63 protein-coding genes (1 of these 63 running past the window's edge) are annotated in these 57671 nt (G+C 33.6%); 50 read left to right on the forward strand and 13 right to left on the reverse strand.

The features are described from left to right. Nucleotides 1–261: 261 nt before the first annotated feature. Nucleotides 262–669, reverse strand: a complete 408-nt coding sequence (locus J8H85_RS15455; protein ID WP_209656111.1) for a hypothetical protein — start codon at nt 667–669, stop codon at nt 262–264. 120 nt (nt 670–789) lie between these two features. Here J8H85_RS15455 and J8H85_RS15460 point away from each other — a divergent pair, with 120 nt between their 5' ends. Next, the gene (locus J8H85_RS15460; protein WP_209656113.1) at nt 790–1005 is read left to right on the forward strand and encodes a hypothetical protein; all 216 of its coding nucleotides are present in this window, start codon (nt 790–792) and stop codon (nt 1003–1005) included. Here the strand turns inward: J8H85_RS15460 and J8H85_RS15465 are convergent. From J8H85_RS15465 to xerA, 3 genes are all read right to left on the reverse strand, one after another. Further along, entirely contained in the window at nt 980–1273 is a 294-nt protein-coding gene (locus tag J8H85_RS15465) for a hypothetical protein (protein WP_209656114.1), read from the reverse strand. The genes J8H85_RS15460 and J8H85_RS15465 overlap by 26 nt on opposite strands. A gap of 230 nt (nt 1274–1503) precedes the next feature. After that, nucleotides 1504–2283, reverse strand: a complete 780-nt coding sequence (locus tag J8H85_RS15470; protein WP_209656116.1) for a hypothetical protein — start codon at nt 2281–2283, stop codon at nt 1504–1506. A gap of 101 nt (nt 2284–2384) precedes the next feature. Next, the gene (gene xerA, locus J8H85_RS15475) at nt 2385–3515 is read right to left on the reverse strand and encodes a site-specific tyrosine recombinase/integron integrase (RefSeq protein ID WP_209656118.1); all 1131 of its coding nucleotides are present in this window, start codon (nt 3513–3515) and stop codon (nt 2385–2387) included. A 91-nt stretch (nt 3516–3606) separates the two neighbouring features. On the opposite strand from xerA, the gene J8H85_RS15480 reads away from it, so the two are divergent. After that, the gene (locus J8H85_RS15480; RefSeq protein WP_209656120.1) at nt 3607–3990 is read left to right on the forward strand and encodes a hypothetical protein; all 384 of its coding nucleotides are present in this window, start codon (nt 3607–3609) and stop codon (nt 3988–3990) included. 412 nt (nt 3991–4402) lie between these two features. Here the strand turns inward: J8H85_RS15480 and J8H85_RS15485 are convergent, their stop codons facing one another. Then, the gene (locus J8H85_RS15485; RefSeq protein WP_209656122.1) at nt 4403–6103 is read right to left on the reverse strand and encodes a phytoene desaturase family protein; all 1701 of its coding nucleotides are present in this window, start codon (nt 6101–6103) and stop codon (nt 4403–4405) included. Nucleotides 6104–6370: 267 nt separating this feature from the next. Here J8H85_RS15485 and J8H85_RS15490 point away from each other — a divergent pair, with 267 nt between their 5' ends. Beyond that, nucleotides 6371–6976 carry a hypothetical protein gene (locus tag J8H85_RS15490; RefSeq protein ID WP_209656124.1) on the forward strand — a complete coding sequence of 202 codons (606 nt, stop codon included), beginning with the start codon at nt 6371–6373 and terminating at the stop codon, nt 6974–6976. A 140-nt stretch (nt 6977–7116) separates the two neighbouring features. Here J8H85_RS15490 and J8H85_RS15495 read toward each other — a convergent pair whose 3' ends face one another. Next, complete coding sequence (locus J8H85_RS15495) at nt 7117–8364, reverse strand: NAD(P)/FAD-dependent oxidoreductase (RefSeq protein WP_209656126.1); 1248 nt, start codon at nt 8362–8364, stop codon at nt 7117–7119. 109 nt (nt 8365–8473) lie between these two features. Here J8H85_RS15495 and J8H85_RS15500 point away from each other — a divergent pair, with 109 nt between their 5' ends. The 34 genes from J8H85_RS15500 to J8H85_RS15665 all read left to right on the forward strand — a co-directional run bounded on the left by J8H85_RS15500 (nt 8474) and on the right by J8H85_RS15665 (nt 40483). Next, nucleotides 8474–10009: an HAL/PAL/TAL family ammonia-lyase gene (locus J8H85_RS15500; RefSeq protein WP_209656128.1), complete on the forward strand. Its 1536-nt coding sequence runs from the start codon at nt 8474–8476 to the stop codon at nt 10007–10009. A gap of 17 nt (nt 10010–10026) precedes the next feature. After that, nucleotides 10027–11154 carry a WG repeat-containing protein gene (locus tag J8H85_RS15505; protein WP_209656130.1) on the forward strand — a complete coding sequence of 376 codons (1128 nt, stop codon included), beginning with the start codon at nt 10027–10029 and terminating at the stop codon, nt 11152–11154. A 58-nt stretch (nt 11155–11212) separates the two neighbouring features. Next, nucleotides 11213–11944 (forward strand): 3-oxoacyl-ACP reductase FabG, encoded by a 732-nt coding sequence (gene fabG, locus J8H85_RS15510; protein WP_209656131.1) that lies wholly within the window; start codon nt 11213–11215, stop codon nt 11942–11944. 18 nt (nt 11945–11962) lie between these two features. After that, the gene (locus J8H85_RS15515) at nt 11963–13180 is read left to right on the forward strand and encodes a beta-ketoacyl-[acyl-carrier-protein] synthase family protein (protein WP_209656132.1); all 1218 of its coding nucleotides are present in this window, start codon (nt 11963–11965) and stop codon (nt 13178–13180) included. A 6-nt stretch (nt 13181–13186) separates the two neighbouring features. After that, entirely contained in the window at nt 13187–13429 is a 243-nt protein-coding gene (locus J8H85_RS15520; RefSeq protein ID WP_209656235.1) for an acyl carrier protein, read from the forward strand. A 19-nt stretch (nt 13430–13448) separates the two neighbouring features. After that, nucleotides 13449–14339, forward strand: coding sequence for an LpxL/LpxP family acyltransferase (locus J8H85_RS15525; RefSeq protein WP_209656133.1), 891 nt, complete (start codon nt 13449–13451; stop codon nt 14337–14339). Between the two features lie 92 nt (nt 14340–14431). Further along, a complete protein-coding gene (locus J8H85_RS15530) occupies nt 14432–15355 on the forward strand; it encodes a dialkylrecorsinol condensing enzyme DarA (RefSeq protein ID WP_209656134.1) in 924 nt (307 codons plus the stop codon). Nucleotides 15356–15364: 9 nt separating this feature from the next. Continuing rightward, on the forward strand, nt 15365–16498 hold the full coding sequence (locus J8H85_RS15535; protein ID WP_209656135.1) for a beta-ketoacyl-ACP synthase III: 1134 nt from the start codon (nt 15365–15367) through the stop codon (nt 16496–16498). Beyond that, the gene (locus J8H85_RS15540) at nt 16499–16930 is read left to right on the forward strand and encodes a hypothetical protein (RefSeq protein ID WP_209656136.1); all 432 of its coding nucleotides are present in this window, start codon (nt 16499–16501) and stop codon (nt 16928–16930) included. Next, nucleotides 16930–17388, forward strand: coding sequence for an ABC transporter permease (locus J8H85_RS15545; RefSeq protein WP_209656139.1), 459 nt, complete (start codon nt 16930–16932; stop codon nt 17386–17388). The genes J8H85_RS15540 and J8H85_RS15545 overlap by 1 nt, the downstream gene beginning before the upstream one ends. Before the next feature lie 9 nt (nt 17389–17397). Continuing rightward, nucleotides 17398–17805, forward strand: coding sequence for a hypothetical protein (locus J8H85_RS15550; protein WP_209656141.1), 408 nt, complete (start codon nt 17398–17400; stop codon nt 17803–17805). Continuing rightward, on the forward strand, nt 17795–18790 hold the full coding sequence (locus J8H85_RS15555; protein WP_209656142.1) for a BtrH N-terminal domain-containing protein: 996 nt from the start codon (nt 17795–17797) through the stop codon (nt 18788–18790). The genes J8H85_RS15550 and J8H85_RS15555 overlap by 11 nt, the downstream gene beginning before the upstream one ends. A 2-nt stretch (nt 18791–18792) precedes the next feature. Continuing rightward, nucleotides 18793–19536: an ABC transporter ATP-binding protein gene (locus J8H85_RS15560; RefSeq protein WP_209656144.1), complete on the forward strand. Its 744-nt coding sequence runs from the start codon at nt 18793–18795 to the stop codon at nt 19534–19536. Beyond that, the gene (locus J8H85_RS15565) at nt 19529–20797 is read left to right on the forward strand and encodes an ABC transporter permease (RefSeq protein ID WP_209656146.1); all 1269 of its coding nucleotides are present in this window, start codon (nt 19529–19531) and stop codon (nt 20795–20797) included. The genes J8H85_RS15560 and J8H85_RS15565 overlap by 8 nt, the downstream gene beginning before the upstream one ends. Next, nucleotides 20775–21227, forward strand: a complete 453-nt coding sequence (locus J8H85_RS15570; protein WP_209656148.1) for an acyl-CoA thioesterase — start codon at nt 20775–20777, stop codon at nt 21225–21227. Before J8H85_RS15565 ends, J8H85_RS15570 begins: the two co-directional genes overlap by 23 nt. Further along, the gene (locus J8H85_RS15575) at nt 21220–22365 is read left to right on the forward strand and encodes a beta-ketoacyl-[acyl-carrier-protein] synthase family protein (protein WP_209656149.1); all 1146 of its coding nucleotides are present in this window, start codon (nt 21220–21222) and stop codon (nt 22363–22365) included. Before J8H85_RS15570 ends, J8H85_RS15575 begins: the two co-directional genes overlap by 8 nt. A gap of 2 nt (nt 22366–22367) precedes the next feature. Next, nucleotides 22368–22988 (forward strand): 3-oxoacyl-ACP synthase, encoded by a 621-nt coding sequence (locus J8H85_RS15580; protein WP_209656150.1) that lies wholly within the window; start codon nt 22368–22370, stop codon nt 22986–22988. Between the two features lies 1 nt (nt 22989). After that, nucleotides 22990–23247, forward strand: a complete 258-nt coding sequence (locus tag J8H85_RS15585; RefSeq protein ID WP_209656151.1) for a phosphopantetheine-binding protein — start codon at nt 22990–22992, stop codon at nt 23245–23247. Between the two features lie 25 nt (nt 23248–23272). Next, entirely contained in the window at nt 23273–24475 is a 1203-nt protein-coding gene (locus J8H85_RS15590; RefSeq protein ID WP_209656152.1) for a beta-ketoacyl-[acyl-carrier-protein] synthase family protein, read from the forward strand. Then, a complete protein-coding gene (locus J8H85_RS15595) occupies nt 24475–25542 on the forward strand; it encodes a beta-ketoacyl synthase N-terminal-like domain-containing protein (RefSeq protein ID WP_209656153.1) in 1068 nt (355 codons plus the stop codon). Before J8H85_RS15590 ends, J8H85_RS15595 begins: the two co-directional genes overlap by 1 nt. After that, nucleotides 25536–26312: a polysaccharide deacetylase family protein gene (locus J8H85_RS15600; protein ID WP_317195019.1), complete on the forward strand. Its 777-nt coding sequence runs from the start codon at nt 25536–25538 to the stop codon at nt 26310–26312. The genes J8H85_RS15595 and J8H85_RS15600 overlap by 7 nt, the downstream gene beginning before the upstream one ends. Then, entirely contained in the window at nt 26305–26925 is a 621-nt protein-coding gene (locus J8H85_RS15605) for a LolA family protein (RefSeq protein ID WP_245243835.1), read from the forward strand. The genes J8H85_RS15600 and J8H85_RS15605 overlap by 8 nt, the downstream gene beginning before the upstream one ends. Further along, nucleotides 26903–27508 carry a hypothetical protein gene (locus J8H85_RS15610; RefSeq protein ID WP_209656154.1) on the forward strand — a complete coding sequence of 202 codons (606 nt, stop codon included), beginning with the start codon at nt 26903–26905 and terminating at the stop codon, nt 27506–27508. The genes J8H85_RS15605 and J8H85_RS15610 overlap by 23 nt, the downstream gene beginning before the upstream one ends. Nucleotides 27509–27510: 2 nt before the next feature. Further along, nucleotides 27511–28140 carry a porin family protein gene (locus J8H85_RS15615; protein ID WP_209656155.1) on the forward strand — a complete coding sequence of 210 codons (630 nt, stop codon included), beginning with the start codon at nt 27511–27513 and terminating at the stop codon, nt 28138–28140. 5 nt (nt 28141–28145) lie between these two features. Next, complete coding sequence (locus tag J8H85_RS15620; RefSeq protein WP_209656157.1) at nt 28146–28739, forward strand: porin family protein; 594 nt, start codon at nt 28146–28148, stop codon at nt 28737–28739. Between the two features lies 1 nt (nt 28740). Continuing rightward, on the forward strand, nt 28741–29106 hold the full coding sequence (locus J8H85_RS15625; RefSeq protein WP_209656159.1) for a 3-hydroxyacyl-ACP dehydratase: 366 nt from the start codon (nt 28741–28743) through the stop codon (nt 29104–29106). A gap of 5 nt (nt 29107–29111) precedes the next feature. Continuing rightward, nucleotides 29112–29609: a hypothetical protein gene (locus tag J8H85_RS15630; RefSeq protein WP_209656161.1), complete on the forward strand. Its 498-nt coding sequence runs from the start codon at nt 29112–29114 to the stop codon at nt 29607–29609. Nucleotides 29610–29625: 16 nt separating this feature from the next. Next, nucleotides 29626–30822, forward strand: a complete 1197-nt coding sequence (locus tag J8H85_RS15635; protein ID WP_209656163.1) for a DUF2062 domain-containing protein — start codon at nt 29626–29628, stop codon at nt 30820–30822. Beyond that, nucleotides 30815–34504, forward strand: coding sequence for an MMPL family transporter (locus J8H85_RS15640; RefSeq protein WP_209656165.1), 3690 nt, complete (start codon nt 30815–30817; stop codon nt 34502–34504). The genes J8H85_RS15635 and J8H85_RS15640 overlap by 8 nt, the downstream gene beginning before the upstream one ends. Before the next feature lie 4 nt (nt 34505–34508). Continuing rightward, complete coding sequence (locus J8H85_RS15645; RefSeq protein WP_209656166.1) at nt 34509–36044, forward strand: phytoene desaturase family protein; 1536 nt, start codon at nt 34509–34511, stop codon at nt 36042–36044. Nucleotides 36045–36055: 11 nt separating this feature from the next. Next, nucleotides 36056–36934: a cupin-like domain-containing protein gene (locus tag J8H85_RS15650; RefSeq protein WP_209656168.1), complete on the forward strand. Its 879-nt coding sequence runs from the start codon at nt 36056–36058 to the stop codon at nt 36932–36934. Continuing rightward, a complete protein-coding gene (locus J8H85_RS15655; protein WP_209656170.1) occupies nt 36934–38610 on the forward strand; it encodes a C45 family autoproteolytic acyltransferase/hydolase in 1677 nt (558 codons plus the stop codon). The genes J8H85_RS15650 and J8H85_RS15655 overlap by 1 nt, the downstream gene beginning before the upstream one ends. Further along, on the forward strand, nt 38607–39899 hold the full coding sequence (locus J8H85_RS15660; RefSeq protein WP_209656172.1) for a phenylacetate--CoA ligase family protein: 1293 nt from the start codon (nt 38607–38609) through the stop codon (nt 39897–39899). The genes J8H85_RS15655 and J8H85_RS15660 overlap by 4 nt, the downstream gene beginning before the upstream one ends. A 386-nt stretch (nt 39900–40285) precedes the next feature. Then, nucleotides 40286–40483 (forward strand): PID-CTERM protein-sorting domain-containing protein, encoded by a 198-nt coding sequence (locus tag J8H85_RS15665; protein ID WP_209656174.1) that lies wholly within the window; start codon nt 40286–40288, stop codon nt 40481–40483. Here J8H85_RS15665 and J8H85_RS15670 read toward each other — a convergent pair whose 3' ends face one another. Further along, nucleotides 40484–41080: a riboflavin synthase gene (locus J8H85_RS15670; protein WP_209656176.1), complete on the reverse strand. Its 597-nt coding sequence runs from the start codon at nt 41078–41080 to the stop codon at nt 40484–40486. Nucleotides 41081–41187: 107 nt separating this feature from the next. On the opposite strand from J8H85_RS15670, the gene pdxA reads away from it, so the two are divergent. The 9 genes from pdxA (at nt 41188) to J8H85_RS15715 (ending at nt 48876) form a co-directional block, all read left to right on the forward strand. Then, nucleotides 41188–42234 carry a 4-hydroxythreonine-4-phosphate dehydrogenase PdxA gene (gene pdxA, locus J8H85_RS15675; protein ID WP_209656178.1) on the forward strand — a complete coding sequence of 349 codons (1047 nt, stop codon included), beginning with the start codon at nt 41188–41190 and terminating at the stop codon, nt 42232–42234. 73 nt (nt 42235–42307) lie between these two features. Next, nucleotides 42308–42847: a YceD family protein gene (locus tag J8H85_RS15680; protein WP_209656180.1), complete on the forward strand. Its 540-nt coding sequence runs from the start codon at nt 42308–42310 to the stop codon at nt 42845–42847. Between the two features lie 10 nt (nt 42848–42857). Continuing rightward, a complete protein-coding gene (gene rpmF / locus J8H85_RS15685) occupies nt 42858–43061 on the forward strand; it encodes a 50S ribosomal protein L32 (protein WP_069829108.1) in 204 nt (67 codons plus the stop codon). 269 nt (nt 43062–43330) lie between these two features. Continuing rightward, complete coding sequence (locus J8H85_RS15690) at nt 43331–44332, forward strand: beta-ketoacyl-ACP synthase III (protein WP_209656182.1); 1002 nt, start codon at nt 43331–43333, stop codon at nt 44330–44332. A 23-nt stretch (nt 44333–44355) separates the two neighbouring features. After that, nucleotides 44356–44832: an acetyl-CoA carboxylase biotin carboxyl carrier protein gene (gene accB / locus J8H85_RS15695; protein ID WP_209656184.1), complete on the forward strand. Its 477-nt coding sequence runs from the start codon at nt 44356–44358 to the stop codon at nt 44830–44832. Nucleotides 44833–44918: 86 nt separating this feature from the next. Then, a complete protein-coding gene (gene accC / locus J8H85_RS15700) occupies nt 44919–46271 on the forward strand; it encodes an acetyl-CoA carboxylase biotin carboxylase subunit (RefSeq protein WP_209656186.1) in 1353 nt (450 codons plus the stop codon). Between the two features lie 280 nt (nt 46272–46551). After that, entirely contained in the window at nt 46552–47664 is a 1113-nt protein-coding gene (locus J8H85_RS15705) for an NAD(P)/FAD-dependent oxidoreductase (RefSeq protein WP_209656188.1), read from the forward strand. A gap of 1 nt (nt 47665) precedes the next feature. Beyond that, on the forward strand, nt 47666–48349 hold the full coding sequence (mtgA, locus tag J8H85_RS15710) for a monofunctional biosynthetic peptidoglycan transglycosylase (RefSeq protein WP_209656190.1): 684 nt from the start codon (nt 47666–47668) through the stop codon (nt 48347–48349). 65 nt (nt 48350–48414) lie between these two features. Next, nucleotides 48415–48876, forward strand: a complete 462-nt coding sequence (locus J8H85_RS15715) for a 3-oxoacyl-ACP synthase (RefSeq protein ID WP_209656192.1) — start codon at nt 48415–48417, stop codon at nt 48874–48876. On the opposite strand, the gene J8H85_RS15720 is transcribed toward J8H85_RS15715, so the two are convergent. From J8H85_RS15720 to J8H85_RS15745, 6 genes are all read right to left on the reverse strand, one after another. Beyond that, complete coding sequence (locus J8H85_RS15720) at nt 48854–49792, reverse strand: ABC transporter ATP-binding protein (RefSeq protein WP_209656194.1); 939 nt, start codon at nt 49790–49792, stop codon at nt 48854–48856. The two genes, J8H85_RS15715 and J8H85_RS15720, sit on opposite strands and share 23 nt — an antisense overlap. Before the next feature lie 291 nt (nt 49793–50083). Beyond that, nucleotides 50084–52141, reverse strand: a complete 2058-nt coding sequence (locus J8H85_RS15725; RefSeq protein WP_379937244.1) for a prolyl oligopeptidase family serine peptidase — start codon at nt 52139–52141, stop codon at nt 50084–50086. A 165-nt stretch (nt 52142–52306) separates the two neighbouring features. After that, nucleotides 52307–53296 carry an aspartate-semialdehyde dehydrogenase gene (locus J8H85_RS15730; RefSeq protein WP_209656195.1) on the reverse strand — a complete coding sequence of 330 codons (990 nt, stop codon included), beginning with the start codon at nt 53294–53296 and terminating at the stop codon, nt 52307–52309. 143 nt (nt 53297–53439) lie between these two features. After that, complete coding sequence (gene mscL, locus J8H85_RS15735) at nt 53440–53841, reverse strand: large conductance mechanosensitive channel protein MscL (RefSeq protein WP_209656197.1); 402 nt, start codon at nt 53839–53841, stop codon at nt 53440–53442. Nucleotides 53842–53908: 67 nt separating this feature from the next. Then, entirely contained in the window at nt 53909–55018 is a 1110-nt protein-coding gene (gene alr / locus J8H85_RS15740; protein ID WP_209656199.1) for an alanine racemase, read from the reverse strand. Continuing rightward, nucleotides 55011–55658, reverse strand: a complete 648-nt coding sequence (locus tag J8H85_RS15745) for a thymidine kinase (RefSeq protein ID WP_209656200.1) — start codon at nt 55656–55658, stop codon at nt 55011–55013. The genes alr and J8H85_RS15745 overlap by 8 nt, the downstream gene beginning before the upstream one ends. Nucleotides 55659–55764: 106 nt before the next feature. Between J8H85_RS15745 and J8H85_RS15750 the strand changes: the two genes are divergently transcribed. The 4 genes in view from J8H85_RS15750 to J8H85_RS15765 are tightly spaced (at most 13 nt apart) and all read left to right on the forward strand, a layout consistent with a single transcriptional unit that may run on beyond the window. After that, complete coding sequence (locus tag J8H85_RS15750; RefSeq protein ID WP_209656202.1) at nt 55765–56508, forward strand: hypothetical protein; 744 nt, start codon at nt 55765–55767, stop codon at nt 56506–56508. Then, a complete protein-coding gene (gene rsmI, locus J8H85_RS15755; protein WP_209656204.1) occupies nt 56508–57179 on the forward strand; it encodes a 16S rRNA (cytidine(1402)-2'-O)-methyltransferase in 672 nt (223 codons plus the stop codon). Before J8H85_RS15750 ends, rsmI begins: the two co-directional genes overlap by 1 nt. 12 nt (nt 57180–57191) lie before the next feature. Continuing rightward, on the forward strand, nt 57192–57536 hold the full coding sequence (locus J8H85_RS15760; protein ID WP_209656206.1) for a HopJ type III effector protein: 345 nt from the start codon (nt 57192–57194) through the stop codon (nt 57534–57536). A 13-nt stretch (nt 57537–57549) separates the two neighbouring features. Further along, nucleotides 57550–57671: the beginning of a uracil-DNA glycosylase family protein gene (locus J8H85_RS15765; RefSeq protein ID WP_209656208.1), read on the forward strand. It continues 448 nt past the right edge of the window; 122 of the gene's 570 nt are visible here — the first part of the coding sequence; its start codon is at nt 57550–57552; its stop codon lies beyond the right edge, outside the window.

The raw sequence follows: 57671 nt of genomic DNA on the forward strand, positions 1-57671 counted from the left end.
ATCACACATTTATAGCAAGTGGACAGGTTTATTATAACTTATAATCATACAGATGCTGGTGACCATCATGTTTTAGAATGGATCACATATAGGATGCGGAGCAAGTTATTTAAAAGGCCATTGGAATATTGATAATCCTATCGGAATTATCAACATTCCAACACCACAGAATCATCATTATGAGATAATTAAAATATAAATATTAACTTTGAAGAACTAGGCTAGTGCTTTTCATAGGACATGGTGTTGTGTTTTAGTTTTTTATTTTTCAATCCTTGTCTTTTCAATATGTTCATACACTTTAGAAAAGGTCTGGTCTATTTCGGTTAACTTTTTTGTGTTAGTCTTTATTAAATCTGAATTCAATTTGTAAAGCGTTCTTATGTGACCGATTAGAATATTAAAAACTAATGTTGCTACTATTATTATGAATAAAGCAATGTTCTTAAAGGTTGGTTCTGTGGTTTTGAAAAAAATCAAATACGCAATAGTGCCTAATGGTAATATGTATGCTAAACTAAACCATAAAACCTTAATTGCTTTAATATTTTTTAGTTTCTTTATTGGGCGAGTTTCCGCGTATTTTCTTTTCATAAAACTCCAAATTTCAGCTACAATAACACCTACTATTGCGCCAATCATTATTTCAGAAGGATTAATGTCGCTCATGTTTATTATATGGTTTAATATTTTTATTAGAATTTACGTTGATGTTTTTTTAGATAAAGTTTTTAAAGTCAGTCGCACGTAACAGTTGCATAATGCTAAGGTCAGTCAAAATTTTAAGTTATGTCAGATACAGTTTTCAAAAGCCAGTCGGATGGTTGGATTTCAAAATATCCAGACACACTAAAGTCTATCGATGAAATGAATCATATAAATTCTTTATTTAAGGAATATCAAAAAAAATATCCGTTTACAGAAAATTTTTTTATAGCAAAAGACGAACATGACAAAGAATTATATATTATATCCGTAACTATTGATATTGACTCAATGACTTGATGTACTCAATGTTTTTCTCTACAAAAATAAAATTACCTGCTTTTCTCATTATTCCCACAATAGTATAGTCGTCACTACTTATTGCGTTTACAGAATAAGCCATTTCCTTATTCCAAAAGTCAAACCAATATATTTTATAATCCTTATCAATCAAATACTCAATAGGAACAATAAAGAATTTGTCGATAATTCCACCATTCCTAGACTCAACCCTTTTTTCTAAAGGCTTTAATTTTTTTAATAATTCTAATGCTTCATCTTTACTCATGTGTTGGTGGTTTTTGATTAAACACAACGGATTCGGCTATGATTAGTTCGGGAATTAATAGATGATTAACTTCCGATTAAGTACTTAGCCAAAACTTTTTATTTTGTTTTAATTTTATCATTTTCAAAGCCAAATCAAAAAGGTTTGGCGAACTTTATAAAAATACACTAAACTTTGGATTAAAAACCAAAACCCGTATTAATTATAGCCATTGTTGTGTGCAGTACTTTTTAGTTCAATTTAAATTTATCCAATAGGTCAATTCCAAACCTTTGACAGAAAAGTGCGAGTTCGTTGAATTCTTGATAATTGAATTCTATTCTTTGGTTTTCCGTAAAAAGTTTAGTTTTTGGTATTTCATTCATTTCCATTTTTGTTTCGGACGTTATAATGTCAAATCGTTCCAATATTTTTGTTTGTCCTTCATTTGTCAATTTCATTTCCCAAAACCACCATTTTAGTTTAAGCCCATTTTCTGTATTAAAATCTGTTGGTCTGACAATTCCATTTCTGTGTGCCAAGCATCTTCTTACTCTGTTTATTGTCTCGACTTCCGACTTGAATTTTAGAGGATATTTTAATGAGCTTTCAACTTTTTTAATTAAAGAAGGGAAGTTTTTGGTCGAATTGCTATCATTTGGTTCAAAGATTAATTCTTTGAATTTCTCTAAAGTCAATTTATTATTTTTTTGGATTTTTTCATTCAAATCGATTATATGTGAAAAGCTAATTAACAACTCAGTTAAGGCTGAGATTAAATCTTCAAATCCTTTTTTCAAAATCCAATACTTAAAATTCTCTTTGCTTTGTTCCAAAGTCAAATTTCCGATTGGTGTTTGCATAAAAATGGAATCTTCTTGCGAACTTAGAGATTCAGGTAATTCCGTTGTAGTTTCAAGTGCGTTCATTCCGAAAAACACAGAATTCGTGCATTCAGCCAATTTACTATTCAGAGTTATAAGTAAATCAGGTGGATTTAATTGTAATGTTGCTGTTAAATTCTCACTCATTTTTTCGTATTGCACACAACAATGGTATAATAAACATTATGTTTATTATACTGCCAATTTAAGATATATTGAACATATGTTCTATATATCTTTTATATTTTTTAATCGTCTAGCGGATTTATTATTTTTTTAAAAGTAGTGGTCGCAACATGCGTATAAATTTCTGTGGTCTTGCTAGAACTATGCCCCAACAAAACTTGAATTTGCCTCAAATCTACACCTGCCTCTAATAAATGTGTCGCAAAACTATGTCTGAGCATATGTGGAGTTACAGGTATCTTTATTCCGGCCTTTTCAGCAGCGTTTAGTACTATCTTCCCAATACTTTGACCTGAATATTGCTTGCCATACGCACCCTCAATGATATACCGTTCCGGTTTGTATTGTTTATAATAGTCGCGTAAATCTTTTAATAATGCATGCGATAATAAGGTGTATCGATCCTTATTGCCTTTCGCCGCTTCCACACGTATCAACATGCGTTTGCTATCAATATCCGTAATTTTTAAATTCACGAGTTCATTTCTTCGCATGCCAGATGAATATAGAAGACTAACAATACATTTGTGCTTTAAGTTATTTGTATTGGATATAATGTTTAGCACGTCTTCTTTTGAAAGTATTTTTGGTAATTTCTTTTCTTTTCTAGGTCTTTCTATTTGGTAAAACCTATTGGGCATTCCCAGAACAGATTCGTAATAAAATTTAATGCTGTTAATGGCGGAATTAATATATGAGTTCGATTTGTCTTCTTGTACGAGTTTTAAAATGTAACTTCTTACATCACTTTCATTAATGGCTATTAATTCCTTAGCATGGTAATAATTAATAAATGCCTCAAAAGCAGATACATATGATTTTACTGTATTATTTGCATATTTCTTTAATTCTAGTTTATCTAGGTAGCTAGTAGGGCAAACTCTGTAATTGTCTGGAAGTTCTCTTTTTCTAAACCACGTAATATCTATATCCTCATTATTTTCTTTTGTAATATTTTTATCAAAAAAATGATTGCAATTAACCCAAACAACACCATTAAATATTTCGAAAATCTTAGCAAGGTTTTCTTTACTGTTCAAAACGTAAGCCATATTAAAACTAATACTCCATTTTACATCTGGTAATTGCTTAACAAGGGCATGGATAACCTTATCAGTGTTGAACTGTAAACCTATATACCTTTTTTCTTTGATCAAAAGATGTTTTAATGTAATGCTCCTGCCTTTGTACATCGTTTTTTTTTATGCAAGTTAAAATAGGTAAACAAATTAGTCGTACCTTATTCGAATATGATTCGTATAAAATGCGTTTAAATTAAATATCATGAGAATTTATAAGGATTGTTTACATTGTGGTAAAGAATTGAATGGAAGAACCGATAAGAAATTTTGTGACCCGCAATGTAAAAGCGGATATCAATATCAAAAAGAAAAGCAAAATCCAGAACGGTTTTATAACAAGGTAGACAACCAACTAAAACTGAACAGAAAAATACTTAAGGAATTTAATAAAGGCGGTAAGGTTACTGTTAGAGCTGAAGTTTTAAACGAATTGGGGTTTAATTATAACTTTTTTACACACTATTGGAAAAACACCAAGGGAGATGTTTATCTGTTTGTTTATGAATATGGTTTCCTAAAAAAAACTGAATTTGGGAAGGATAAATATGTATTGGTTACATGGCAGGAATATATGGAAAAAGCATAAAGTTTAGATAATTTAGAGCAAATTAAATGCAGAACTATTTAGAACCTACTATTTCAATCGTTTTGAATAAAACTCAATTATCAAATTCCTTTAGATAAGATTGTGTAATACTAATATTTTGTTGGCCCAGAGATGCACTAATAATGTTGGTAGCGAGTCCTTCTCGTTTTTAAACAGTTAGTAAAACTATGTCTGGCTACAAAACTGTTTATGGGTTTGGCTATTCTACATATTTAGGCCATTTCTTTTAATTCCTTGTTATAGCGTTGAAGGGTTTTGTGTTTAGCAATGGCAACGGGGTTAAGGTGTCTTTTAAAAGAATGGGAAACACATATTTAGTATTAATGGAAAACTCTTTATTATTTTTAAAGGGACACATTAATAAAAAACACCAAAGTGATTGCTCATTGAATCATAATAAATCCCTAGATTCCAGTTTACTACGCTTCATCTTTATTTTTTTAAGCATCCAATCAGGGTAGTTGCTATTGTTTTCTGCTTCAAAAACCCTTAAATGTTGGTCGGGTGATGGTTTAATCAAATCATCTTGTCGACAACCTAAAATACGGGCGGCTGTTTGCACACCTGAGTAACTTGCGCCCGAAATGCCATGAGATACAATACTGGCACCACACATATATAAGCTTTCTATTTCTGTTTTCGCTTTGTAGGCAAATGGGCCAATATGTTTTAGGCTTTTTTCAGTGCCATAAACATTGCCACGTGTTGAATGAATATAGTATTTATTGGTTAGTGGTGTGCCTAATTCTTGTTGTACCACATGATTTGAAATACCAGGAATTACTTTCTCTAAAGTCACAAAAAATTTAGCAATTATCTGTTCTTTAAATTTTAAATATGCTTCAGAACGATCTGTGTTTTCACCATGAAAATCATTAAAAGCATCATAATTAATATAAGTAATGGCTTCTAAAGTATGATGTTTGCCATCAAAACTAATAGGATCTTTTAATGTGGTGCAACTAATAAACATTCCAGAAAACTCTTCGCCTTCTAAAATATTGTTTTTCTGCATATCAGTAAACAAATCATCCATATTTTCATTTGGCAAACGCCATATGTTTCCAGAATCTATGCCTGCTTTTGTAACGTCCATAGCTACCGTTAAAAAAAGCATTAAAGAGGTGCATGAATATTCCGTTTTATTAAGTTTTTTCTTTAATTTATTACTTAAATGATTTTCTCCTATCAACTTTAGGTAGGTAGTTGCTGGATCTGCATTGGAAATAATATATTTGGCATATATGTGTTCACCATTTACCAATTTTACTCCTGTCGCTTTTTTTCCTTTACCATTAGTTTCTATAAGAATGTGTTTTATAGCGGTACTGGTTTTTATGATGCCATTTTTTGCTTTTATGGCGTTTGTCATCGATTTTACAATAGCACCACCACCTCCCATGGGGTAAAAACCACCAACATGGTAATGGTACATAATTGCTGCATGCATTATAAAACTAGCTTTTTCAGGAGGTAATCCATGATTGCCAAACTGAATACTTAAAATACGCTTTAGTAGTGGGTCTTTAAAGTACCAGCCCAAAACGCGTTTTAGGCTGAATGGAAAATATTTCCCCATGTGTTTTGTGCGAAACGGAATGGTAATAAGTTGCCAAAAACCTTTCACTTTTGGTAATAAACCTATCTGTTTACCTATATTTATAATGAGTTTTAAATATTTCACAATATTTTTCCGCTCATCAGGAAAGCGCTGAATCAATCGATCTTCAAATAATTTAAAATCTGTAGGATAATCAAAACGTTCATCTCCTATCTGACAATGCTCAAAGGAATCTGGTTTTTGACGATAAAATACCATATCATTAGCTATGCCTAAACCTTCATAAAGTTCACTTGTAGATAAGCCGTTTCCAACCAATCCAACATAGTGTACTCCAGGTGTAAAACGGTGCCCATTAAGATAAAAACTATGGCACCAACCACCAGGAACATCGTGCTGTTCTAAAACCAATACTTTTTGTCCGGCTCTTGATAAGCATATGGCCGCTGCTAATCCGCCAACGCCAGAACCTATAATAATAGTATCAAATGTCTTGTTATTTAGGTCTTTGGAAAGGGTATCCGTTGGCATTTACGGGCGTATTTAAGTTCTATTGTTTTAAGTTGAACTATGTAAATGTAACCATTTTTAAAGATAGATATTGAAACTATTTTTTAAGTTCACTTTGTTTTTCAGTCCGTTACAATTAAATGGATTGTTTGTAATGTATAATGCAGTATACGAGTCTCTTATCCAGTAAGATAAGTTTATTCCATCTGGCGTAAATATTTTATGACATAAAAAGACGTTTAGCTAAAAATAAATTTATAAATTCATCGGCTAACAAATAAGTCTATTATGAAAAAACAAGTATCTATTATTTTGGTATTATTCTGTACCACATTCATGTTTGCTCAAAAAGCAGATATTCTTAAGGGTGATTGGAAAAATTTAAAAGGAATTAAAGAGTTCAATTTGGTGTTTGATTACTCAAATTTAGAAATTCCTAAGTTTGAAAACGAAGAAGCCTTTTTAAAGGACAAAATGGACAAAAGGAATGAAAAAGAGCCAGGAGATGGTGAGCGCTTTAAAAAATCGTGGTTTGCTGATAGAGAAGATAGATACGAACCTAAGTTTATTGAATCGTTTAACAAACGATGGGAAAATAATGAGGTACAGGTAGGTAAAGATTTAGCTGATGCTGAATATACCATTAAAATACATACTACATTTATGTATCCAGGTTACAACGTGGGTGTTATGAGACAAAACTCTAAAATTGATGCGATATTATCTTTTTATAAAAACGACAATCCGAGTGAGATAATATTTGAAATAAAATATACAAAAGCAGAAGGTTATGGTGCTTTTGGAAACGATTACAATTCTGGATATAGAATTTCTGAAGCTTACGCAAAACTAGCTAAAACGTTTGCTGCCCATTTAGAAAAGAAAGCAAAATAAAAACAATAAGCATTTAAAGAAAAAGCTGTCTAAAAAGTGTATTGTATTTACTTTGTCAGGTTGAGCTTGTCGAAACCGATATTGATTATCGATAAGTTAAAATATTTCGACAGGCTCAATATGACACAAAATCACACTTTTTAGACAGCTTTTTCGTTTTTATTCATATTGAGTAAATGGGCCAAATTTTTAATAAGCCTATCATGTTTTTTTACAAAAGGATTCGTTTCATCCCAAACATAACCCGCTAATACGGCACATATTTGTTTTTTTACATCGGGGTTTTCAGGTCTATGAAAAAATAAGGTTTGTAAATTACCAGTATACCATTCTTTAACATACGTAGAAAAAACGTTCACACCCTTCATAATATATTGGGTGTATTCAACCTCCCAATCTACAGATTCATTATTCAATTCTTTGGTGATAAGTTTTGCGGCTTTTAAAGCAGATTCGGTTGCAAATGTAACTCCCGATGAAAAAACAGGGTCTAAAAACTCGGCACTATTTCCTGTTAAAGCATACCCTTTGCCATAAAGTTGAGTAACCGATTTGGAATAGTTTTTTATGCTAGCGGGTTTAAACTTAAAATCCAAACCTTCAAAACGTTTGCTATAATAGTTGCTAAGCTTTAGCATGTCCTGCAACTGTTTTGTGGTATCGCCTTCAAAAGAATCGATAAATTCTGTTTTTCCAACAAAACCAATACTGGTATCTCCATTAGAGAAGGGAATGACCCAAAACCATGTATCTAAACCCAAAACATCAAATGTAATAAGGGTTCCCTCTACACCTTCAGGACGATTAATATCTTTAACATGGGTAAATATGGAGGAATGTTCTGGTATTGAAGATGGTTTATCTAAATTTAATAATCTAGGTAGCACACGGCCATAGCCGCTAGAATCTATAATATGCTTAGCTTCTACAGAATATAATTCACCGTGTTCATCTTTAATGGTCGTTTTAGAAGCACCGTCATCATTAAAATCCACATCAATTACTTCGTGTTCAAAAGCTATATCAACACCTCTATTTACAAGTTCTTTCGCTATAACATTATCAAAATCTGCACGGGGCACTTGCCAAGTCCAATCCCAGCCTTCAGAATGTTTTATACTAAAGTCGAAGTTACAAACAACGCCGTCTCTCATAAACCGAGCACCACGCTTTTTCTCAAAGCCATAATCGTTTAAAACATTTAGTAAGCCAACTTCTTCAAAATGGTCCATACACCTAGGCAGTAAACTTTCGCCTATTACAAACCTTGGGAACTTACTTTTTTCAACAACTTTAATCTTTTTTCCTTGGTTGAAAAGATAAGAGGCCGCTATACATCCAGAAGGGCCAGCACCAATAATTAAAACATCAACCTTAACCTCTTTCATATTAATAATAGTGTATAATCATTTATTATACTAAATTTGCCTTCAAAAATAACTACAATTGTTTTAGTTATTTAAATTTAGTATAATTTTTTTTGATTAAAACATTTAGATGCTCATATTTAACGGAAAACTTGGAATAGAAGATTTTTATAAAATTATTATTGAAAACAAGTCTATTCAAATAGAAGATTCTACCATTAAAGCCGTAGAAGAAAGTTTTAACTTTTTAAAGAAATTTTCAGGAAACAAGATTATTTATGGTGTAAATACGGGCTTTGGCCCTATGGCTCAGTATAAAATCAAGGATTCTGAACGTATTCAATTGCAATACAACCTCATTCGAAGCCATGCATCTGGAACTGGTAACCCCATTTCACCCATGTATGTTAAAGCTGCCATGTTAGCCCGATTAAATACCTTATCGCTTGGGCATTCTGGTGTGCATAAATCGGTTATTGAATTAATGACTGAATTAATTAACCGAGGCATTACACCATTAATTTACGAGCATGGAGGTGTAGGTGCTAGTGGCGATTTGGTTCAATTGGCTCATTTAGCACTTGTATTGATTGGCGAAGGTGAAGTGTTTTATAAAGGGGAACTTTTAGCAACTAAAAAGGTGTTTGAAATAGAAAACCTGAAACCTATTTCAGTAGAAATTAGAGAAGGTTTGGCCTTAATGAACGGCACTTCTGTAATGACGGGTGTTGGTATAGTAAACACCATTTATACGAGGCGCCTATTAAATTGGATGATTGCATGTTCGGCAGCCATAAATGAAATTGTGGAGGCTTATGATGATCATTTATCTTATGAATTGAACCAAACTAAAAAGCATATTGGCCAGCGAGAAATTGCTAAACAAATGCGCGAACACCTTAAAGACAGTAAATTAACCAGAAAAAGAGAGCACCATTTATACGACAACAATAATGATGATGTAGCTGTTTTTGAAGATAAAGTACAAGAATATTATTCCCTACGATGTGTTCCACAAATTTTAGGACCTATTTTGGATACACTTAATAATGTTGATAAAATTTTAATTGAAGAAGTAAACTCTGCTAACGATAACCCTATTGTATACGTGGCTAAAGAGCATGTGTACCACGGTGGAAATTTCCATGGTGATTATGTGTCGTTAGAGATGGATAAGCTTAAAATTGTAGTTACTAAATTGACCATGCTGGCAGAACGACAGCTCAATTATTTATTAAATAAGAATTTAAACAATATACTGCCACCATTTGTTAATCTTGGAAAACTTGGTTTAAACTTTGGGATGCAAGGTGTGCAATTTACGGCCACATCAACAACTGCTGAAAACCAAACATTATCCAACCCCATGTATGTGCACAGTATTCCCAATAACAATGACAATCAAGACATTGTAAGTATGGGAACAAATGCCGCATTAATGACCAAAAAAGTTGTTGAAAATGCCTTTGAAGTTTTGGCTATTGAAACTATAACCATTATTCAGGCCATTGAATATTTGAAAGTTCAAGATAAAGTGTCTTCAAAAACTAAAAAAATGTATGATGTTATAAGAAATATTGTTCCTATATTTACTGAAGACGTTGTTATGTACCCGTATGTAAATCAGGTAAAAGACTATATTATTAATAACAAAATAGATCAATAAACTTAAAATTTTTATTTATGAAAGTAAAAATTCTATTCGTGGCATTGTTTTTTGTTGGAGTAACTATCAATGCACAAGAGCTAGCTTTAGCTAATGAAAACGGACTGTTTGGTTATATAACCAAAACTGGAGATTGGCAAATTAAGCCACAATTTGCAATTGCAAAAAATTTCTCTGGAGATTTGGCTGAAGCCATGAATAGTAACAAAAAATGGGGTTTTATTAACAGAAAAGGCGAATGGGTTATACAACCAACATTTGATAAAACAAAAGCCTTTAATTCGGGTATAGCCGTTGTTTTGAACGATAAAGAATGGTTTTATATTAATACGAAAGGCGAAAAAGTTCTAACCGATGTTGCAACCGATAAAATTTATGATTTTGAGGAAGGTATGGCAATCATTAGACGTGGCGATAATGTAGGCTTTATAAATACTTCGGGAAAAGTAGTTGTCGAGCCAAAATTTGCTAAAGTTTTCGATTATACAAATGGATATTCTAAAGTAAAAGAAGGCGAAAAATGGGGGCTAATTGATAAAAATGGCAACTATTTTGTAAAAGCAGAGTACGATGGCGTTAGTAATGTTTACAACGGAAATGTAGTTGCACAATTAGGAGATAGTCATGGACTAATTATTAATGGTGAATTTAAAAAAGTAGAAGGCGCCGAAGAAATATGGGATTTTTCAGTAAATGGAGATTTAACCTATGCAAAGAAAAACGGTCTGATTGGTTTCATCAACAAAAAAGGCGAATGGGTTGTAGAACCAAGCTTTGATAAAGCACGGGCTTTTGTGAATGGATTAGCACCCGTATACAGAAACAAACAATGGGGTTATATAGATACCACAGGAAAAGTAGTTATTTCAATGCAATATAAAGATGCCGAAATTTTTAGTGAAGATGGTTTGGCTCCCGTTAAATTGAATAAGGATTGGGGCTTTATAGATAAAACAGGAAAATTAGCCATTAAAGATGTATATGATATTACTGCTGGAGGTTTTTCAATATTCCAAAAAAACAACCCAAAAGGTTTTATAGATGGCTTATCAAGGGTTAAGGAAAATAAGGTTTGGGGGTATATAAATACAAAAGGTGAAGTACTAAAAAACAAATGGTACGAAAACTTAGAGTTATTTAATTAATACAAAGCTAAAACAATAGGGTTCTTTAATACCCTCATAAAATCAATACAAACAACAAATGAAGTGCGCTTTAATAACAGGTGGTTCTAGAGGTATAGGGAAAGCCATTTGCATTCAACTTGCAAAAGATACAGATTATCACATTTTAATAAATTATAACAGTAATGAAAATGCTGCTAAAGACACATTAAAAGAAGTGGAAGCTGCAGGAAATACAGGTGAAATTATAGCGTTTAATGTTAGTGATGCAGAGCAAGTAAAATCGCAACTGGATACTTGGCAAGATAACAACCCTGACGCGTTGATAGAAGTTGTTATTAATAATGCAGGAATAACAAAAGATGGACTGTTTATGTGGATGCCTAAAGAAGATTGGCAAAACGTTATCGACACCTCATTAAATGGTTTCTTTAATGTAACCAATCACCTCATCCAAAAAATGTTGCGCAACCGTTATGGCCGTATTATTAATATAGCTTCGGTTTCAGGTGTTAAAGGAACAGCAGGACAAACTAATTATTCTGCGGCTAAAGGAGCGCTTGTAGCAGTAACCAAGGCTTTAGCTCAAGAAGTCGCAAAACGTAATATCACGGTGAACGCTGTGGCTCCCGGTTTTATAAAATCTGAGATGACCATGGATTTGGACGAGAAAGAGCTAAAAAAATTGGTACCGGCCAACCGTTTTGGAGAAGCACAGGAAGTAGCAGATTTGGTTTCTTTTTTGGTTTCCAATAAAGCTTCTTATATTACTGGTGAAGTTATCAATATTAACGGAGGAATTTACTCATAATATAATCTTGTAGTAAAAATGGAGAGAGTGGTCATCACTGGAATGGGAATTTATTCCTGTATTGGGAAAAACCTAGATGAGGTAAAAACTTCATTGTACAACGGTAAATCTGGGATTGTTTTTGATGAAGATCGAAAAGATTTTGGTTATCGTTCCCCATTAACGGGGATGGTTGAAACTCCCGATTTAACAAAACAACTTTCACGAAGAGAACGCATTAGTCTTGGCGATGAAGGTGCGTATGCTTATGTAGCAACTATGGAGGCTTTAAATAACGCAAAAATCTCCCAAGAATTTTTAAATGAAAATGAAGTAGGAATCCTTTATGGTAACGATAGTACAGCAAAAGCGGTTGTAGATTCTGTTGATAAAATTAGGGATAAGAAAGACACCACTTTAGTTGGTTCTGGCGCCATTTTTCAGGCCATGAATTCAACGGTCACCATGAATCTATCTACTTTATTCAAACTTAAAGGAATAAATTTTACCATAAGTGCAGCGTGTGCAAGTGGTTCACATGCTATAGGTATGGCCTATCAGCTAATTAAAAGCGGTCTGCAAGATTGTATTATTTGTGGTGGTGCCCAGGAAATAAACAAATATGTTATGGGTAGTTTTGATGGCCTTGGCGTATTTGGTATGAATTTAGAAAACCCAGAAAAAGCATCCAGACCATTTGATAAGCATAGAGATGGATTGGTACCAAGTGGAGGTGCAGCAACATTAATAGTAGAAAGTTATGATTCTGCAATAAAACGGGGCGCACCCATTTTAGCAGAAATATTAGGTTATGGGTTTTCTTCTAATGGAGAACATATATCTACCCCCAATGTAGACGGCCCATCTAAAGCGATGTTTAAGGCCATTGCACAAGCTAACCTAAAACCATCCGATATAGATTATGTGAATGCCCATGCAACCTCTACACCTGTTGGAGATGCCAATGAAGCCAAAGCCATATTTCAGGTTTTTGGGGAAAATGGACCCTATGTAAGTTCTACAAAATCAATGACAGGACATGAATGTTGGATGGCCGGTGCTAGTGAGGTTATTTATTCTATGTTAATGCTACAGTATGGTTTTATAGCTCCTAATATTAATTTAGACGAGCCGGACGACGATGCAAAGAAATTAAACCTAGTAAGAAAAACGCTAGATAAAAAATTTGATGTATTTTTGTCGAACTCTTTTGGATTTGGAGGGACAAATTCAGCATTAATAATAAAAAAATTATAGTATATGATGACTAAAGAGGTTATTATTGAAAAAATAAATGCCTTTCTTATAGATGAGTTTGAGGTTGATGGTGAAGACATTACTCCCGAGGCTAATCTGAAGGATACACTTGAATTAGATAGTTTGGACTTTGTGGATCTTGTGGTTTCTATTGAATCTAATTTTGGTGTTAAATTAGTTGGCGAAGATTTTATAAATGTAGTGTCGCTCCAAGACTTCTACAATCTTATTGAGAACAAACTAGCCTAAATATTACTTAAAAATAATTATGACTGCCGATTGGCAAGGAAAGTCCAGAGGAACCGTTTTAGGGTACAAAATTTTTGTGTTTTGTATGAAAAACTTTGGAGTAAGCTCTGCTTATTTCATACTGTATTTTGTGGCTTTTTATTTTTGTTTTTTTGCAAGAGAAAGCACCAAGGCAAGTTATTATTACTTCCGTAAAAGAAGAAAAAACAGTAAAGTTAAAAGTGTTATTAACGTCTACAAAAGTTACTATGTATTTGGGCAAACTATTATAGACAAAGTCGCCATTTCATCTGGTTTGCGAGACAAATTCACCTATCATTTTGATGGTATAGAACTTATAAATAAAACACTAAAACAAAAAAAAGGAGGCATTCTCATTAGTGCACATGTTGGTAACTTTGAGATTGCCGAACATTTTTTTGGTGAACTGGAAGAAAACGCTTCCATAAGTATTTTAACTACAGATTCTGAACATTCAGCAATAAAAGAGTATTTAGAAAGCGTTACTAAAAAGCCAAGCGTTAATTTAATTTTTATTCAAGAAGACTTCTCCCATATTTTTGAAATAAATGCAGCTTTGGCAAGAAATGAGCTTGTTTGCATCACAGGAGATAGATATATTAAAGGCTCAAAATATTTAATAGAAGATTTATTAAATGAAACGGCAAAATTTCCTGCGGGCCCATTTTTATTAGCTTCAAGGTTAAAAGTACCTGTACTATTTGTGTATGTTATGAAAGAAACTAACAAACATTACCATCTTTTTACCAGAAAAGCTGAAGCAAAACATAGAGACGCCCAAGCGCTTTTAAAAGAATATACTGAAAGTTTAACATGGATGCTAGGGAAATACCCTTTACAATGGTTTAACTATTTTGATTTTTGGGAAGTAAAAGAAAATAAAAATTAAACAAGATATCCAATAATAACTAAAAGTTTTATATTTGAGAGCAATGATTATAAGCATCCTCCTGACCAATAGAGTACCATTAATCTAAATATATGAAGCATATTTTAGTTATACATTATTCGCAAACAGGACAGCTTACAGAAATTGTAAACAATATTGTTTCTCCTTTAGATACAGAACACCATCAGGTAGATTATTATAAAATTGAAATGGAAAAGCCATTTCCTTTTCCCTGGAAAAAATCGGAGTTTTTTGCTGTTTTTCCTGAAACATTTCTTGAAATCCCTGACAAAATACATAGCGTTCCCCAAGCAATTCTAAATAAAAAATACGATCTAATAATTTTAGGTTACCAAGTATGGTATTTATCACCTTCAATACCTATCAATTCATTTTTAAAGACGCCTGAAGCGAAAAAAATTCTGGCCAATACACCTGTGGTAACTGTAATAGGTTGCAGAAATATGTGGATTATGGCACAAGAGAAAATGAAGAAAAAGTTAAAACCTCTTGAAGCAAATTTGGTAGGAAATATTGTTTTGGTAGACAGGCATATAAACCATATAAGCGTAATTACCATTGTTCACTGGATGTTTACTGGTAAAAAAGAGCGGTTTCTTGGTGTATTTCCAAAACCTGGTGTGTCTCAAAAGGACATTAATGAGTCGGTAAATTTTGGAACAATTATTTCAAATCACTTAAAAGAAAATAATTTATCACATTTACAAGATGCGCTTTTAAAAGAAGATGCAGTAAAAATTAAACCATTTTTAATTACTACAGACAAACGTGCAAGTATTATTTTTGCAAAATGGGCAAAATTAATTCAATCAAAAGGAGATCAAGATAGTCCGAATCGCCTTATTTGGATTAAATTTTTCAATTATTATTTATTATTCGCCATTTGGGTTATGGCTCCCATAGTTTTTATATTTTTTTTGATAACATATCTGTTTTCAATTAATAAAATAAATAAGGACAAATTGTATTATTCGTCTGTAAAATTAATAGAGTAAGAAATTAAAATGAAAGAAGTTTACATCAATAAAATTTCAAAATATTTACCTAATCGTCCTATTAGCAATGATGAAATGGAAGAAAAATTAGGTATTATTAACGGTAAAACTTCAAAGGGAAGGCGTATTGTTTTGCGTAATAACCAGATAAAAACAAGGTATTACGCCATAGATGACAATGGAAATATAACACATAATAACGCACAACTTGCTAAAGAAGCCATCATGGGCTTGTGTGATGATGATTTTAAAATTGAAGATATTCAATTGTTATCCTGTGGCACATCCAGTCCGGATCAAATGTTACCCTCACATGCAGCCATGGTTCATGGGTTTTTAAAAAATGGGAATATCGAAATAAACTCACCGTCCGGTGCCTGTTGCTCTGGTATGAATGCTCTTAAATATGGATATTTATCTGTAAAATCTGGACAAACCGAAAATGCTGTTTGTACAGGTTCCGAGCGTGCTTCAACATGGATTAAGTCTCAGATTTTTGAAGATGAATTAAAGTACTTAGAAACGCTTGAAGACAACCCTATTTTGGCTTTTAACAAAGATTTTTTACGATGGATGCTTTCTGATGGTGCCGGAGCTTTTTTGCTAGAAAATATACCAAAAGGAAACAATGCGCTTAAAATTGAATGGATGGAAGGCTACTCGTATGCTCACGAAATGGAAGCCTGTATGTACGCTGGAGGTGATAAAATGGAAGATGGCTTTTTAAAACCATGGAGTGAATATCCGTCGCATGAATGGAGTAAGAAATCAATTTTTGCTATTAAACAAGATGTTAAGCTGCTTGGTGAAAATATTTTAGTTAAAGGTGTAGATAGTTTAAAAAAGGCCATTGAAAAACATAATGTAAAACCTGAAAATATAGATTATTATTTACCACATATTTCCTCGTATTATTTTAAAGATAATTTATATAAAGAAATGGTGGCTCAAGGTGTTGAAATTCCTTGGGAAAACTGGTTTATGAACTTGAGTAAAGTGGGCAATGTTGGAGCAGGATCCATTTACATTATGCTTGAAGAATTGGTAAATTCTGGAAAACTTAAAAAAGGTGAGACTATATTATTGTCTGTTCCAGAAAGTGCTCGTTTTTCATATGCTTATGCGCTTTTAACCGTATGTTAAATGACAGATAAAAAACTACCCATAGCAAACGTTTCGCATTTAATTCCACAAAAGCCACCTTTTGTAATGGTCGATACTTTACTGGAATTTTCTGAAAATAAAATAACATCCAGTTTTAAAATTTCAGACACAAACCTTTTTATAAAAGACAGTCTTTTTTTAGAGTCAGGAGTTATTGAAAACATGGCACAAACCGTTGCATTACATACAGGTTACACCTATTTTTTAAGAGGTGAGAATGCACCAACAGGCTATATAGGTGCTATAAAAAAAGTTGACATATGGCAGCTTCCAAAACTAAATGAAACCATCACTACAAAAGCATCCATTTTGCAGGAGTTTATGGGTGTTACAATGGTTGAAGTGAAAGTATATAATGCTAATAGTGAAGAAATAGCTTCAGCTCAAATGAAAACGGTTATTGTAAGCTAATGAATAATATTGAATCTCTTGACGTATCAAAATTTTTACCACATAGAGCGCCTTTTCTAATGATAGATAAGATGTTGTCTGTTGATGAAAATCATGTGATAACGGCTTTTAAAATTCAACCAGATTGTATTTTTATAAACGATGGTGTTTTTAATGAAGTTGGATTGGTAGAAAATGCAGCCCAAACCTGTTCTGCCATAGTTGGTAAAAGTTATTTTGACGATGATGATGTAGAGGGCCACGGCACAAAACTTATTGGATTTATAAGTGCCATTAAAAAAGTGACCATTCACGGCTCTCCATTGGTTGGGCAAACCCTAATATCCAAAGCTAATTTAATATCGCGTTTTGATACAGACCATTACAGTATTTGTACCATAGAATGTGTTATTTCTGCTTCTGATAAAGAATTATTATCTTGTGAAATGAATCTGTTTATTCAGGAACTTAATGCGTAGTTTTTTAATATGAAGAAGAACGAAGTACCTCAAGATAAAAGTAATTTGGAATCTGTTAATTTCAAAGAACTTTGCTATGCTGTTGATGAAAATGGCGAATATACCACAGCACATAGTACGGGATGGGACCCCAAAACCATTGCCTTAAACAAAGCTATAGAAGAGATTCATGAACGTACAGAGAACGCAAAACAGCGTGTTTTAAATAATACCACAAGCCCTATTGAATATTACATGGAACTACATAAAATGGATTTGCCCATTCTTTCAAGCTATGTGGGTTTTTGGAAATGGCGGGTAAAACGGCATTTTAAACCCAAGGTTTTCAATAAATTACCTCAAAAAACACTTCAAAAATATGCTGATGTTTTTGATATAAGCATAGACAAACTAAAAAACATAGCAGATGGAAATTAAATTTACGCATCATCAATCGGCACATTGCGAAAATGGTGTGGTTTCTAATTTAATGAAACATAATGGCTTTAATATTAGTGAACCTATGGTTTTTGGTATTGGCTCCGGATTACTGTTTTGCTACATTCCATTTTTAAAGGTCAATCATGCACCAGCCATTACTTATAGGTCCATGCCAGGGTCTATTTTTAAACGTTTTGCCAAACGAGTGGGCATCAAAATAAAACATGAAAAATTTAGCAATCCTAAGGATGCAAAAGTACGATTGGACCAAAATTTAGCCAACAATAATCCAGTAGGCCTACAAGTAGGGGTGTATAATCTGGAATATTTCCCAGATGAATATCGCTTTCATTTCAACGCCCATAACTTAATTGTTTATGGCAAGGAAAATAACACCTATCTTATTAGTGATCCTGTTATGGAATCGGTAACGTCCTTATCAGAAAAGCAGCTTGAAAAAGTACGTTTTGCTAAGGGTGCTTTTGCTCCTAAAGGGCATATTTACTATCCAACAAATTTTCCAAAAGAACTTAATATTGAAAGTGCCATTATTAAAGGCATCAAACAAACTTGTAGAGATATGCTTGCTCCTGTGCCCATAGTGGGTGTAAAAGGTATAAGGATGGTAGCAAAACTTATTCGGAAATGGCCAAAAAAGAAAGGCACTAAAGTTGCAAATCATTATTTAGGGCAAATAGTAAGAATGCAAGAAGAAATAGGAACAGGCGGAGGCGGTTTTAGATATATTTTTGCGGCATTTTTGCAAGAATCCAGTAAAATTTTGAAGAACCCTAAATTAGCAGAGCTCTCCACTGAAATGACCCAAATAGGCGATTTATGGCGTGATTTTGCTCTTGATTTGTCGCGAATTTATAAAAACAGAAGTGCCAAAGAGGATGCATATAACAACGTTGCCATTCAATTGGAAACCATTGCAGATAAAGAAGAAGTGTTTTTTAAAGCATTAAAGAAAGCTATTTAAATATGATTCAAATTGAGCAGATTTCTAAAAAATATAAGACTGCAGAAAATTATTCTGTGTCTAATTTAGACTTGTTCATTGCTGAGCATGAAATTTTCGGACTCTTAGGGCCCAATGGTGCTGGAAAAACAACGCTTCTTTCTATCCTATGCTCACTTATTAAACCAACATCGGGCTCTTTTACCATCAACGGTTTAAATTATAAAAGCCATAAAAATGAGTTAAAACAACTTATTGGTATTGTACCGCAAGAATACGCCTTGTATCCAACGTTAACTGCTTTCGAAAATTTGAAATATTTTGGAAGCATGTATGGTTTAAAAGGAAAAAATCTCGATATAAAAATAAATGCTGCTTTGGATCATTTGGGCTTACTTGCTTTTGCTAATAAAAACATTGAAACCTTTTCTGGCGGTATGAAGCGACGGGTTAATTTAATAGCCAGCATTTTACACGAACCCAAAGTACTGTTTTTAGATGAACCAACCGTTGGCGTAGATGTTCAATCAAAAAACGTAATTATTGAATTTCTCCAGGATTTAAATAAAGAAGGAACCACCATTATTTACACGTCACACCACTTAAATGAAGCCGAATTGTTTTGCACTAAAGTGGCCATTATAGATCACGGTAAACTTATCGTTAAAGGAGAACCTAAAGAACTTATTAGTAAACACCAAGGCGCTCATAATTTAGAAGAAGTGTTTTTAAGTTTAACGGGTAAAGGCTTAAGGGATTATGCATAAACTTTGGGCCTCTACATACAAAGAGTTTTTATTGCTAAGCAGGGATATTGGTGGTATTGCCATTTTATTTATAATGCCTTTGGTTCTTATTGTTACCATAACGCTCATTCAAGATAGTACGTTTAAAACCGTTAGTGATGTTAAAATACCAATTTTATTAGTAGATAACGATAAAGGAAATGTGTCAGAAAATATTCAAAAAAGCTTAGCGGATTCTGATGCTTTTGAAGTGATTATTAAAGGCAGTGAAGTGGAGGCTAAAAACCTTGTATTTACAGGAAAGTATCAATTAGCCATTATCATTCCTGAAAAACTGTCTGTCGATTTAGAACGTAAAGTGAATGAAAATGTAGAAGGTATCATGTCTAAATTTGATTTAGATGCTACCAATCAATCCACAGAAAAAACCATCATTCCCAAAAAAGAAGTAAAATTGTATTTTGATCCTGCAACGCAACAATCTTTTAAAACTTCAGTAAAAAACGGCATTGATAAAATAATTTCAAGCATAGAAACCCAATCCATTTATAAAGCGTTTCAAGAACAAATTTCAGACGATCCATCAGAAACTGTTTTTGAAACTGGAAATTTCATCAGCTTCAAGGAAATTATGCCTAAAAATAAAGATAAGGACATGATTCCCAATTCTGTACAACATAACGTTCCAGCTTGGACCTTGTTTGCCATCTTTTTTATTATTGTACCGTTATCCATTAATGTCGTGAAGGAAAAAAGCCAGGGCACGTTTGTGCGTTTGCGTACCAACCCCGTATCCTACGCAACCGTTTTGGGTGGGAAAACCTTGGTTTATTTGTGCGTTTGCATCATTCAATTTGTTTTAATGCTTCTTGTTGGAGTGTATTTTTTTCCTGCTATTGGGTTGCCAACTTTAGATGTTTCTGGGCGCTTACCTTTACTGTTTATAGTGGCTGTTTTTGCTGGTTTAGCAGCTATTGGTTTGGGCTTATTGTTAGGAACTATTGCTAAAACACAAGAACAATCGGCCCCTTTTGGTGCTACTTTTGTAGTAATATTAGCCGCTATGGGTGGTGTTTGGGTGCCGGTTTTTATTATGCCAAAGTTTATGCAAACTTTATCAAATATTTCACCAATGAATTGGGGGTTAAATGCTTTTTACGATGTATTTTTACGAAACACAGGACTTATAGAAATACTTCCAGAAATTGGTTTACTATTTTTATTTTTTATTGTTACCACATTAATTGCAATTGTTTATAATGAAAAGAAAAATGCCGTCTAAACAAAAACAGATTGAACACATTACCCAAGTACGGGTGCGTTTTGTAGAAACAGATCCTTTGGGCATTGTTTGGCACGGAAACTACATCCAATACTTTGAAGACGGCAGGGAGTCTTTTGGTAGAAAGCACGGAATATCTTATTTAGACCAAAAAGAACATGGTTACGCAACACCCATTGTAAAATCGAGTACAGACCACAAACACCCATTGCGTTATGGCGATGTGGCTACAGTAAAAACCATTTATATGGATAGTCCTGCTGCTAAAATGATTTTTCATTACGAAATTTACAATCAAAACGACCAATTGGTCTGTACAGGGGAAACCGTTCAAGTGTTTGTAGACAATATAGGCAATGGAGATTTGTCGCTTAATATTCCTGAGTTTTTTATACAATGGAAAAAAAACGTGGGCTTATTGGATGAGTAAAATTTATGTATCACATAACAACATCATCTCATCGTTAGGATTTGATAGCGAATCTGTTGTAAATAATATTCACAACGAAATTTCGGGTTTGCAAGTTATTGAAGACCATTCTATATTGCCTGAAGCTTTTTGCGCATCATTAATTTCTACTGAAATATTACAAAACAATTTTAAAGCTTTAAAGCCTAAAAGTGATTATACACGTTTAGAGCAAATGATGATAACATCATTACAAAAAGTAATTAAAGCTTCAAATATTGAATTAAATGAGCGCGTTGGCTTGATTATTTCAACAACTAAAGGAAATATTGATACGTTAGATGTTCATAATCCTTTTCCAGAAAACAGAGCGTATTTAAGTGAATTAGGCAATCAAATTAAAAACTTTTTTAAGTTTAAAAATGATGCCATTATGGTATCCAACGCCTGCATTTCGGGTGTTTTATCGGTAGCTATCGCAAAACGTTATATCAATCAAGGTATTTATGACCATGTGTTTATTACCAGCGGCGATATTATAACCGAGTTTATTTTATCTGGTTTTAATTCCTTTCAAGCTTTAAGTAGTTTTCCTTGTAAACCTTATGATGAAAACCGAACGGGTATTAATATTGGCGAAGTTATAGCAAGCGCTTTGGTAACAAATAGCAACAAAAATTTAGCGGATGAAGCTGTTTGCATTTTAGGAGAAGGTTCTTGTAATGATGCCAATCATATTTCGGGTCCTTCAAGAACAGGAGAAGGCTTGTTTAGAAGTATGAATTCGGCGTTTACTCAAGCGAACATGACTTCTAAAGAGGTCGATTATATCTCTGCACATGGCACGGCAACACCTTTTAATGATGAAATGGAAGCCATCGCGTTTAATCGCATGAATTTAAGCCATGTGCCACTTAACAGTTTAAAAGGTTATTTCGGGCATAGTTTAGGGGCATCGGGCTTAGTAGAAACCATCGTTGGGATGCATTCCTTAAAAAACAATACGCTTTATAAATCCTTAGGTTTTGAAACATTGGGTGTAACACAACCCATTAATGTTATAACCAAAACAACTGAAAAGCCATTACAAACTTTTTTAAAAACCGCCTCTGGTTTTGGAGGGTGTAATGCAGCTGTTTTATTTCAAAAAATCAATTAATAATGAATCAACCATATTACATAAAATCTTCTTGTAGTATAAAGAACAGTCAAGTGTCCTTAAATGGTTCAATTGTGTTTAAAAATGAAACCGATTCTTTTTCAGAATTTATAAAAGCAGCATATAAACAGCAAAACACAAATTATCCAAAGTTTTTTAAAATGGATAATTTGAGTAAATTGGCTTTTTTAACTGCTGATATTCTATTAAAAAATGAAAACCTAAACCCAGAGGAAACGAATGATATTGCTATGGTGTTTTCTAACAAAGCATCCAGTTTAGATACCGATAGAAAGCATCAAGATTCCATTCAAAACAAAGAAAATTACTATCCCAGTCCAGCCATTTTTGTATATACCCTACCCAATATTTGCATTGGCGAGATAAGTATAAAATATAAACTGTATTCTGAAAATAGTTTTTTTATCTTTAACGGCTTTAATGCATCGCATTTGTGTAGCTATACAAAAAGTCTAATTTCAAGCAACAAAGCAACTCAAGTTCTTTGTGGTTGGGTAGAATTTGATGACGAAGACAATTACGAAGCCTTTATATATTTAGTTGCCAAAGAAGGCACTATAAAACACAGTGAAGAAGACATTTTAACATTATACAATTCATAATATGGAAGCTTTAAAACAAGAATTAAAAAAGAATATTATCGAGCAAATAAACCTTGAAGATATGACTGTTGAAGACATTGCTAATGAAGATTTACTTTTTGGTGGTGGTTTAGGTTTAGACTCTATTGATGCGCTAGAACTTATTGTGATGCTTGATAAAAATTACGGAATTAGGCTTACAGACCCGAAAGAAGGAAGAGCCATTTTTGAATCTATAAATACCATGGCTGCTTACGTGGCAGAACATAGAACAAAGTAAATTCTTTTTCTACTTAAAAATTTATATGGGTAAAGGTGTTGCTATAACTGGGATGGGGATTATTTCTGCTATTGGAAACAATGTAGCAGAAAACTACCAGTCGCTTATTGAAGGCAAAAAGGGAATTACTAGAGTTTCAAAAATTAAAACAAACCATGTAAATGATATTATGGTTGGGGAAATAGCTTTTACCAATCAAGAATTAGAGCAGCAATTAGGCTTATCTTCAAATAATAATTATTCTAGAACCGCATTGCTAGGTGCCATAGCAGCAAAACAAGCTATTAAAAATGCCGGAATTATAGACATTCATGCTTATAGAACAGGTTTGGTTTCAGCTACCAGCGTAGGAGGTATGGACATGACAGAGCGCTATTATTATGATTATTTAGAAAATAAGGAGACCCAAAAATACATAGAAGGCCATCATGCAGGCGATTCTACCCAAAAAATAGCCGAACAATTAGGGATAGAGCAAAGTTTTGTAACTACCATTAGTACCGCTTGTTCTTCAGCAGCAAATGCCATTATGTTAGGCGCCCGATTAATAAAATCAGGGCAATTGGACCGTGTGATTGTTGGTGGAACCGATTGTTTATCAAAGTTTACGATCAACGGATTTAAAACATTAATGATATTATCGGATACCTATAACGCTCCTTTTGATGAAAACAGAAAAGGGTTGAATTTAGGTGAAGCTGCCGCTTTTTTGGTTTTAGAATCTGATGCAGTAGTAAAAGCTGAAAACAAAGAGGTTTTGGGGTATGTAAAAGGCTATGCTAATGCCAATGATGCCTTTCATCAAACAGCATCTTCAGATCATGGCGATGGCGCTACTTTTGCAATGGAAAAAGCCTTAAAAGTAGCAAACTATGCACCCCAGGATATCGATTATATTAATGCACATGGAACTGCCACAGGGAATAACGATTTATCTGAAGGTAGGGCCATCATACGCGTTTTTGGTAATGATGTGCCAGATTTTAGTTCAACCAAAGCTTACACAGGGCATACGTTGGCCGCTGCAGGCGCCATAGAAGCTGTATATTCCGTATTGGCGCTGCAACACAATGTGGTGTACCCTAATTTGAACTTTAAAACCCAGATGAAAGAATTCAGTATCAAACCACAACTGAACATAAAAGAAAAACCGTTAAAAAACGTCATGTCCAATTCATTCGGTTTTGGCGGGAATTGTTCAACAGTTATATTCTCTAAAGAACAATAATGAATAGGAACGTATACATTAATGGTATTGGCTCAATTTCAGCTCAAAAAACATTTGAAAACAATGAGTTTTTAAATGAATTTGTCGATCATGAAGCACAAGTAATTAGTGTTGTTAACCCAAATTATAAAGATTATATTCCACCTGCTGCGGCAAGACGTATGGCAAGCGGTATAAAAATGAGTGTGGTAGCTTCAAAAATAGCTTTGCAAGAAGCTGGTTTAGAGCAAGTAGATGCTATTATTACAGGAACGGGCATGGGCTGTGTTCGTGATTCTGAAAAATTTGTAAGTGCCATTATTGATGATGATGAGCAGTATCTTACACCAACATCGTTCATACAATCTACACATAATACCGTTGGAGGGCAAATTGCTTTAGAACTGCAATGCAAAGGCTATAATTTTACCTATGTGCATGCTAGCAATTCTTTTGAATCTGCTCTGATAGATGCAAAACTTCAATTGGAATTAGGTGAAGAACACACCATTTTGGTGGGCGGTGTTGATGAGTTGGGTGAACATACCACAGCGCTTCACAAAATTATCAATCATATTAAACCAGAAATTGTCAAAGCCTCCCAGTTATTGCAATCTAAAACAGAAGGTGCTGTGTTTGGTGAAGGTGCTAATTTTTTCGTACTTTCTAATGAAAAACAACCATCAACCTATGCAGAAGTACTTTCGGTAAAAATATATAATACCTTACCAAAAGCTGAAGTAGCTCAAGCAGCAATTCAATTTCTTAAATCGAATAATTTAGAAGTTGAAGATATTGATTTAGTTGTATTAGGGAATAATGGTGATGTTAAATTTGATTCTTTTTATGATGAACTGATTTCCAAAGTTTTTAACAATACACAGCAGGTTTATTACAAACATTTGTGCGGGGAGTTTAATACAGCTTCTTCGTTTGGCTTTTGGTTGGCATCAAAAATATTAAAAACCCAAATACTTCCAGACTGTGTTAAGCTTAACCATGTAAATTCTTCAGCTTTCAAAACCGTTTTATTATACAACCAGTATCGTGGAGAAAACCATAGTTTCACCTTACTAAAACAGTGTTGAATTTTAAATCTGTAAACATCATTGCGGGTCTAACCATCATGATCTTATTGATTGGTTACAGCGTTTATAACGTTTCACTTTGGCTTGTTTTTATGGTGTTTATTATTTGGTTGTTTTTAACCGTGTCGGGGTCTGCTTTTATTGGCTGGAATTATCATTTGAAGTCGTTAAATTCAAATCCTAAAACACCACATAATCACGTAGCCATTACGTTTGATGATGGCCCCAATCCAGAGTTTACTCCTAAAGTTCTAAGTCTGTTAAAGACACATCATGCCAAAGCGACCTTTTTTTGTATTGGCAAGCACATTGAATTATTTCCAGACATTTTCAAAAGTATTATAGAAAATGGTCACACCGTTGGTAATCACACTTATTCCCACGATCATGCGTTTGGTTTTTTTAGCACAGAAAAAGTAATTTCAGAATTACAGCAAACAAATGCGATTATAAAACAGCAAACAGGATTAGGTATAAAACTTTACAGACCAGCTTTTGGGGTAACCAATCCTAGTATAAAACGTGCTTTAAAAGTCACCAAATTACAATCGATTGGATGGAGCAAACGATCTTTAGACACTACTAATTTAAGTGAAAAAAAGATTTTGAAAAGGATAACTAAAAACCTAAAAAGGGGCGATGTTATCTTACTTCATGATACCAGTGAAAAAACGGTGATTGTTTTGGAACAGTTATTGTTATTTTTACAAAAACAAAATATGGAGTCTGTTACTATAGACACTTTATTTAATATGAAAGCTTATGCGTAATAATTTACTTTATACAGTATTTTTCTTGGTTGTGGCAGCTCAAGCACAAACCAAAATGACAGATTCTGAAGCTTCCCATTTAAAAAATCAAGTTAAAAAACTAGCAACTTCTACTAAAACCATCACGAGTGATTTTGTGCAATACAAACATTTGGATTTTTTAGATAACGATATTGAAACGTCTGGAAAACTGGCCTTTAAAGCACCAAATTTAATAAAATGGGCCTATTTAGAACCTTTTAAATATGCGGTGTTGTTTAAAGGAGAAACGCTTTATATTAATGATGAAGGTAAAAAAAGCAACATCGATATTGGAAGTAATAAAATGTTTAAACAACTCAACAATCTTATTGTTAGCAGTGTAAAAGGCGATATGTTTGATGATACAAAATTCAATATACAGTATTTTAAAACATCAAAAAACAGGGTGGTTTATTTTAGTCCGAAAGATGAAAAATTTGCCAAATACATTAAAACGTTTCACATTACATTTAATGAAAACGGCGATGTTACTGAGGTAAAAATGATTGAATCAACAGGTGATTATACCAAAATTGTATTTACAAACAAAGTGCTAAATAAAACCATTGATGAAGCCTTTTTTACTAATTAGCGTTTGCACCTTCCTATTAAGTTGTGGATCTTATCCTAAAAAGAACAACTTCAAAAGCCTAGAGAATTTTGGAGCTATTGTGAATCCTTATTTCGCAAATTCAAATCAAGATTATGTTTACAAAGCCCAAATAGAAGTTTACAATCACAATTTTGGTGGTTTATTTATTATGAAGAAAATAGCTGCGGAACAACATCGAATCGTTTTTACTACAGAAATGGGAAACACCCTTTTTGATTTTTCTTTTAACCACGGAGACTTTAAGGTAAATTACATTCTGGATGATCTCAATAAAAAAATACTCATCAATATTCTTAAAAAGGATTTTAAAACACTCATCACCGAAAAATTGGAGCCAATAGAAACCTATAAGTTAGATAGTGAAACAGTTAAAAAGGCATCTTTAGATAATAAAACGTATTATTACTTTGAAAATCCTGAAACCTATAAAATAATAAGAGTAAATAACGCCAAAGAAAAAGTAAGGTTTTTATTTACAGAAATTAATAATAATATTGCAAAAAGAATTGATATTGTACATTCAAATATAAAGCTAAAAATCACCCTTAAATCTATCAATTGATTATGAAAAAATTAACGTTCGCTCTTGTATGTGTTTTATTTACAACAGTAGTATTTTCGCAAGTAAAAGTGCGTCCAGGAGTAAAATTGGGGGCAAACTTTTCAAACCTTACCAATGTAGATTATAACAAAAGAAAACTAGGTTTGGATGCTGGTATATTTGTAAATGTGCATCTAACCAGTTTTTATGAGTTGCAGGTTGAAACTTCCTATTCAAATCAAGGGACTACTTATAGAATAGGGAATCTTTATTATTCAGACGATCCTTACTATGTTAACAGGCAAGATCTTGATTTTGATTTAGAGTATGTGAGTTTAGGAATTGCCAATAAATTTTTTCCTGCCCACAACAATGGTTTCAACATCATTGTGGGGCCATCGCTCGATATTTTGGTTTCAGAAAATGATTATGATACTTACATGCCTATAGATTTTTCATTATTTGGAGGTGTGGGCTATGAATTTCCTTATGGATTATCTGTTGAAATTAGATACAAGCAAGGGTTGTTGGACATAAGACAAGATTATTACGACGAGTACAACGATGGTTATTATTACAATGATGATGAAAATTATTTTAGAGATGCTGTTTTAAATGGTGTTATTCAATTAGGTGTTGCTTATAAATTTTAATATATATGAAAAATAGTATTCTTGTTTTCGTAATTGGTTTTTTAAGTTTTTCGACCTTTTCACAATCTAAAACATCTTTTGGTTTTAGAAGCGGTGTTAATATAGCGAATCTCTCAAACACAAATTTGGAAACCAAAACTGGTTTGTATCTTGGTGCTTTAGTGAACATAAAAATTTCCGAATTATACACGCTGCAACCGGAGTTAGGATATTCCAATCAAGGTGCAGATGCAAAAAACACCATGGATGAAAATGTTGTTATTCACTATATATCAGTATCGGTAGCCAACAAGTTTTTTGTAAAAGATTCTCCTTTTCATTTTATAATTGCTCCTGGCTTTGATTTCGATAGCGATGATTCACTTATAGGATTGGCTAATAGAAATGAAGGCAATGATGTTACTTTTATAGATTTAAATATTGGCTTAGGAATTGGTATTGACTTTAAAAACGGATTGGGTATAGAAGCAAGATACAAACGTGGTTTGGTAGATGTTTTCTCTGGTGATTGGCATAGTTTTGATTCCCAACAATATGAAGATGAAAACCAGTTTAATACTGTTTTTCAATTAGGAATGTATTATAAATTTAAGTTTTAATATGCAATTAAAAGACTTTTACAGTTTAAACGATCTAGCGGTTACAGAAAATTTGGCAACAGCTCATATTACCATAAACAAGGACCATGATATTTTTAAGGGGCATTTTCCTGGTAATCCTGTAACACCGGGTGTTTGCATGATGCAGATTATTAAAGAGCTAACAGAAGAAGTTGTGGGCAAAAAATTAATGATGCAATCCTCAAGCAACATTAAATTTATGGCCATTATCAATCCTGAAAAAACACCAAATTTAGAGTTGAGTTTGGAAATAACAAAAACAGACGAAGGTTACAGAGTAAAAAACATCACCACTTTTGAAGATATTGTGGCATTAAAATTGACCAGTAATTTTACAGAAAAGTAAGTGATATGAAGTTTTTGGGATTATTTATGATTGTTTTTTTTATAAGCGTTCAAACAATGGATTTGGATACGGTAAGACAATCCTATAAAGAAGCCGCCCAAGACCATTCAAAAATTGAAACATTTTACAATATGGTTTCAAAAGTCACAAAAAGCGATATAATAGAATTGGTTGCCTATAAAGGTGCTGCCATAGCATTAAAAGCAAGAGGTGCTGCAACGATAAAAGAAAAAAAAGAGGGTTTTGTTAATGCTGTTTCACTTGTGGAGTTTGCTGTTGAAAAAGACCCCTCTAACATAGAAATACGTTTTATTAGAATAAGTATTCAAGAAAACACACCAAAGCTTTTAAAATATAAAGACGCTATTGAAGCAGACAAACACTTTATATTAAACCAATTCAAAACTATAAAAGCAGGTTTGTTGAAAAACCTGATCAAAGACTATATTTCACAATCTAAAGTCTTCACTAATGAAGAAAAATCAGTAATTTTGGCGTATTGAATTAAACACTTTTTAAGTGAATAAAGAACCAATTACACTAAAGATAGACCAACTAAAAGTATGTGTATTAATTCCAACATACAATAATGAGCGTACTTTAAAACGCGTTGTTGAAGGGGTTTTACAATATACCACACATGTTATTGTAATTAATGATGGTTCTACCGATTCGACCACTCAAATTCTTAAAAATTATTCACAACTTGAACAAATTCATGTCCCCAAAAATAAAGGCAAAGGGAATGCATTACGTGTTGGTTTTAAAAAAGCGATAGCCCTAGGGTATCATTACGCCATCACTATAGATTCAGACGGACAACATTTTCCCAAGGATATCCCCGTTTTTATTGACGCCCTTGAGAAAGCTGAAAATAAAAATCTCCTGCTAATTGGTGCTCGAAACATGAGTCAGGAAGGAGTGCCCGGTAAAAGTAGTTTTGGCAATAAATTCTCTAACTTTTGGTTTTGGTTTGAAACAGGAATAAAACTTACTGATACCCAATCTGGGTTTAGATTATACCCTTTAAAAACCCTAGAAAAACTTAAGTTTTATACCAATAAGTTTGAATTTGAAATAGAAGTTATTGTTAAAGCAGCCTGGAATGATGTAGAAGTGAAAAATGTACCTATTGCAGTTTTATACGACACCAATGAACGGGTATCGCACTTTAGGCCTTTTAAAGATTTTACAAGAATCAGTATTCTAAATACATGTTTGGTTTTTTTAACTATCGTTTACATTAAGCCCCGTGAAATATACAGAAAATTAAAAAAAAAAGGCATTAAGCGTTTTTTTGTTGAAGACTTTTTGGGTAGCGATGATTCGTCCAGTAAAAAGGCATTATCTATTGCCTTAGGGGTTTTTATTGGTCTGTCTCCTTTTTGGGGGTTTCATACCCTAATCGTTATTTTTTCGGCTATTTTTCTTAAGTTGAATAAAGCCATAGCCTTTACATTTTCAAACGTGAGTTTGCCACCTTTTATTCCGTTTGTTTTATATGCAAGTTCTAAAATGGGACAGTTTGTTTTGGGTTTAGATTATGAATATACTTTAGAAACCTTTGAAAATAATTTTGATATTGCCGAACATTTAAAAACCTATATTATAGGTAGCTTTTCGCTTGCTATTTTATCTGCTTCTATTTGTGGCGTTTTAGGTTTTATATTCTTTTCATTTTTTGAAAAAAAGAAAATAACGCTTCAAAATGGATAAGTTATTTTATAATATATATAAGCGTATTCATTCAAATAAAATTTTAAGCTTATGTGTATTGTTGGCCACAATAGTAGGGCTAGGTTTTTTGGCTTACCATCTTGAATTTGAAGAAGATATTACAAAACTAATTCCACAAACCCAAGAATCTTCAGAAGCACAAAAAGTATTAAAGCAAGTTAATTTTGCAGATAAAATTATTGTCAATATCCAACGTCAGGATCAGGGAACTGCTGATGATTTAATTACATATGCAGAAGCATTCATTGATAGTATTTCAAAATCCTCAGGGCAATATATAAAACAAATTCAAGGGCGTGTTGAAGACGACGATGTTTTAAATACCCTCGATTTTACATATAATAATTTGCCCCTTTTCCTTAATGAAAACGATTACCAAACTATAACCAATAAGTTATATAAAGACAGTATCCAATCAATAACAAGCAACAATTACAAAACGCTTGTTTCGCCTTCAGGTTTTGTAGCTAAAGACATTATTTTAAAAGACCCCTTGGGGTTGTCGTTTATAGGTTTAAAAAAGCTTCAAGAACTTAATATTGGTGATGATTTTACCTTATATAATAACTTTATTTTAAGTAGAGACAGAAATCATGTGTTGCTATTTATTACGCCAACATATAATTCAAATGAAACGGATAAAAACACCCTATTTGCAAATAATTTATATAAACTGCAGGAAGCATTAAACAGTGAGTTTACAAATAAAGCATCCTGTGAATATTTTGGAGGAACGCTTATAGCGGTAGCTAATGCCAACCAAATAAAGGCAGATATTCAAATTACAGTAAGTATTGCCATGAGCATTTTGTTGCTTATCCTTATTTTCTTTTATAAAAGGGTTAGCATTTCAATTATTTTATTCATTCCTACCGTATTTGGCGCTTTAGTGGCTATGGCCTTATTGTTTTTAATTCGCACAAAAATATCGGCGATATCTTTGGGTATTGGATCTGTTTTGTTGGGTGTTACTTTAGATTATGCTTTGCATATACTCACGCATATTAGAAGCAATAATAATATAAAGGCATTGTATAAGGAAATTACAAAGCCGGTTTTAATGAGTAGCTTAACAACCGCTTTGGCATTTTTGTGTTTATTGTTTATTGAGTCGCAAGCACTTCAAGATTTGGGAATATTCGCAGCTGTAAGTGTGTTAAGCGCTTCCGTTTTTGCTTTGGTTTTTATTCCACAAGTTTATAAATTACAGGTAAAAGCAAGTACTAAAAAAACGGTTATAGATGCTTTGGCATCCTATCCTTTTCATAAAAAAAAATGGGCTATTATTGGGGTGGTTTTAGTTTTTGTGGTTAGTATTTTCACTTATAATAAAGTTACTTTTAATAACGATTTAAACACGTTAAATTTTGAACCTAAAGCACTTTTAGATGCCCAAAAACGATTGGATGCATTAACCAACTTATCTTCTAAATCTGTTTATATTGCTGCGTATGGCGATTCCGATGAAGACGCATTACTTGTAAATGATGCTATTTTTTCAAAGCTTAAAAACCTTCAAACTCAAGATAAAATCCTCAGATTTAGCTCTATAGGTTCGTTGATTCATTCAAAAGATGTTCAAACAAAAAAAATACAGTTTTGGGATGCGTTTTGGTCTTCAGAAAAAATAGAAAAAACAAAAACCAATCTTATTGAAAGCGGAAATGCTTTGGGTTTTAAACCTTCCACCTTCAACCGTTTTTATGAGCATTTACATACTGCTTTCAAGCCACTTTCAGTTGCAGATTACACCCATTTAAAAACAATAGCTTCTGAAGATTTCATCACCTCAAAAGAAAATTTCACTACCATAACAACGTTGGTTAAAGTGCAAGATGAAAATGCACAACAGCTGGTAGATGCATTTAAAAATTTTAAACAAACAGTTGTTATTGATAGAAAACAAATGAATGAAACCTTTTTGGGAAATCTTAAAACCGATTTTAACCGATTGGTTCTATATTCTTCAATAGTAGTGTTTTTATTATTATTGCTGTTTTATAGAAGTTTCTCTTTAACCTTGGTAACAGCCATTCCTATTGGCTTAACTTGGATGGTTACCATTGGTGTTATGGGTTTATTTGGAATTCAGTTTAATATATTCAATATTATTATTTCTACGTTTATTTTTGGGCTGGGTATCGATTACAGTATTTTTATTACCAACGCATTATTGCACGAATACCAAACGGGTGAAAAAACATTACCAACCCATAAAACATCTATCATTCTTTCTGTTGTCACAACTATTTTAGGTGTTGGTGTTCTTATTTTTGCGAAGCATCCAGCGTTACACTCCATCGCATCAGTATCTATTATTGGAATTTTGTCTGCCTTGGCTATCTCTTTTACTCTGCAGCCCTTGTTGTTTAAGTTGTTTATTGGCAGTAAAACAAAACGCCCCATTACGTTGCGTTTATTGCTGCATTCCGTTTTTTCTTTTGGTTATTATGGCATTGGGGGCTTTTTGTTGTCATTGTTTAGTGTTACCATCATACCACTTATCCCATTGTCTAAAAAAATAAAGATGATGTGGTTTCACAAAGTGCTTTCAAAATTTATCAAGTCCGTTTTATACACCAATCCTTTTGTGGCTAAGCGCATCATAAACTTGAATAATGAAAACTTTAAGAAGCAAGCGGTAATTATTTCAAATCACACATCATTCTTGGATATTTTAGCGATAGGCATGTTGCATCCAAAAATTATTTTTTTAGTGAATGATTGGGTTTACAATTCTCCAGTTTTTGGAAAAGCCGTTAGAATGGCAGGATTTTATCCGGTATCTAGTGGTATTGAAAACGGTTTGTCCCATTTGCAGAAAAAAGTAGATCAAGGTTATTCTTTAATGGCATTTCCAGAAGGCACACGCTCTACCACTAATAAAATTAAACGCTTTCATAAGGGTGCATTTTATTTGGCAGAACAATTTAAGCTGGATATGGTTCCGGTGCTTATTCATGGTAATTCTGAAGTAAACCCTAAAGGAAGTTTTATTATTAAAGATGGCAGCATCACATTAAAAATTCTAGATAGAATTAAAGCAAATGACACTAATTTTGGTGAAAATTACACACAAAGAGCCAAAAAAATTGGGGCTTATTTTAGAAATGAATTCAGAGTTTTAAGAAATAACATTGAGGATGCTGGCTATTTTCATAAAATTATATTGGAAGATTTTAGGTATAAAGGCGATGCCGTATATGAAAACGTAAAGCAGGATCTTAAAACCCATAAAGATGCATATAAAAAAATCATAGATGTTTTAGGCAAAAATGAAACCATCCTTCATGTATCTAAAGATAAGGGACAGTTAGATTTTTTAATGGCTTTAGATAGTAGCGACCGCAAAATATTCACTTATTTGGATGACGAACACAATAATACTATATTGAGACATAGTTTTATAACCAACCGTCAACAAAATATAAAGATTTTTAACACTCTTGATGAGGTTTTAAGTCAAAATGCCAACGCAATTATTGTTAATTTTGAGACACTCAATTCAAATAAATTGGAAACGATATTAATGCATTCTTATAATCTTTTAATTTTTATAAAAGAAAGTAAAGCTTTTATATCAAGCGTGAATACCTTAAATTTTGATACTGTTTTTGAAAATGAAACTATGATTATATTAAAACCAATACCTCAAATTTAAAACCATGCAGAAGCATTACGACGTAGTAATTATAGGAAGTGGTTTGGCTGGATTAGTGTCTGCCATTATTTTAGCTAAAGAAGGTAAAAGTGTTTGTGTACTTGAGAAAAACAACCAGTATGGAGGTAATTTACAAACCTTTGTAAGAAACAAAACCATTTTTGATACTGGCGTACATTACATTGGTGGTTTAAGTAAAGGGCAAAACCTATATGAATATTTTAAGTATATAGGTATTATGGAACAACTTAATTTTCATAAAATGGATGAAGATGGGTTTGATATCATTTCCTTTGATAATGACCCTAAAGAATATAAACACGCCCAAGGATATGAAAATTTCATTAAAAACTTATTGATAGACTTTCCAGGTGAAGAGAAAGGCATCAGAATGTATTGTGATAATTTAAGAGAAACCTGCAAAAAGTTTCCTTTATATTCTCTTGAAAAGGGGAACGCATATTACGATGATATGGAAATTTTTCAACTTCCAGCAAAAGAGTTTATCAATTCCTTTACCAATAACAAAAAATTACAAGCAGTATTAGCAGGTACAAATTACTTATATGCGGGAGACCATAATAGAACCCCTTTTTATGTTCATGCTTTATCTACCAATTCCTATATTGAAAGTTCTTACCGTTGTATAAATGGTGGAAGCCAAATCACTAAGATTCTTATTAAAACCCTTAAAGCTCTAGGGGGCGAAACCTATAACCATAATGAAGTTGTAGAATTTGGATTTGAAAACGACCTAATTACTTCTGCCATTACCAAAAAAGGAAAAGAGGTTAAGGGCGATTTATTTATTTCAAATATTGAACCTAAATTTACAGTAAAAATGATTGGCGAAGACAGGTTTAGAAAACCCTTCGTTAATCGTATTGAAAAAATAGAAAGTACCATTGCCGCTTTTACGTTATATATTGTTTTAAAACCGAACATGTTTAAGTATCAAAACAAGAATTTCTATCATTTTAAAGATGTAGATAAGGTTTGGAGTTCTCAAGATTACACTCAGGAAAGTTGGCCAGAAGGCTATATGATGTCTATGGGCATCAAGAAAAATTCAAATGGTTATGGCGATAATATTGCGGTAATGACCTATATGCGTTACGATGAAGTGTTGCCTTGGGAAAACACACATAATACAGTGGCAAACAAAAATGAACGCGGGCAAACCTATGAGGAATTTAAAACTGAAAAGGCCGAAATTTTAATTGATGAATTAGAAAAAAAGTTCCCGAATATAAGAGATTGTATAGCGTCTTATTACACGTCTACTCCGCTCTCCTATCGAGATTATATTGGTAGTAACCGTGGGTCCATTTATGGCTATGTAAAGGATGTTAACAAACCTATGCACTCCCACCTTTCTCCTAGAACAAGAATTAAAAATCTGTATTTAACAGGGCAAAGCCTTAATATGCATGGTATTTTAGGCGTTACAATTAGTGCCGTTATAACCTGTTCTGAAATACTTGGAAAAGATTATTTACTAGATAAAATTTTAGATTTCAAAAAGCAAGATGTTGATTAAATAGAAGCAATATGGGGCAATTCAAATTAACAGCAGTAAAGCGTGAAGCCAATATCACAAAAGCAGATTTTATAGAGAACTATTATAAACCCCAACAACCTGTGTTGATTGAAAACCTTACCAAAGATTGGGAGGCGTACACTAAATGGAATTTAGATTACATTCAGTCTTTGGCAGGCGATCAAGTAGTTCCGTTATATAACAATCAAGTAACTAAAGGCAAACAAAAATCGGCAGAACCAGCAACCGAAATGAAGTTGTTTGACTATATAGAAATCTTAAAAACCAAACCTACCGATTTGCGTATTTTCTTTTATGATGTTATGAAAAAAATGCCGGTTTTAGCTAAAGATTTTAAGTATCCAGATATCGGTTTAAAATTCTTTAAACGGCTACCTGTTTTGTTTTTTGGTAGTAAAGGCTCGCAAGTGTTAGCTCATTTTGATATGGATTTGGCAGATTTGTTGCATGTTCATTTTCATGGCACCAAACGTGTCCTGTTGTTTTCACCCGAGCAAACTAAATTCTTATATAAAATACCTTTTGCTGTCCATAATTTGGAAGACATAGATATGGCAAATCCAGATTTTGAAAAATACCCTGCTTTAAAACAGGTTAAAGGCATTGAGGTATATATGAAACATGGCGATGCCCTATACATGCCTAGTGGCTATTGGCACTTTGTTGAGTACTTAGACGGTGGTTTTTCCATGACACTAAGAGCCTTTACCAAAAAACCATTAACGGCAATAAATATGTTGTACAATTTGTTTTTTATGCGCCATTTTGAAAATATCATGCGAAAATGGAAGGGTCAAAAATGGATAGATTATAAAAATGAATGGGCTGTTAAAAACACAAGTAATACACTAAAAAATTTAGAGCAGTAATGAATAATGCTTCGTCAATATATAAGCGCAACATATATATAGTGGTGCTTTTTTTAATATTGACGTCTTGTGGTATTTCAAAATCTATACACCATATACCGGATATTAGTATTTATGATGCTGCCATTTCAGCACGTACCTCCATCAACGATTCTACATTTATTGCCGGAAAAAATAGTCTATATAAAAACAAACAGGGTACTTGGGAGCTTTATGTAGAGGGAAATCCATATCAACTCGGGTTGAATGAAGGGTTATTAACCCAGGAACTATTCAAAACACAGGAGCATGCTTTTTTAAGTAAGGTGGATGAGATGGTTCCTTCTAAATTTAAGCAATATCTACTCAGAAAACTGTTAGCGTTTTACAATCGTAAAATGTATTTAAATATTCCCGATGCGTACAAAGCAGAAATCTATGGACTTTCAAAATATGCTTCCAATGATTATAAACATATTGCCGATAATTATTTGAGAGTCTTATATCTTCATGGAGCACACGATATTGGGCATGCGTTTCAAGACCTAGCACTGGTAGGTTGCACATCGTTTGCTGTTTGGGGAAATAAAACGGAAGATGGGCAATTGCTTATTGGGCGTAATTTTGATTTTTATGCAGGAGATGATTTTGCCAAAAATAAAATCATTGCTTTTGTAAATCCTACCGAGGGTTACAAATTTATGTCGGTTACATGGGCGGGCATGGTTGGAGTGGTTTCCGGTATGAACGAACAGGGCTTAACAGTAAGTATTAACGCGGGAAAATCGAAAGTTCCGTTGATAGCTAAAACACCTATTTCCATATTAACGCGCGAAATTTTACAATTTGCTTCTACTATCGATGAGGCCATTGCTATCGCAAAAAAGCGTCAAGTTTTTGTATCTGAATCCATTTTTATTGGAAGCGCCAAAGATAAAAAAGCGATTACTATTGAGGTGTCTCCACAAAATTTTGGAGTTTATGAGGTTGAAAATACCACGCAATTAATTTGTTCCAATCATTTTCAAAGTAGCGCTTATGCAGAAGATAAAAACAACATAAAGCATATTGCCGAAAGCCATTCACAATATAGATACCAGCGTATGGAAGCGCTTTTAAATGATACTGAAAAACTGACCGTTAAAGAAGCCGTAGCTATTTTAAGAAATAAAGAAGGGGTTGATAATAAGGCTATTGGACACGGAAATGAGAAGGCATTAAACCAACTTAGGGCACACCATGGCATTGTTTTTAAACCCGAAGAACGCTTGGTTTGGGTCTCGTCTAACCCCTATCAATTAGGCGAATTTGTGGCTTATAGTTTGGACGCTGTTTTTGATAGTTCGTCAACAAAATTAAACCTGTCTAAACCAGAGTTAACCATAGAAGCTGATCCTTTTTTATACACACAAACCTACAAAGATTATGAAGCCTATCGAGTGTTAAACAGAACGCTTCTAAACGCTATTGATAATGATGAGAATATACCACCATCTGTTATATCTGAGTATCAAAAACTGAATCCTGAGTTTTGGGAGGTTTATTATTTTATTGGTAAATATTATTACGAAAAAGGCTATTATATGGCGGCTTTAAATACCTTTGAAAAAGCAAAAACAAAAGAGGTTACAACAATTCCTGATCAACAGAACATAGAAAAGTATATTAAAAAACTAAAAAGGAAGTTAAACAAATGATTCCTAAAATAGAACAAGCATCTATCCAAGATATTAAGGCGTTTCAAGAAGAAAAGCTGTCAGAATTATTAATGTATCTCAATGAAAATTCAGCCTATTATAAACGTGTTTTTTTAGAATATAATATTGATGTAAATACGATTAAGTCTTTGGAAGATTTGGTTAAAATTCCAACAACCACCAAAGATCAACTACAGCAGTTTAATGATGACTTTTTATGTGTTCCGAAAAATAAAATCATAGATTATGTTACCACTTCGGGCACTTTAGGAAACCCGGTAACCTTTGCTTTAACCGATAACGATTTAGAGCGACTTGCTTATAACGAAGCTATTTCATTTGCTTGTGCAGGTGTTAGTGAAAACGATGTTTTACAATTAATGACTACTATCGACAGACGTTTTATGGCAGGTTTGGCTTATTTTCTTGGTGTACGAAAGTTGGGTGCTGGCATTATAAGGGTTGGCGCAGGTATTCCTGAGCTGCAATGGGATTCTATTTTAAAGTTTAAACCTACCTATTTAATTGTAGTACCTTCATTTTTACTAAAATTAATAGAATACGCTGAACAAAATGATATAGATGTTAACACTTCAGGAATAAAAGGTGCTATTTGTATAGGAGAATCTTTAAGGGAACAAGATTTTTCAATGAACGTGTTATCTAAAAAAATAAAAGAAAAGTGGGATATTGAATTGTACTCAACGTATGCATCAACAGAAATGGAAACAGCATTTACTGAATGTAGCGAAAAACAAGGAGGGCACCAGCATCCTGAATTAATAATTGTAGAAATTTTAGATGAAAATAACAACCCTGTTAATGAAGGCGAAGAAGGTGAATTGGTCATTACAACCTTAGGTGTTGAGGCTATGCCTTTACTACGTTTTAAAACGGGTGATATTTTAAAAACCCATACAACTCCCTGTACATGTGGTAGAAATACAATGAGACTTGGACCCATTGTTGGCAGAAAAAAACACATGATAAAGTATAAGGGCACCACACTATATCCCCCTGCTTTGAACAATGTATTAAATGATTTTATTGAGGTTGAAAATTTTGTTATCGAAATTTACCAAAATACGATTGGTACAGATGGCATTAGATTAAAAATAGCTACTTCTGTAAATCCTAGCGAAGAATTAAAACAAAATATCAAGGATCATTTTAGAGCCAAATTGAGAGTGTCTCCAGAAATTGAATTTCATGATAAAAAAATAATCGAAAAACTTCAATTTCCAAAAATGAGCAGAAAACCTATGGTAGTAATAGATTTGAGAATTTGATAAAATTTCCCTTTTAATTGGATGCCTAAAAAAGAAGAAGATAAAAATTGTTATATAAAAAAGTATAATTAATAATAACAACAAAATTAGCTTGTATAATGGCACGCTATAAACTCCTTTAAAAAACAAGTATCCATTTAAAAAGCCACATAAATCCACATCTTTTCTGTACTATTTTCTATATATTTGCTTGGTTAATAAAAAAAAGAAGTATTATTTTATTTCAAATCAGATACTTTTTTTATCATAGTATCGTTTTTAATGCTAAAATAAAGTAATTTAAATAGGTGTATTTCGTCGATAATTTTTACACTTAAAAGAGATTTATAGTGCTCTATATGATGTATTTATTTTGTTCGCTTATTTTTTTTTATACTTTTGCCCCAATGATAATACAAAACAAAAGAATAATTGCCTCAATCTTATTTGTATTAATAAGTTTTGTATGCACAGCCCAAGCTGGGCCACCACCACCGATGGCGCCGCCACCAAGTGGTTTGCCTATTGACGGCGGTGTATTAATAGGTGTTTGTGTTGGGTTGTTTTATGGCGCTAAAAAACTCTTGCTTAACAAAGGCAGATAGTTAATTATCAGTTCTCAGGTCTAAAAGTCTAGACACATATTTTCCTAAAACATCAAACTCTAAATTTACTACGGTTCCTTCTTTAAAGGTGTTAAAATTCGTGTGGTTATAGGTATAGGGTATAATGGCAACGCTAAAACTATCTTTTTTAGAGTTCACCACCGTTAAACTCGTTCCATTTATAGTTACTGAGCCTTTTTCAATTGTAATGTTATTCAGCGATGCATCATAACTAAACGTAAATATCCAACTTCCATTGGCTTCTTTAATATCTGTGCAAATGGCTGTTTGATCTACATGACCCTGAACGATGTGTCCATCAAGTCTATCGCCTAATTTCATTGCACGTTCCAAATTCACTTGGTTACCAATCTCTAGTAAGCCTAAATTGGTTTTGTTTAAGGTTTCTTTTATAGCGGTAACGGTATATTCGTGCTCATTAATACTCACAACAGTTAAGCAAACGCCGTTATGCGCCACACTTTGGTCTATTTTCAATTCAGGGGTAATAGTACTTTTTACAGTGATGTGAAGATTGTCTAATTCGGTTTTTAGATTTGAAATGGTTCCAATATCTTCAATTATTCCAGTAAACATAATTTTGTTTGTTTATTTAACTAAATTTGCGTTTCCAAATGAATTTCTAAAAGGGTCTTTTATTTGGAACAAAAAACCAAAATTACAAACAAAAGTTGTCATTCTTAATGAAGAAATCGGAAAATATAGTAGTAGGTATATCAATAGGTGACTTAAATGGCATTGGAAGCGAGATTGTTTTAAAAACATTTGAAGATGCTAGAATGTTAGAATTTTGTACGCCCGTAATTTTTGCTTCGTCAAAAGTTATGAATTTTTTCAAAACATATTTTAATTCAGAAATCAATTTCAATAGCATAAACAATTTAAATCAATTGGTTTTTGGAAAGGTTAATGTTTTTAATTGTTGGAATGAGCCTGTAACTATTGAATTCGGTAAAGAAGATGTTAAAATAGGCAGTTACGCCATTAAATCTTTACAAGCAGCAACAAAGGCGCTTAAAGACAGCCATATAGATGTTTTGGTTACAGCTCCAATTAATAAACACAATATTCAATCTGAAGAATTTAAATTCCCAGGGCATACCGATTATTTAGCACAGCAGTTAGAAGGTGAAAGCCTCATGTTTATGGTAACCGATTCGTTAAGAGTTGGTTTGTTAACAGATCATGTGCCTGTAAAAGATATCGTAGAGCATCTATCAGAGGCATTAATAATTAAAAAAATAAATGCTGTTTATAATTCCCTTTTACAAGATTTCAATATTGTAAGACCAAAAATAGCAGTTTTAGGGATCAACCCACACACAGGTGATAATGGTGTAATTGGTAATGAAGATGATACTATTCTGCGCCCTACACTTCAAAAATTAAAAGAAGAAGGCAAATTGGTTTACGGGCCTTACGCAGCCGATAGTTTTTTCGGATCTAATAATTACAAAAATTTTGATGCTATTATAGCTACCTATCACGATCAAGGGTTAATACCTTTCAAAACATTGTCATTTGGTCAAGGTGTAAATTTTACCGCAGGATTAAATAGAATTAGAACATCACCAGACCATGGAACAGCCTACGAAATTGCAGGAAAAGGAGTAGCCGATGAGAATTCTTTTAAGGAAGCTGTTTTTACAGCAATTCAAATATTTAAAAACAGATTTGAGTATGAGGAACTTACAGAAAATCCTTTAAAAAAATCAAATAGAAAGATGTAAACAAAAAAATGTTTATAAGTAATGTTGCTTAAATAAAAATTTATATATTTGCAGGCTCAAAATAGTTGTGATAATGAAGGCATTAAAAGAGTTTACAATCCCATTTGTAGGGTTAAAGCTAGGAAAACACCATTTTGAGTATAAAATTGAGCAAGCGTTCTTTGAATATTTTGAGTATGAAGAGTTTAACAATGTCAATGTTGATGTTAATCTTATATTAGATAAAAAGTCAACTTTATTGGAATTAAACTTTAAAATTTCAGGATTTGTAAATGTTAATTGCGATTTAACAAACGAACCTTATGATCAAACCATAAAAAATGAGTTCGATTTGGTGGTGAAATTTGGAGATGAATACAATGACGAGTTTGACGATATTCTTATTGTGCCTCACGGAACATACGAAGTTAACGTTCAACAATACATTTACGAGTTAATTGTGCTTTCTGTACCAATTAAACGCATACACCCTGGCGTTGAAGATGGAACATTAGATTCAGACATACTTAAAAAATTAGAAGAATTAAGCCCAAAGCTTAAAGAAGAAAAAGAAACTGAAGAGGAGATTGATCCTCGTTGGAATACATTAAAGAAACTATTAACGGATAAATAAAATATAAAAAATGGCACATCCAAAGAGAAAAATCTCGAAAACAAGAAGAGATAAAAGAAGAACACATTACAAAGCAACTGCGCCACAGATTGCTACTTGTCCAACAACTGGTGAAGCGCATCTGTACCACAGAGCGCACTGGCACGAAGGAAAATTGTATTATAGAGGTCAAGTTTTAATTGATAACTCAGAAGCTGTAGAAAACGTAGCATAATCATTATGCACGCATATAATAAAACGCTCACATGTGAGCGTTTTTTTTATGAACCATCCATACTAAAATTACGATATTTAATGTAATTATTATATGGATGCACCATGTGACTATTAAAAAACAATAGAAATAACACATGATATGCTTTTTCTAAAGTACAAAAACACGTAATTTGCATAAAGTTTCGTCAAATTTTAGTAGTTTTCACGAAATATTGAGTGTTTTTATTCAATTTTAATGATTTTTTTGATCAATTTAACTATAAAGTTATGGGAAAAATCTCAGCAGCTATAACCGCTGTTGGTGCTTATGTGCCAGAATACGTATTAACCAATCAAATTCTTGAAACATTGGTTGATACAAATGATGAATGGATAACTTCCAGAACAGGAATAAAAGAGCGTCGAATTCTCAAAGACGAAGGTAAAGGAACATCTTACCTAGCTATTAAAGCTGCTCAAGACCTCATCAATAAAAAGGGAATAGACCCTAAAACTATAGAACTTGTTATTGTTGCAACTGCTACTCCAGATATGAAAGCGGCTTCAACAGCGTCTTTTACAGCATCTGAAATAGGTGCAACCAATGCCTTTTCATTTGATATGGATGCTGCATGCTCTAGTTTTTTATACGGTATGTCGGTTGCTGCTAGTTATATAGAATCTGGCCGTTACAAAAATGTATTATTAATTGGAGCAGATAAAATGTCTTCAATAATAAATTATAAAGATAGAGCTACTTGTATTATTTTTGGTGACGGAGCGGGTGCCGTTTTGTTTGAACCTAATGAAGAAGGTTTAGGACTTAAAGACGAATACCTAAGAAGTGATGGTACTGGTAGAGAGTTTTTACAAGCTACTTACGGAGGCTCTTCATATTCGTTAACTGCAGAAATTTTGGAGAAAGGCGGTCAATATGCTTTTCAAGAAGGAAGAACTGTATTTAAAAATGCAGTTTTCAACATGGCAGATGCTGCGGTTAAAATATTAGAACGTAATAATTTAACAAAAGATAATGTAGATTGGTTGGCAGCACATCAAGCAAATAAGCGTATTATTGATGCTACCGCACAACGCATTGAATTAGAAGAAGAAAAAGTGATGATTAATATTCATAAATATGGTAATACTACTTCGGCTACGTTACCGTTATTATTAAATGACTACGAATCACAACTGAAAAAAGGAGATAATATAATTTTTGCCGCTTTTGGAGGCGGATTTAATTGGGGCGCCATTTATTTAAAATGGGCATATAATTCAAAAAACTAACCACTAACTAATTAGTAAAGATTATGGATATTAAAGAAATTCAAAACTTAATCAAGTTTGTTGCCAAATCAGGGGCAAGTGAGGTTAAATTAGAGATGGATGATATTAAAATCACCATTAAAACAGGATCAGATCCAGAAACAACAGCGGTACATTATGCACCAGTAGCGCCACAAATGCCACAAGTGCAAGCAGCACCAGTTGCTGAAGCCCAACCAGTTGCAAAAGCAGCAGCACCTGCAGCTGAAGAAAATTCAAAATTAATTACCATCAAATCACCAATTATTGGAACTTTCTATAGAAAACCTTCACCAGATAAGCCATTATTTGTTGAGGTTGGACAAACCATTGCGGAAGGCGATGTGCTTTGTATTATAGAAGCTATGAAACTTTTCAATGAAATTGAATCTGAAGTTTCAGGAAAAGTTGTTAAGATTTTAGTTGACGATTCTTCTCCAGTAGAATTCGACCAACCATTATTTTTGGTAGACCCATCATAACCTATTAAAAATTCCAATACACAAATCTCAAAATCCAATATTTGGAATTTGGCGATTGGAATTTGTAATTTTTAATTCAAAAAGTTATGTTTAAAAAAATATTGATTGCCAATAGAGGAGAAATAGCATTACGTGTTATTAGAACCTGTAAAGAAATGGGTATTAAAACAGTAGCAGTTTACTCAACTGCCGATGCGGAAAGCTTACACGTTAAGTTTGCCGATGAAGCTGTATGTATAGGACCCCCATCAAGTGCGCTTTCTTATTTAAAAATGTCTAACATTATATCGGCTGCAGAAATTACAAATGCAGATGCGATACATCCAGGTTACGGATTTTTATCTGAAAACGCTAAATTTTCAAAAATTTGTGAAGAGCACGGAATAAAATTTATTGGTGCATCTCCAGAAATGATTGATAGAATGGGCGACAAAGCCAATGCCAAAGCAACCATGAAAGCTGCCGGCGTACCATGTGTACCAGGTAGTGAAGGTGTTATAAAATCTTTTGAAGAGTGTGAAAAAATAGCTAAGGAAACGGGCTATCCTGTTATGCTTAAAGCTTCTGCCGGTGGTGGAGGTAAAGGGATGCGCGGGGTTTTTAAACCGGAAAATCTTAGAGATGCTTGGGATTCTGCACGTCAAGAAAGTAAAGCTGCTTTTGGAAACGACGATATGTACATGGAAAAACTTATTGAAGAACCACGACATATTGAAATTCAAATTGTAGGTGATTCTACAGGAAAAGCATGTCATTTATCTGAAAGAGATTGCTCTGTTCAACGTCGCCATCAAAAGTTAACTGAAGAAACTCCTTCGCCATTTATGACCGATGAACTTCGTGAAAAAATGGGGAAAGCCGCTGTAAAAGCTGCTGAATACATTAAGTACGAAGGTGCAGGAACCATCGAGTTTTTGGTAGATAAGCACCGTAATTTCTACTTTATGGAGATGAATACCCGTATTCAAGTAGAGCACCCTATTACAGAGCAGGTTATCGATTTCGATTTAATTCGTGAACAAATATTAGTGGCTGCAGGGGTGCCAATTTCAGGTAAAAACTATTTACCTAAATTACATTCCATCGAGTGTCGTATCAATGCTGAAGATCCTTTTAACGGCTTCCGTCCGTCACCAGGAACCATTACAACGTTACACGCTCCAGGAGGTCATGGAGTGCGTTTAGATACACACGTGTACGCAGGTTACACCATTCCGCCAAATTACGATTCTATGATTGCTAAGTTGATTACAACGGCGCAAACCAGAGAAGAAGCCATCAATAAAATGAAGCGTGCTTTAGATGAATTCGTCATTGAAGGGGTAAAAACAACCATTCCTTTCCACAGACAATTGATGGACCATCCAGATTATTTAGCTGGAAATTACACCACCAAGTTTATGGAAGATTTTGTTATGCAAAAACCCGTAGAAGAATAATAAATAAAGACTCCGAAAGCAATTTCGGAGTTTTTTTTTGGTGTTCCTTTTGCTTTTTTTAGGGAAAAGCAAAAGTCAGGCTGTACACTATATCTTTTGGTTTTGTCTTTCCTGCGAAGGCTGGAATCCATTATTTGAAAACAATATCTATCCTCAAGCTAGTTTCAGTTACATAAAAAACCAAAAGGATGCCGCTTCCATCCTTAACACAACAACCTAACAGCAAATTCACTATTTTTACCAACAACCAACAACCAACAACCAACAACAGCCAACCCACATGAACCTATCCTATTGGGAAATAAAATCATGGTTTACCAACATAGATGTTACTATAGTGGGAAGTGGTATTGTGGGTTTAAGTTGTGCCTTACATTTAAAAGAACAGCATCCAAAAGCTAAAATTTTAGTATTGGAAAAAGGCATGTTGCCACAAGGTGCTAGCACCAAAAATGCTGGATTCGCCTGTTTTGGAAGTTTAAGCGAAATACTGGAAGATTTAAAATCGCATGCCGAGGAGGACGTTTTCAATCTAGTAAAAAAACGCGTGAAGGGATTGCAGCTACTAAGGGAAACCTTAGGCGATCAAGCTATAAACTATAAAAACTATGGGGGTTATGAATTGTTTCTTCAAGAAGATGATTTATTAGAAACCTGTCTCTCCCAAAAGGAATACGTTAACAATTTATTGCAGCCCATATTTAAAAAAGAGGTTTTCAGCACCAAACCCAATAGTTTTCATTTTAAAAACATTAAAGAGCCCTATATATTCAATCCGTTTGAAGGACAAATAGATACGGGTAGTTTGATGGAGGCATTGTTGCAAAAGGTTCAATCAAAAGGTATAAAAATATTAAACAATATAGCTGTTGAAAGTTTTTTAGAAGATAACCATTCAGTAAAAGTAAAGACAAGTTCACACGAATTTTCAACCTCAAAATTATGTATCGCTACCAACGGATTTGCATCACAACTTATCAATGAAGCTGTAAAACCGGCCCGGGCACAGGTTTTAATTACCAAACCTATTAATAACCTTCATATTAAAGGCACCTTTCATTTAGATAAAGGGTATTATTATTTCAGAAATATAGATAACCGGATTTTGTTTGGAGGCGGTAGAAACCTTGATTTTAAAGGGGAAACAACAACCGAATTTGCCCAAACCGAATTAATTCAAAACACCTTAGAAAATATTTTAAAAACTGTAATTTTGCCAAAAATTCCTTTTGAAATTGAACACAGGTGGAGCGGTATTATGGGTTTAGGAAATACAAAAAACACTATTGTAAAACCACTGGGCAATAACGTATATTGCGGCGTAAAACTTGGTGGCATGGGAATAGCCATAGGGAGTTTGGTAGGACAAGAGTTAGCACAATTAATAGCATAGTATGATTAGCAAATTATTTAGATTTTTATTTAAAATTCTCCTTTGGTTTTTTGCCATTTCCATTGGCTTAGTAATTATATATAAATGGGTACCCGTGCCCGTTACACCACTCATGGTCATACGCACTATTGAGCAGAAAATAGATGGCAAAGACATTGTTTGGAAACACGATTGGGAATCTATCGATAACATTTCAAAAAACTTGCAATTGGCTGTTATTTGTAGTGAAGATCAAAACTTTTTAAACCATCATGGTTTTGATATGAAAGCCATTGAAAAAGCCATTGAATTTAACAAAAAAGGCAAACGCACTAGAGGTGCCAGTACCATAAGCCAACAAACGGCAAAAAATGTGTTTTTATGGCCGCATCGCAGTTGGTTGCGTAAAGGTTTGGAAGCCTATTTTACGTTTTTAATAGAGCTAATTTGGTCTAAAGAACGCATTATGGAAGTCTATTTAAACAGTATTGAAATGGGTAACGGCGTTTATGGTGCCGAAGCTGCTGCCCAACATTGGTTTAAAAGACCCGCTGCCAATTTGCGGCAACAAGAAGCTGCTGCCATTGCTGCCATTTTACCGAGTCCGTTACGATACAGGGCAAGTCCTGCTACCAATTACATACAAAGAAGAAAGAACTGGATAACCCAACAAATGCGCTTTTTTGGGCCTTTAAACTATGATTAAATCAAGTTTCAAAGTTACAGAGTTTCAAAGTTACAAAGTTCTAAAATAGATAAATTCTATAATCCATGATTTCGACTTTAAAAATTAAAGTAGCGTTATATAAGCAATGTGTAGATTTTGTTGAAAGTAGGTTTGATATCATTCAAAATACCATAACCGAAATTCAAGAATCTCTAACATCTGAAACCAAAAGTAGTGCTGGCGACAAGCATGAAACGGGTAGAGCCATGCTACAGTTAGAACGCGAAAAAGCAGGAAATCAGTTGGCAGAAATTCAAAAAATTAAGGAAAATTTATCGAAAATAAACAGTTCCAATACCACAGAGTTTATTGGTTTAGGAAGTGTGGTTTACACCAATAAAAGCAACTATTTTATAGCCATAAGTGCCGGTGAATTGAAGGTTGAAAGCGAATTGTTTTATGCTATTTCTCCTAACACCCCTGTTGGGCAATTGCTAATAGGTAAAACGGTTGGAGAAGAGGTTGTTTTTCGGGAACAGCCATTTAAGATTGAAAAGGTGTTTTAGGTTGTTTTAAAACCGAAAGACAAATCAACAACCCTTTTTTTAAGTGTTCTTTATGCTCCAAAAGCACTGTTTCACCATCTAATTCTGCCTCAATCAAATAATAATTTCCTTTATAATAAGAACTTTTAACAATGGCTTTTAAATTAGAATTTTCAACCACTTTTAATTGATTGGCATACACCATGCCGTAGTTTTCAATGTTGTTGAATTCATCAAAAAAAGACGCTATCAATTCATTTTTAGGGCTTTTATAAAGTTCTTGTGGGGTGCCTTTTGCCATAATTTTGGCGTCGTGCAAGACCATCATATGGTCTGAAAAGGAAAGCACATCATCTTTATCATGGGTGGCGACTATACACGTGATATTTTTATCCTTTAGATATTTGAATAAACTACGGCGTAACGATTGCTTTTTAAAATTATCAATATGGCTAAACGGTTCGTCCAACAATAAAACCTCGGGTTGTTTAGCAATGGCCCTGGCAATGGCAACACGTTGTTTTTGGCCGCCACTTAATTCTTTTACTTTAATATTTGCATAAGGCCTTAATTCTATAACGTCTAAAAGTTCTTCAATACGAGCTTGCTTTTCTTCAGGATAAAAGTTAGAAAGGTACGCGCCAATATTTTCAGCAACGGTAATAAAAGGCATCAAATCGAATTCTTGCGCTACATATTTCATGTATTTTGGGCCAACAATTAAGTTGTGCTTCGGACCTAAAATTTCGGTGTCGTTCCAAAATATGTGGCCTTCATTTAAATCGTAAGTACCGTAAAGTAATTTTAAAAGGGTGCTTTTCCCCGAGCCGCTTTCACCAATTATAGAGAAGTGTTCACCTGTTTTAACAGAAAAACTAATAGCCTTTAAAATAGGTTGTTTTTTATATTGAAAAGTGAGGTTATTTACTTGTAGCATTGACTTTTTTGTTGTCTCCTCGAGCGCAGTCGAGAGGTCTTGAATTAGTTTTCGACTGCGCTCGAACAGACAAAATTATGATTTTTATTTTAAAGCATCTTGTTGTATGAGACCTTTCAGGTTTTTTATGAAAGGTCTGTTAAAGTTATTTATAAAGAGAATAATAGGAAACCAAAATCCCTTGAAAGAGATGTTTATTTGTAACATACCTTCTTTTTGTTTGCTCGATCACTGTTACTATGGTTAAAAGTTCTAAGTTCAATTAATTCTTAATTCGTAAATCGTAATTCGTCAATCATTTGGCAATTCTTCAAACCCCATGTTGAATAATGTAAACCCAAAAATATCTGCATACTGTTCAATCGTTTTATTTACTGGAGTTCCTGCACCATGCCCCGCATCGGTTTCAATTCTAATTAAAGTTGGGTTTGTGCCTGTTTGCTTGCTTTGTAATTCGGCTGCAAACTTGAAGCTATGTGCAGGTACTACGCGGTCATCATGGTCGCCCGTGGTTATTAAAGTTGCAGGATATGCAACACCAGCTTTTACATTGTGCACTGGTGAATATGCTTTTAAATATTCAAACATGTCTTTAGAGTCTTCGGCAGTTCCATAATCATAAGCCCAACCTGCTCCAGCTGTAAAGGTATGGTAGCGCAACATATCCAGAACACCAACTTGTGGGATGGCTACTTTTGCTAAATTGGGGCGCTGTGTCATAACAGCTCCAACTAATAAACCGCCGTTAGAGCCACCTCTTAACGCCAAATAGTTTGATGCCGTATAATTTTCTTTAAATAAGTATTCCGCAGCAGCTATAAAATCGTCAAATACGTTTTGCTTTTTCATTTTAATGCCTGCATCGTGCCATTTCCTGCCATATTCGCCACCACCACGTAAATTTGGAATGGCCAAAATACCGCCTTGTTCCATCCAGACAACGTTGGCAATACTAAATGCAGGTGTTAAACTAATGTTGAAACCACCATAACCGTAAAGAATGGTTGGGTTTTTTCCATCAAGCTTTAAACCTTTTTTATGTGTGATGATCATGGGGATTTTTGTCCCATCTTTTGAAGTGTAAAATACCTGATTGCTTTCGTAGGCATCACTATTAAAATCAATTTCAGGCTTCCAATATAATACGGTTTCACCCGTTTTGGGGCTAAATTCATAAATGTTTGAAGGCGTATTGTAATTGGTAAACGCATAATATAAAACGTCATCTTCCTTTTTGCCACTAAACCCAGAAGCGGTTCCTAAACCAGGAAGGTCAATTTCTTTAATAAGATTGCCTTGGTAATCGAATTGTTTTACTTTAGAAATGGCATCTACCATGTAATTTGCAAAGAAATAACCACCGCCTTTGGATGGACTTAAAACAAACTCGGTTTCGGGAATTACATCTACCCAATGTTCAGGTGTTGGATTTGATGCATCAACCGATACTATTTTTTTGTTCGGGGCATTTAAGTTGGTTACTATAAACAGTTTGCTGCCTTCATTTTCAATGATATAAGAATCGCTATCCGTGTGATTTAAAATCGTAATTAACGGGCTGTTTTTGGCAGATAAATCTTTTATAAACAATTTGTTGCCCGATGTAGAAATACGTGGTGTGAGGATTAAATACCGATGATCTTCCGTAACATGGGCATAAATGTATCTGTGTTTTTCTTCAGGGTTCCCACCGTAGATTAGACGGTCTTCTTTTTGAGGTGTTCCCAGCTTATGGTAAAATACTTTATGTTGGTCGGTTTTAGCTGAGAGCTCACTCCCGTTTGGTTTATCGTAACTAGAATAATAAAATCCTTCATTTTTATACCAAGAAATCTGGCTGAATTTTATATCAATTAAGGCGTCTTCAATTTGTTCTTTAGTTTCCGTATTTAAAATAATCACTTTTCGCCAATCGCTGCCACCTTCCGAAATGGAATATGCTAATAAACTACCATCTTTTGAAAAACTTAAAGTATCTAATGAAGTTGTGCCTTTTTCTGAAAATGTATTCGGATTTAAAAACACTTCATCTTTACCATTTTCTTTTTTTCTGTAAACGACATTTTGATTTTGTAAGCCATCGTTTTTAAAGAAATAGGTGTAGTTGCCTTCAGTAAAAGGTGCACCAACTTTCTCGTAATTCCACAGTTTACTAAGGCGTTTTTTCAAATAATCTATATAAGGAATTTGTTTTAAATAGTTTGAAGTACATACATTTTGTGCCTTAACCCATGCTTCTGTTTCTTTACTACGGTCATCTTCCAACCATCTGTAGGGGTCTTTTAAAGCGGTTCCAAAATAGGTTTCAACCGTATCAACTTTTTTTGTAACAGGGTATTTCACTTGTATTATATTATTATTCGAAAATTCAATTTACAATATATTAATGTGATAAATACTAAAATAATTTTTGATTGAAATTTTATTATGAATGATTTTATTTCAAAAATAATCAAAAAGAAAAAAGCTTCTATACCTAAATACAGAAGCTTTATATATAAGGTTTAGCAAAAACTATACTAAGTTATTTGCAATTAAATATTCACTAATTTGAATGGCGTTGGTTGCAGCACCTTTACGTAAATTATCGGCAACAATCCACATGTTTAAGGTGTTTGGTTGCGATTCATCCCTACGTAAACGACCTACAAAAACCTCATCTTTATCGTGTGCAAACATAGGCATTGGATAACTATTTGTTGCTGTGTTATCTTGTAAAACTACCCCAGGAGTTTCGCTTAATATTTGTCTAACTTCAGCCAAATCAAAATCGTTTTCAAACTGAACATTTACAGCTTCTGAATGTCCGCCAGAAGTAGGAACACGCACCGCCGTAGCAGTTACCGAAAATGATTTATCGTTAAATATTTTTTGAGGCTCTCTAGCCAGTTTCATTTCTTCTTTGGTGTAACCGTTTTCTAAAAACACATCACAATGAGGCAATACGTTTCTGTTAATTGGGTAAGGGTATGCCATATCGCCTTCAATACCGGCCATTTCGTTTTCTAATTGTTTTACAGCTTTTACGCCAGTACCAGAAACCGATTGGTAAGTAGAAACCACCACACGCTTCATTTTATATTTTTTATGAAGCCCAGATAAAGCCAATACCATTTGAATGGTTGAGCAGTTTGGGTTTGCAATAATTTTATCGTCTTTAGTCAATTCGTTTGCGTTGATTTCTGGAACTACCAATTTTTTAGTAGGATCCATTCTCCAAGCCGAAGAATTATCAACCACCGTTGTACCAGCTTCTGCAAATTTTGGCGCCCACTCTAAAGAGGTATCACCACCTGCCGAGAAAATAGCGATTTGTGGTTTTGCAGCCACAGCATCGGCTAAACCAATTACGGTATATTCTTTATTGTTATATGTTAATTTTTTTCCAACCGAACGTTCGGATGCTACTAAAAGCAATTCAGTTACGGGAAAATTACGTTCTGCAAGAACCTTCAACATCACTTCGCCTACCATACCAGTGGCACCAACAACAGCTACTTTCATTTTAATTTAGTTTAAAGTTTCAATAATTTTACGGGGCAAAACTAATTAATAATTCTATTTTAAACCCAAAAAAAAGCCCTTGTTTTCTTAAAACGAGGGCTTTTTAACAACAAATAACACGTTGTTATATATTTAACACATTGTTATTTTTTAAGTAAATCTCTTATTTGTATTAACAGCTCTTCTTGAGTTGGTCCTGCAGGAGGTGCTGGTGCAGGTTCTTCTTTCTTCTTCATTTTGTTAATACCTTTAATAAGCATAAACATAACAAATGCAACAATAATGAAGTCTATTAAACTTGTTAGGAAGCTACCGTAAAGTACTGCAATTTCTCCAGTTACAGCCCCAGTTTCATCTACAACTCCTGGTGTTATTACATATTTTAAATCGTTGAAATCGGATTGGAAAATCAGACCTATTAACGGCGATACAATTCCGGCAGTAAAGGAGGTAACAACTTTGTTAAAAGCGGCACCCATAACAAAAGCAACAGCAATATCTACTAAGTTGCCTTTCATTGCAAATTCTTTAAATTCTTTTAGCATAATTTATGGTTTTATATTGGTTAAATTAATGAGACACCAAGATAACAAAAAAGTCACATAAAAAATATTAGTAACCTATGAATACACGTTTTACGCGTTGGGAAATACCAGTAATAAGTTCGTATGAAATGGTGTTGGCGGTTTCGGCTAAATTTTCGGCAGTGTTGTTTGGTCCAAAAACAATCACTTCGTCACCTTCTTTACAATCAAAATCGGTTACGTTTACCATAATCATATCCATACACACATTTCCAATAATGTAAGCTTTTTGATTGTTAATTATTACATAGCCTTTCCCTTTTCCGTATTGCCTTCCAATACCGTCGGCATGACCAATAGGAAGCGTTGCGGTTCTTAAAAAAGCATCTGTTTTAAACGCACGATTGTAACCTACAGATTCTCCTTTGTTTATCTCATGAATTTGGGAAATGATGGTTTTTAATGTGCCAATGGGCTTGAAGTTTTTGTTTTCTTTTTCAGAATTTCCAAAGCCATACATACCAATACCGCTTCTAACCATATCAAAATGTGCTTCGGAATAATTTAGAATGCCCGAGGTATTGCAAATATGAAGCAATGGTTTATAGCCCATAGCTTTGGTTAGCGCTTCGGTTATGTTTTTAAATTTTTCTATTTGATTTAAAGTAAAATCGCGTTCGTTTAAATCTTCGCTAGCTGCCAAATGTGAAAACACCGATTGTATTTTTACAGCCGATGTTTCTTTTACTTTTGAAACCACCGTATTTACTTCATTTTCAGAAAAACCTAATCTGTTTAATCCTGTATTGAATTTGATATGGATTGGGTAATGGTTTAGTTTTTCCGTGGAAGCGATGGCAATAAATTCATTTAAAATTTTGGCGTTGTATAAATTGGGCTCTAAGCAATTATCAATCAAAATTTTAAAATTAGCCGCTTGGGGGTGCAGTACTAAAATGGGTTTGGTAATGCCCGCTTCCCTAAGTTTTACTCCTTCGTGCACAAACGCCACGGCAAAGTAATCTACAGCTTGGTTTTGTAAATAGTTGGCAAGTTCACAAGCATCGCTTCCATAGGCAAAAGCTTTTACTACTGCCATAAATTTGGTGTTGCTATTCAGTCTCGATTTTAAATGGTCAAAATTATGTTTTAATGCTTTTAAATCGATTTCAAGTACGGTTTCTTGAGCTTTAGGCATCGGGGTTTTTGGGTTTTGGGGTCACTTCTTCGGCATCGTTCACCTTCATATTTCTTACTTTATCACGAGTCATGGCTTTGTAATAAGCGGCCCTACTTAAAGGCTCGTATTCATCTACTTCACCCAACATAACCAAATTGTCGTTTTTTGCTTTTCGGTAACTGTATTGGGCTAAATTGCCTGTTCGGGTGCAAACAGCGTGTACTTTGGTAACATATTCGGCAGTGGCCATTAAATTGGGCATGGGGCCAAAGGGGTTGCCTTTAAAATCCATATCCAATCCTGCTACGATAACGCGAACACCTTTGTTGGCCAAATCGTTGCAAACACGTACTATTTCATCATCAAAAAATTGGGCTTCGTCAATACCAACAACGTCGCAACCATCGGCCAAAATAGGAATGTTTGCCGCAGCAGGTACTGGGGTAGAGCGAATTTCGTTGGCATCGTGCGATACAACCATATCTTCATGATAACGCACATCAATAGAGGGCTTGAAAATTTCTACTTTTTGTCTGGCAAATTGTGCGCGTTTAAGCCTTCGGATAAGTTCTTCGGTCTTTCCTGAAAACATGGAGCCACAGATAACTTCAATCCATCCAAATTGTTCTTTATGATTTACTGTATTTTCAAGAAACATTTCGTAATTTTAACACTAAAATAAAGCGATTATTCGTTTGTATAAAGGTGGCGTAAATTTATTAAAAAACAAAAGCCTAAATAGCAATAATTTTAAATTTATAACAATGAAGAAGAAGTTAGAGTCTGAATTGGTAAGTATTGCCCACAGAATTCTTAAGTTAAAAGGAAAAGAGGATGTTGTTAAAATGCATGCTGAAGTATCGGAGCTTTTCGAAAAGTTATCGGTATTAAAATTTGCCCATGAAAACTTTGAAGGTGATGTACCAACCATAGGAAGCAACAGTTCGTTTTTTGAAACGATGGACAATGCTTTCAACAATAAAATAAGCGACAATATTGAAGTGGGAGATAAGATTTATATCAATATGGATGAAGTTGAAGACGACCATATTATGGAACCTGGTATTGCAACCATTAAAGACATGGTAGCACATATGCCTAATGAGCCTGAAGACATTGATGTTGTTTTAGGAGAAGCTATACCTGAACCTAAACATAATAAAAATGAGTTAGACGATTTTATGTCTAATTTTAAAGATATGCCTGTTTTCGATCCTGTTATAAAAGCAACAAATGGTGTTTCAAACGAAAAAAAATCGTTGAACGATAAATTGAAAAGTGGCGGAATGAATATCGGGTTGAATGATAAAATCGCCTTCATTAAACATTTATTTGATGGTAAACATGAAGATTACGACCGTGTAATTTCTCAATTAAGTACCTTCGATTCGTTTAGTAATGCCAAACAATTCATTATAGAAATTGTAAAACCAGATTATAATAATTGGGTGAACAAAGAAGAATTTGAAGAGCGCCTTTTCCAAATTTTAGAAAGCCGATTTAATTAATGAGCAAACTATACATTGTACCAACACCCATTGGAAATTTAAAAGACATGACTTTTAGGGCTGTTGAAGTTTTAAAAGAAGTGGATTTAATTCTTGCCGAAGATACCCGAACTTCAGGAAAACTATTAAAACATTTTGAAATTTCAACTCATATGCAGTCGCACCACATGCACAACGAGCATAAAACGGTTGAAAATTTAATTCAAAAATTAAAAAGCGGCACCACGGTAGCGTTAATAAGCGATGCAGGAACTCCAGCTATTTCCGACCCCGGATTTTTACTTACACGTGCCTGTATAGAAAACCATATAGAAGTAGATTGTTTGCCCGGAGCCACAGCTTTTGTACCAGCACTAGTAAACTCTGGTTTGCCAAACGATAAGTTTGTTTTTGAAGGGTTTTTGCCCGTTAAAAAAGGCAGACAAACACGTTTATTATTACTAGCCGAAGAAACCAGAACCATTATTTTTTATGAAAGTCCGCATAAATTAGTAAAAACATTGGGACATTTTTGTGAGTATTTTGGTGAAGATAGAGAGGTGTCGGTATCTAGAGAATTGACGAAACTATATGAAGAAACCATACGTGGCACCGCCAAAGAAGTATTAGCATATTATACCAACAAACCACCAAAAGGAGAAATCGTTATTGTGGTTGGAGGGAAAAAATAGAATAAAATAAGCATGAATTTAGAAGTATTTAAACAAAAATTAAAAAACACACCTAACAGCATAGAGTTTTCTGAAACTATGGCTGTTATAGAATCAAATTACGAATTTACACCAACTACTTTTAAAAATGGAGAATTGCAGAACAATGCCGGTGAAAATTCAGGATCATGTAAATTGTTTGCATTTGCCAAACTGCAAGGTTTTACAAAAGATGAAACATTGGCTTGCTTCGGAAAATTTTATTTTGATGATGTTTTAAAAGATCCCAACGGTATAGGACATCAAAACATTAGAAATTTTATGAAAACAGGTTTTGAAGGTTTGGTTTTTGAAGGAGAAGCTTTAAAACTCAAATAGTTTTTTGTTTCAGATGCAAGACTTGTTATTACATATAAAACAATGTACCATCTGCGAAAAACACTTGCCTTTAGGGCCACGACCCATTGTAGTGGCGCATCCCAAAGCTAAAATTGTTATTATTGGTCAAGCACC

This window comes from Mariniflexile gromovii (assembly GCF_017814435.1).
GTDB classification, from domain to species: Bacteria; Bacteroidota; Bacteroidia; order Flavobacteriales; family Flavobacteriaceae; genus Mariniflexile; species Mariniflexile gromovii.

Excerpts from the sequence above, each read along its gene's own strand:
- J8H85_RS15455 (WP_209656111.1), bottom strand. The coding sequence starts at position 669 with ATGAGCGACATTAATCCTTCTGAAATAATGATTGGCGCAATAGTAGGT.
- J8H85_RS15460 (WP_209656113.1), top strand. The coding sequence starts at position 790 with ATGTCAGATACAGTTTTCAAAAGCCAGTCGGATGGTTGGATTTCAAAA.
- J8H85_RS15465 (WP_209656114.1), bottom strand. The coding sequence starts at position 1,273 with ATGAGTAAAGATGAAGCATTAGAATTATTAAAAAAATTAAAGCCTTTA.
- J8H85_RS15470 (WP_209656116.1), bottom strand. The coding sequence starts at position 2,283 with ATGAGTGAGAATTTAACAGCAACATTACAATTAAATCCACCTGATTTA.
- xerA (WP_209656118.1), bottom strand. The coding sequence starts at position 3,515 with ATGTACAAAGGCAGGAGCATTACATTAAAACATCTTTTGATCAAAGAA.
- J8H85_RS15480 (WP_209656120.1), top strand. The coding sequence starts at position 3,607 with ATGAGAATTTATAAGGATTGTTTACATTGTGGTAAAGAATTGAATGGA.
- J8H85_RS15485 (WP_209656122.1), bottom strand. The coding sequence starts at position 6,103 with ATGCCAACGGATACCCTTTCCAAAGACCTAAATAACAAGACATTTGAT.
- J8H85_RS15490 (WP_209656124.1), top strand. The coding sequence starts at position 6,371 with ATGAAAAAACAAGTATCTATTATTTTGGTATTATTCTGTACCACATTC.
- J8H85_RS15495 (WP_209656126.1), bottom strand. The coding sequence starts at position 8,364 with ATGAAAGAGGTTAAGGTTGATGTTTTAATTATTGGTGCTGGCCCTTCT.
- J8H85_RS15500 (WP_209656128.1), top strand. The coding sequence starts at position 8,474 with ATGCTCATATTTAACGGAAAACTTGGAATAGAAGATTTTTATAAAATT.
- J8H85_RS15505 (WP_209656130.1), top strand. The coding sequence starts at position 10,027 with ATGAAAGTAAAAATTCTATTCGTGGCATTGTTTTTTGTTGGAGTAACT.
- fabG (WP_209656131.1), top strand. The coding sequence starts at position 11,213 with ATGAAGTGCGCTTTAATAACAGGTGGTTCTAGAGGTATAGGGAAAGCC.
- J8H85_RS15515 (WP_209656132.1), top strand. The coding sequence starts at position 11,963 with ATGGAGAGAGTGGTCATCACTGGAATGGGAATTTATTCCTGTATTGGG.
- J8H85_RS15520 (WP_209656235.1), top strand. The coding sequence starts at position 13,187 with ATGACTAAAGAGGTTATTATTGAAAAAATAAATGCCTTTCTTATAGAT.
- J8H85_RS15525 (WP_209656133.1), top strand. The coding sequence starts at position 13,449 with ATGACTGCCGATTGGCAAGGAAAGTCCAGAGGAACCGTTTTAGGGTAC.
- J8H85_RS15530 (WP_209656134.1), top strand. The coding sequence starts at position 14,432 with ATGAAGCATATTTTAGTTATACATTATTCGCAAACAGGACAGCTTACA.
- J8H85_RS15535 (WP_209656135.1), top strand. The coding sequence starts at position 15,365 with ATGAAAGAAGTTTACATCAATAAAATTTCAAAATATTTACCTAATCGT.
- J8H85_RS15540 (WP_209656136.1), top strand. The coding sequence starts at position 16,499 with ATGACAGATAAAAAACTACCCATAGCAAACGTTTCGCATTTAATTCCA.
- J8H85_RS15545 (WP_209656139.1), top strand. The coding sequence starts at position 16,930 with ATGAATAATATTGAATCTCTTGACGTATCAAAATTTTTACCACATAGA.
- J8H85_RS15550 (WP_209656141.1), top strand. The coding sequence starts at position 17,398 with ATGAAGAAGAACGAAGTACCTCAAGATAAAAGTAATTTGGAATCTGTT.
- J8H85_RS15555 (WP_209656142.1), top strand. The coding sequence starts at position 17,795 with ATGGAAATTAAATTTACGCATCATCAATCGGCACATTGCGAAAATGGT.
- J8H85_RS15560 (WP_209656144.1), top strand. The coding sequence starts at position 18,793 with ATGATTCAAATTGAGCAGATTTCTAAAAAATATAAGACTGCAGAAAAT.
- J8H85_RS15565 (WP_209656146.1), top strand. The coding sequence starts at position 19,529 with ATGCATAAACTTTGGGCCTCTACATACAAAGAGTTTTTATTGCTAAGC.
- J8H85_RS15570 (WP_209656148.1), top strand. The coding sequence starts at position 20,775 with ATGAAAAGAAAAATGCCGTCTAAACAAAAACAGATTGAACACATTACC.
- J8H85_RS15575 (WP_209656149.1), top strand. The coding sequence starts at position 21,220 with ATGAGTAAAATTTATGTATCACATAACAACATCATCTCATCGTTAGGA.
- J8H85_RS15580 (WP_209656150.1), top strand. The coding sequence starts at position 22,368 with ATGAATCAACCATATTACATAAAATCTTCTTGTAGTATAAAGAACAGT.
- J8H85_RS15585 (WP_209656151.1), top strand. The coding sequence starts at position 22,990 with ATGGAAGCTTTAAAACAAGAATTAAAAAAGAATATTATCGAGCAAATA.
- J8H85_RS15590 (WP_209656152.1), top strand. The coding sequence starts at position 23,273 with ATGGGTAAAGGTGTTGCTATAACTGGGATGGGGATTATTTCTGCTATT.
- J8H85_RS15595 (WP_209656153.1), top strand. The coding sequence starts at position 24,475 with ATGAATAGGAACGTATACATTAATGGTATTGGCTCAATTTCAGCTCAA.
- J8H85_RS15605 (WP_245243835.1), top strand. The coding sequence starts at position 26,305 with ATGCGTAATAATTTACTTTATACAGTATTTTTCTTGGTTGTGGCAGCT.
- J8H85_RS15610 (WP_209656154.1), top strand. The coding sequence starts at position 26,903 with ATGAAGCCTTTTTTACTAATTAGCGTTTGCACCTTCCTATTAAGTTGT.
- J8H85_RS15615 (WP_209656155.1), top strand. The coding sequence starts at position 27,511 with ATGAAAAAATTAACGTTCGCTCTTGTATGTGTTTTATTTACAACAGTA.
- J8H85_RS15620 (WP_209656157.1), top strand. The coding sequence starts at position 28,146 with ATGAAAAATAGTATTCTTGTTTTCGTAATTGGTTTTTTAAGTTTTTCG.
- J8H85_RS15625 (WP_209656159.1), top strand. The coding sequence starts at position 28,741 with ATGCAATTAAAAGACTTTTACAGTTTAAACGATCTAGCGGTTACAGAA.
- J8H85_RS15630 (WP_209656161.1), top strand. The coding sequence starts at position 29,112 with ATGAAGTTTTTGGGATTATTTATGATTGTTTTTTTTATAAGCGTTCAA.
- J8H85_RS15640 (WP_209656165.1), top strand. The coding sequence starts at position 30,815 with ATGGATAAGTTATTTTATAATATATATAAGCGTATTCATTCAAATAAA.
- J8H85_RS15645 (WP_209656166.1), top strand. The coding sequence starts at position 34,509 with ATGCAGAAGCATTACGACGTAGTAATTATAGGAAGTGGTTTGGCTGGA.
- J8H85_RS15650 (WP_209656168.1), top strand. The coding sequence starts at position 36,056 with ATGGGGCAATTCAAATTAACAGCAGTAAAGCGTGAAGCCAATATCACA.
- J8H85_RS15655 (WP_209656170.1), top strand. The coding sequence starts at position 36,934 with ATGAATAATGCTTCGTCAATATATAAGCGCAACATATATATAGTGGTG.
- J8H85_RS15660 (WP_209656172.1), top strand. The coding sequence starts at position 38,607 with ATGATTCCTAAAATAGAACAAGCATCTATCCAAGATATTAAGGCGTTT.
- J8H85_RS15665 (WP_209656174.1), top strand. The coding sequence starts at position 40,286 with ATGATAATACAAAACAAAAGAATAATTGCCTCAATCTTATTTGTATTA.
- J8H85_RS15670 (WP_209656176.1), bottom strand. The coding sequence starts at position 41,080 with ATGTTTACTGGAATAATTGAAGATATTGGAACCATTTCAAATCTAAAA.
- pdxA (WP_209656178.1), top strand. The coding sequence starts at position 41,188 with ATGAAGAAATCGGAAAATATAGTAGTAGGTATATCAATAGGTGACTTA.
- J8H85_RS15680 (WP_209656180.1), top strand. The coding sequence starts at position 42,308 with ATGAAGGCATTAAAAGAGTTTACAATCCCATTTGTAGGGTTAAAGCTA.
- rpmF (WP_069829108.1), top strand. The coding sequence starts at position 42,858 with ATGGCACATCCAAAGAGAAAAATCTCGAAAACAAGAAGAGATAAAAGA.
- J8H85_RS15690 (WP_209656182.1), top strand. The coding sequence starts at position 43,331 with ATGGGAAAAATCTCAGCAGCTATAACCGCTGTTGGTGCTTATGTGCCA.
- accB (WP_209656184.1), top strand. The coding sequence starts at position 44,356 with ATGGATATTAAAGAAATTCAAAACTTAATCAAGTTTGTTGCCAAATCA.
- accC (WP_209656186.1), top strand. The coding sequence starts at position 44,919 with ATGTTTAAAAAAATATTGATTGCCAATAGAGGAGAAATAGCATTACGT.
- J8H85_RS15705 (WP_209656188.1), top strand. The coding sequence starts at position 46,552 with ATGAACCTATCCTATTGGGAAATAAAATCATGGTTTACCAACATAGAT.
- mtgA (WP_209656190.1), top strand. The coding sequence starts at position 47,666 with ATGATTAGCAAATTATTTAGATTTTTATTTAAAATTCTCCTTTGGTTT.
- J8H85_RS15715 (WP_209656192.1), top strand. The coding sequence starts at position 48,415 with ATGATTTCGACTTTAAAAATTAAAGTAGCGTTATATAAGCAATGTGTA.
- J8H85_RS15720 (WP_209656194.1), bottom strand. The coding sequence starts at position 49,792 with ATGCTACAAGTAAATAACCTCACTTTTCAATATAAAAAACAACCTATT.
- J8H85_RS15730 (WP_209656195.1), bottom strand. The coding sequence starts at position 53,296 with ATGAAAGTAGCTGTTGTTGGTGCCACTGGTATGGTAGGCGAAGTGATG.
- mscL (WP_209656197.1), bottom strand. The coding sequence starts at position 53,841 with ATGCTAAAAGAATTTAAAGAATTTGCAATGAAAGGCAACTTAGTAGAT.
- alr (WP_209656199.1), bottom strand. The coding sequence starts at position 55,018 with ATGCCTAAAGCTCAAGAAACCGTACTTGAAATCGATTTAAAAGCATTA.
- J8H85_RS15745 (WP_209656200.1), bottom strand. The coding sequence starts at position 55,658 with ATGTTTCTTGAAAATACAGTAAATCATAAAGAACAATTTGGATGGATT.
- J8H85_RS15750 (WP_209656202.1), top strand. The coding sequence starts at position 55,765 with ATGAAGAAGAAGTTAGAGTCTGAATTGGTAAGTATTGCCCACAGAATT.
- rsmI (WP_209656204.1), top strand. The coding sequence starts at position 56,508 with ATGAGCAAACTATACATTGTACCAACACCCATTGGAAATTTAAAAGAC.
- J8H85_RS15760 (WP_209656206.1), top strand. The coding sequence starts at position 57,192 with ATGAATTTAGAAGTATTTAAACAAAAATTAAAAAACACACCTAACAGC.